At 43.9% G+C, this 57,671-nt stretch carries 53 protein-coding genes, 1 tRNA gene and 1 pseudogene (1 of these 55 running past the window's edge); 31 read left to right on the top strand and 24 right to left on the bottom strand.

The annotated features are described in order from the left end of the window. The first annotated feature begins 195 nt into the window (after window positions 1-195). Window positions 196-1,371, top strand: coding sequence for a beta-galactosidase (locus ACOV1R_RS10035; protein ID WP_089197999.1), 1,176 nt, complete (start codon window positions 196-198; stop codon window positions 1,369-1,371). Window positions 1,372-1,651: 280 nt separating this feature from the next. Here ACOV1R_RS10035 and brnQ read toward each other — a convergent pair whose 3' ends face one another. Continuing rightward, window positions 1,652-3,043, bottom strand: a complete 1,392-nt coding sequence (gene brnQ, locus ACOV1R_RS10040) for a branched-chain amino acid transport system II carrier protein (RefSeq protein ID WP_128484951.1) — start codon at window positions 3,041-3,043, stop codon at window positions 1,652-1,654. A 495-nt stretch (window positions 3,044-3,538) separates the two neighbouring features. Between brnQ and ACOV1R_RS10045 the strand changes: the two genes are divergently transcribed. Continuing rightward, the gene (locus ACOV1R_RS10045; RefSeq protein WP_021356975.1) at window positions 3,539-5,275 is read left to right on the top strand and encodes an ABC1 kinase family protein; all 1,737 of its coding nucleotides are present in this window, start codon (window positions 3,539-3,541) and stop codon (window positions 5,273-5,275) included. Window positions 5,276-5,486: 211 nt separating this feature from the next. On the opposite strand, the gene ACOV1R_RS10050 is transcribed toward ACOV1R_RS10045, so the two are convergent. Next, entirely contained in the window at window positions 5,487-6,137 is a 651-nt protein-coding gene (locus ACOV1R_RS10050) for an MIP/aquaporin family protein (protein WP_003643044.1), read from the bottom strand. Window positions 6,138-6,522: 385 nt separating this feature from the next. Between ACOV1R_RS10050 and ACOV1R_RS10055 the strand changes: the two genes are divergently transcribed. Genes ACOV1R_RS10055 through ACOV1R_RS10065 form a run of 3 tightly spaced genes read left to right on the top strand, consistent with a single transcriptional unit; the run spans window position 6,523 to window position 9,372 of the window. After that, window positions 6,523-7,716 carry an ATP-binding protein gene (locus ACOV1R_RS10055; RefSeq protein WP_015379524.1) on the top strand — a complete coding sequence of 398 codons (1,194 nt, stop codon included), beginning with the start codon at window positions 6,523-6,525 and terminating at the stop codon, window positions 7,714-7,716. Window positions 7,717-7,733: 17 nt separating this feature from the next. Next, a complete protein-coding gene (locus tag ACOV1R_RS10060; RefSeq protein ID WP_217203322.1) occupies window positions 7,734-9,071 on the top strand; it encodes a VWA-like domain-containing protein in 1,338 nt (445 codons plus the stop codon). Between the two features lies 1 nt (window position 9,072). Continuing rightward, entirely contained in the window at window positions 9,073-9,372 is a 300-nt protein-coding gene (locus ACOV1R_RS10065; protein ID WP_003643553.1) for a hypothetical protein, read from the top strand. Window positions 9,373-9,499: 127 nt separating this feature from the next. Here the strand turns inward: ACOV1R_RS10065 and ACOV1R_RS10070 are convergent, their stop codons facing one another. Then, a complete protein-coding gene (locus ACOV1R_RS10070; RefSeq protein WP_003645625.1) occupies window positions 9,500-10,087 on the bottom strand; it encodes a TetR/AcrR family transcriptional regulator in 588 nt (195 codons plus the stop codon). A gap of 661 nt (window positions 10,088-10,748) precedes the next feature. Here ACOV1R_RS10070 and ACOV1R_RS10075 point away from each other — a divergent pair. From ACOV1R_RS10075 to ACOV1R_RS10100, 6 genes are all read left to right on the top strand, one after another. Further along, entirely contained in the window at window positions 10,749-11,027 is a 279-nt protein-coding gene (locus ACOV1R_RS10075) for a hypothetical protein (protein WP_003643038.1), read from the top strand. Beyond that, entirely contained in the window at window positions 11,024-11,596 is a 573-nt protein-coding gene (locus ACOV1R_RS10080; protein WP_003643037.1) for a WxL domain-containing protein, read from the top strand. Before ACOV1R_RS10075 ends, ACOV1R_RS10080 begins: the two co-directional genes overlap by 4 nt. A 37-nt stretch (window positions 11,597-11,633) precedes the next feature. After that, window positions 11,634-12,326, top strand: coding sequence for a WxL domain-containing protein (locus ACOV1R_RS10085; RefSeq protein ID WP_128484952.1), 693 nt, complete (start codon window positions 11,634-11,636; stop codon window positions 12,324-12,326). Between the two features lie 97 nt (window positions 12,327-12,423). Beyond that, window positions 12,424-13,437 carry a DUF916 and DUF3324 domain-containing protein gene (locus ACOV1R_RS10090; RefSeq protein ID WP_003643035.1) on the top strand — a complete coding sequence of 338 codons (1,014 nt, stop codon included), beginning with the start codon at window positions 12,424-12,426 and terminating at the stop codon, window positions 13,435-13,437. Window positions 13,438-13,458: 21 nt separating this feature from the next. Further along, window positions 13,459-15,609, top strand: a complete 2,151-nt coding sequence (locus ACOV1R_RS10095) for a lectin-like domain-containing protein (RefSeq protein ID WP_016511612.1) — start codon at window positions 13,459-13,461, stop codon at window positions 15,607-15,609. A gap of 317 nt (window positions 15,610-15,926) precedes the next feature. Next, window positions 15,927-17,279 (top strand): FAD-dependent oxidoreductase, encoded by a 1,353-nt coding sequence (locus ACOV1R_RS10100; RefSeq protein ID WP_003643033.1) that lies wholly within the window; start codon window positions 15,927-15,929, stop codon window positions 17,277-17,279. 58 nt (window positions 17,280-17,337) lie between these two features. On the opposite strand, the gene ACOV1R_RS10105 is transcribed toward ACOV1R_RS10100, so the two are convergent. The 3 genes from ACOV1R_RS10105 to ACOV1R_RS10115 form a co-directional block, all read right to left on the bottom strand. Continuing rightward, on the bottom strand, window positions 17,338-17,811 hold the full coding sequence (locus ACOV1R_RS10105; RefSeq protein WP_003643547.1) for a GNAT family N-acetyltransferase: 474 nt from the start codon (window positions 17,809-17,811) through the stop codon (window positions 17,338-17,340). A 1,262-nt stretch (window positions 17,812-19,073) separates the two neighbouring features. Next, entirely contained in the window at window positions 19,074-20,990 is a 1,917-nt protein-coding gene (locus ACOV1R_RS10110) for a M13 family metallopeptidase (protein ID WP_015379520.1), read from the bottom strand. Window positions 20,991-21,298: 308 nt separating this feature from the next. Beyond that, window positions 21,299-21,964, bottom strand: coding sequence for a Crp/Fnr family transcriptional regulator (locus ACOV1R_RS10115; protein WP_003643545.1), 666 nt, complete (start codon window positions 21,962-21,964; stop codon window positions 21,299-21,301). A 200-nt stretch (window positions 21,965-22,164) separates the two neighbouring features. Between ACOV1R_RS10115 and ACOV1R_RS10120 the strand changes: the two genes are divergently transcribed. From ACOV1R_RS10120 to ACOV1R_RS10130, 3 genes are all read left to right on the top strand, one after another. Then, window positions 22,165-22,386 carry a heavy-metal-associated domain-containing protein gene (locus ACOV1R_RS10120; protein ID WP_024272221.1) on the top strand — a complete coding sequence of 74 codons (222 nt, stop codon included), beginning with the start codon at window positions 22,165-22,167 and terminating at the stop codon, window positions 22,384-22,386. Between the two features lie 12 nt (window positions 22,387-22,398). Next, window positions 22,399-22,953, top strand: a complete 555-nt coding sequence (locus tag ACOV1R_RS10125) for a Dps family protein (RefSeq protein ID WP_021356971.1) — start codon at window positions 22,399-22,401, stop codon at window positions 22,951-22,953. Between the two features lie 127 nt (window positions 22,954-23,080). Next, a complete protein-coding gene (locus ACOV1R_RS10130) occupies window positions 23,081-23,284 on the top strand; it encodes a hypothetical protein (protein ID WP_003643025.1) in 204 nt (67 codons plus the stop codon). 99 nt (window positions 23,285-23,383) lie between these two features. Here ACOV1R_RS10130 and ACOV1R_RS10135 read toward each other — a convergent pair whose 3' ends face one another. Further along, on the bottom strand, window positions 23,384-23,653 hold the full coding sequence (locus ACOV1R_RS10135; protein WP_003643024.1) for a metal-sensitive transcriptional regulator: 270 nt from the start codon (window positions 23,651-23,653) through the stop codon (window positions 23,384-23,386). Window positions 23,654-23,676: 23 nt separating this feature from the next. Next, window positions 23,677-23,997, bottom strand: coding sequence for a thioredoxin family protein (locus tag ACOV1R_RS10140; RefSeq protein WP_015379518.1), 321 nt, complete (start codon window positions 23,995-23,997; stop codon window positions 23,677-23,679). Between the two features lie 384 nt (window positions 23,998-24,381). Between ACOV1R_RS10140 and ACOV1R_RS10145 the strand changes: the two genes are divergently transcribed. Next, window positions 24,382-25,134: an MIP/aquaporin family protein gene (locus tag ACOV1R_RS10145; protein WP_027822608.1), complete on the top strand. Its 753-nt coding sequence runs from the start codon at window positions 24,382-24,384 to the stop codon at window positions 25,132-25,134. Window positions 25,135-25,287: 153 nt separating this feature from the next. Here the strand turns inward: ACOV1R_RS10145 and ACOV1R_RS10150 are convergent, their stop codons facing one another. Continuing rightward, window positions 25,288-27,192, bottom strand: a complete 1,905-nt coding sequence (locus ACOV1R_RS10150; protein ID WP_003645579.1) for a heavy metal translocating P-type ATPase — start codon at window positions 27,190-27,192, stop codon at window positions 25,288-25,290. A gap of 949 nt (window positions 27,193-28,141) precedes the next feature. On the opposite strand from ACOV1R_RS10150, the gene ACOV1R_RS10155 reads away from it, so the two are divergent. Continuing rightward, window positions 28,142-29,113, top strand: a complete 972-nt coding sequence (locus ACOV1R_RS10155; RefSeq protein WP_015379515.1) for an SGNH/GDSL hydrolase family protein — start codon at window positions 28,142-28,144, stop codon at window positions 29,111-29,113. Between the two features lie 97 nt (window positions 29,114-29,210). Here ACOV1R_RS10155 and ACOV1R_RS10160 read toward each other — a convergent pair whose 3' ends face one another. The 4 genes and pseudogenes from ACOV1R_RS10160 to ACOV1R_RS10175 all read right to left on the bottom strand — a co-directional run bounded on the left by ACOV1R_RS10160 (window position 29,211) and on the right by ACOV1R_RS10175 (window position 32,755). After that, window positions 29,211-29,906 (bottom strand): YdcF family protein, encoded by a 696-nt coding sequence (locus ACOV1R_RS10160; RefSeq protein WP_015379514.1) that lies wholly within the window; start codon window positions 29,904-29,906, stop codon window positions 29,211-29,213. Beyond that, window positions 29,907-30,620: a demethylmenaquinone methyltransferase gene (locus tag ACOV1R_RS10165; protein ID WP_016511493.1), complete on the bottom strand. Its 714-nt coding sequence runs from the start codon at window positions 30,618-30,620 to the stop codon at window positions 29,907-29,909. It lies immediately after the preceding gene. A 267-nt stretch (window positions 30,621-30,887) separates the two neighbouring features. Then, window positions 30,888-31,779 (bottom strand): annotated as a pseudogene (locus ACOV1R_RS10170) (Dyp-type peroxidase). 397 nt (window positions 31,780-32,176) lie between these two features. Continuing rightward, window positions 32,177-32,755 carry a TetR/AcrR family transcriptional regulator gene (locus ACOV1R_RS10175; RefSeq protein ID WP_217203289.1) on the bottom strand — a complete coding sequence of 193 codons (579 nt, stop codon included), beginning with the start codon at window positions 32,753-32,755 and terminating at the stop codon, window positions 32,177-32,179. Window positions 32,756-32,874: 119 nt separating this feature from the next. On the opposite strand from ACOV1R_RS10175, the gene ACOV1R_RS10180 reads away from it, so the two are divergent. Next, window positions 32,875-33,087, top strand: a complete 213-nt coding sequence (locus ACOV1R_RS10180; RefSeq protein WP_003645526.1) for a hypothetical protein — start codon at window positions 32,875-32,877, stop codon at window positions 33,085-33,087. A 10-nt stretch (window positions 33,088-33,097) separates the two neighbouring features. Then, entirely contained in the window at window positions 33,098-33,448 is a 351-nt protein-coding gene (locus ACOV1R_RS10185) for a hypothetical protein (RefSeq protein ID WP_015379511.1), read from the top strand. Between the two features lie 203 nt (window positions 33,449-33,651). On the opposite strand, the gene ACOV1R_RS10190 is transcribed toward ACOV1R_RS10185, so the two are convergent. Both ACOV1R_RS10190 and ACOV1R_RS10195 read right to left on the bottom strand, forming a co-directional pair. After that, window positions 33,652-33,724 (bottom strand) — tRNA-Ala (locus tag ACOV1R_RS10190). Between the two features lie 54 nt (window positions 33,725-33,778). After that, window positions 33,779-34,150, bottom strand: coding sequence for a hypothetical protein (locus tag ACOV1R_RS10195; RefSeq protein WP_003645528.1), 372 nt, complete (start codon window positions 34,148-34,150; stop codon window positions 33,779-33,781). A 115-nt stretch (window positions 34,151-34,265) separates the two neighbouring features. Between ACOV1R_RS10195 and ACOV1R_RS10200 the strand changes: the two genes are divergently transcribed. After that, window positions 34,266-34,601 carry a hypothetical protein gene (locus tag ACOV1R_RS10200; protein WP_003645529.1) on the top strand — a complete coding sequence of 112 codons (336 nt, stop codon included), beginning with the start codon at window positions 34,266-34,268 and terminating at the stop codon, window positions 34,599-34,601. A 325-nt stretch (window positions 34,602-34,926) separates the two neighbouring features. Beyond that, window positions 34,927-35,982 carry a C40 family peptidase gene (locus ACOV1R_RS10205; protein ID WP_033617658.1) on the top strand — a complete coding sequence of 352 codons (1,056 nt, stop codon included), beginning with the start codon at window positions 34,927-34,929 and terminating at the stop codon, window positions 35,980-35,982. Window positions 35,983-36,113: 131 nt separating this feature from the next. Here the strand turns inward: ACOV1R_RS10205 and ACOV1R_RS10210 are convergent, their stop codons facing one another. The 3 genes from ACOV1R_RS10210 to ACOV1R_RS10220 all read right to left on the bottom strand — a co-directional run bounded on the left by ACOV1R_RS10210 (window position 36,114) and on the right by ACOV1R_RS10220 (window position 39,650). Beyond that, a complete protein-coding gene (locus tag ACOV1R_RS10210; protein ID WP_027822460.1) occupies window positions 36,114-37,517 on the bottom strand; it encodes a glutamate decarboxylase in 1,404 nt (467 codons plus the stop codon). A 172-nt stretch (window positions 37,518-37,689) separates the two neighbouring features. Further along, window positions 37,690-37,887, bottom strand: a complete 198-nt coding sequence (locus ACOV1R_RS10215; protein ID WP_003643006.1) for an LBP_cg2779 family protein — start codon at window positions 37,885-37,887, stop codon at window positions 37,690-37,692. Window positions 37,888-37,988: 101 nt separating this feature from the next. After that, entirely contained in the window at window positions 37,989-39,650 is a 1,662-nt protein-coding gene (locus ACOV1R_RS10220; protein WP_054519152.1) for a phosphoenolpyruvate carboxykinase (ATP), read from the bottom strand. A 337-nt stretch (window positions 39,651-39,987) separates the two neighbouring features. On the opposite strand from ACOV1R_RS10220, the gene ACOV1R_RS10225 reads away from it, so the two are divergent. Both ACOV1R_RS10225 and ACOV1R_RS10230 read left to right on the top strand, forming a co-directional pair. After that, on the top strand, window positions 39,988-40,626 hold the full coding sequence (locus ACOV1R_RS10225; RefSeq protein ID WP_003645533.1) for a TetR/AcrR family transcriptional regulator: 639 nt from the start codon (window positions 39,988-39,990) through the stop codon (window positions 40,624-40,626). A 160-nt stretch (window positions 40,627-40,786) separates the two neighbouring features. Continuing rightward, window positions 40,787-41,290 (top strand): MarR family winged helix-turn-helix transcriptional regulator, encoded by a 504-nt coding sequence (locus tag ACOV1R_RS10230; protein ID WP_003643528.1) that lies wholly within the window; start codon window positions 40,787-40,789, stop codon window positions 41,288-41,290. A 481-nt stretch (window positions 41,291-41,771) separates the two neighbouring features. Here the strand turns inward: ACOV1R_RS10230 and ACOV1R_RS10235 are convergent, their stop codons facing one another. Continuing rightward, the gene (locus ACOV1R_RS10235) at window positions 41,772-42,509 is read right to left on the bottom strand and encodes a helix-turn-helix transcriptional regulator (RefSeq protein WP_003643527.1); all 738 of its coding nucleotides are present in this window, start codon (window positions 42,507-42,509) and stop codon (window positions 41,772-41,774) included. A 287-nt stretch (window positions 42,510-42,796) separates the two neighbouring features. On the opposite strand from ACOV1R_RS10235, the gene ACOV1R_RS10240 reads away from it, so the two are divergent. From ACOV1R_RS10240 to ACOV1R_RS10250, 3 genes are all read left to right on the top strand, one after another. Then, the gene (locus tag ACOV1R_RS10240) at window positions 42,797-43,606 is read left to right on the top strand and encodes a WxL domain-containing protein (protein WP_003643001.1); all 810 of its coding nucleotides are present in this window, start codon (window positions 42,797-42,799) and stop codon (window positions 43,604-43,606) included. 61 nt (window positions 43,607-43,667) lie between these two features. Further along, window positions 43,668-44,702 carry a DUF916 and DUF3324 domain-containing protein gene (locus ACOV1R_RS10245; protein WP_015379506.1) on the top strand — a complete coding sequence of 345 codons (1,035 nt, stop codon included), beginning with the start codon at window positions 43,668-43,670 and terminating at the stop codon, window positions 44,700-44,702. Window positions 44,703-44,746: 44 nt separating this feature from the next. Further along, the gene (locus ACOV1R_RS10250; RefSeq protein ID WP_054519153.1) at window positions 44,747-48,154 is read left to right on the top strand and encodes a WxL domain-containing protein; all 3,408 of its coding nucleotides are present in this window, start codon (window positions 44,747-44,749) and stop codon (window positions 48,152-48,154) included. A 96-nt stretch (window positions 48,155-48,250) separates the two neighbouring features. Here the strand turns inward: ACOV1R_RS10250 and ACOV1R_RS10255 are convergent, their stop codons facing one another. Continuing rightward, entirely contained in the window at window positions 48,251-49,219 is a 969-nt protein-coding gene (locus tag ACOV1R_RS10255; RefSeq protein WP_015379504.1) for a DUF1002 domain-containing protein, read from the bottom strand. A 248-nt stretch (window positions 49,220-49,467) separates the two neighbouring features. On the opposite strand from ACOV1R_RS10255, the gene ACOV1R_RS10260 reads away from it, so the two are divergent. The 4 genes from ACOV1R_RS10260 (at window position 49,468) to ACOV1R_RS10275 (ending at window position 51,890) form a co-directional block, all read left to right on the top strand. Further along, the gene (locus ACOV1R_RS10260) at window positions 49,468-49,791 is read left to right on the top strand and encodes a membrane protein (protein ID WP_003642997.1); all 324 of its coding nucleotides are present in this window, start codon (window positions 49,468-49,470) and stop codon (window positions 49,789-49,791) included. Window positions 49,792-49,822: 31 nt separating this feature from the next. After that, on the top strand, window positions 49,823-50,395 hold the full coding sequence (locus ACOV1R_RS10265; protein ID WP_003642996.1) for a TetR/AcrR family transcriptional regulator: 573 nt from the start codon (window positions 49,823-49,825) through the stop codon (window positions 50,393-50,395). A gap of 1 nt (window position 50,396) precedes the next feature. Further along, a complete protein-coding gene (locus tag ACOV1R_RS10270) occupies window positions 50,397-50,915 on the top strand; it encodes an O-acetyl-ADP-ribose deacetylase (RefSeq protein WP_003645538.1) in 519 nt (172 codons plus the stop codon). Window positions 50,916-51,062: 147 nt separating this feature from the next. Then, complete coding sequence (locus ACOV1R_RS10275; protein WP_003645539.1) at window positions 51,063-51,890, top strand: undecaprenyl-diphosphate phosphatase; 828 nt, start codon at window positions 51,063-51,065, stop codon at window positions 51,888-51,890. A gap of 181 nt (window positions 51,891-52,071) precedes the next feature. Here the strand turns inward: ACOV1R_RS10275 and ACOV1R_RS10280 are convergent, their stop codons facing one another. The 3 genes from ACOV1R_RS10280 to ACOV1R_RS10290 all read right to left on the bottom strand — a co-directional run bounded on the left by ACOV1R_RS10280 (window position 52,072) and on the right by ACOV1R_RS10290 (window position 54,083). After that, on the bottom strand, window positions 52,072-52,413 hold the full coding sequence (locus ACOV1R_RS10280) for a YxeA family protein (protein ID WP_015641068.1): 342 nt from the start codon (window positions 52,411-52,413) through the stop codon (window positions 52,072-52,074). 443 nt (window positions 52,414-52,856) lie between these two features. Beyond that, window positions 52,857-53,318, bottom strand: coding sequence for a threonine/serine exporter family protein (locus tag ACOV1R_RS10285; protein WP_003645541.1), 462 nt, complete (start codon window positions 53,316-53,318; stop codon window positions 52,857-52,859). Window positions 53,319-53,330: 12 nt separating this feature from the next. Then, complete coding sequence (locus ACOV1R_RS10290) at window positions 53,331-54,083, bottom strand: threonine/serine exporter family protein (protein ID WP_003643522.1); 753 nt, start codon at window positions 54,081-54,083, stop codon at window positions 53,331-53,333. Window positions 54,084-54,223: 140 nt separating this feature from the next. Between ACOV1R_RS10290 and ACOV1R_RS10295 the strand changes: the two genes are divergently transcribed. Together ACOV1R_RS10295 and ACOV1R_RS10300 are read left to right on the top strand one after the other, a co-directional pair. Continuing rightward, the gene (locus tag ACOV1R_RS10295) at window positions 54,224-55,084 is read left to right on the top strand and encodes an aldo/keto reductase (protein ID WP_054519154.1); all 861 of its coding nucleotides are present in this window, start codon (window positions 54,224-54,226) and stop codon (window positions 55,082-55,084) included. A 375-nt stretch (window positions 55,085-55,459) separates the two neighbouring features. After that, window positions 55,460-56,278 (top strand): AEC family transporter, encoded by an 819-nt coding sequence (locus ACOV1R_RS10300; RefSeq protein ID WP_323303613.1) that lies wholly within the window; start codon window positions 55,460-55,462, stop codon window positions 56,276-56,278. Between the two features lie 201 nt (window positions 56,279-56,479). Here ACOV1R_RS10300 and ACOV1R_RS10305 read toward each other — a convergent pair whose 3' ends face one another. Beyond that, window positions 56,480-57,671: the 3' portion of a bifunctional metallophosphatase/5'-nucleotidase gene (locus ACOV1R_RS10305; protein ID WP_217203291.1), read on the bottom strand. 359 nt of this gene lie beyond the right edge of the window; 1,192 of the gene's 1,551 nt are visible here — the last part of the coding sequence; its start codon lies beyond the right edge, outside the window; its stop codon occupies window positions 56,480-56,482.

Below are 57,671 nucleotides of genomic sequence, written 5' to 3' on the forward strand. Positions count from 1 at the left end.
GTCTCTGAAGCGGATCCACCGAGGGTTCAAAGGACTCCAGGACACCTTGGAAGCATCATTTATTTAAGTTAGATACATATTATATATACGAAGGCATTTCATTTACACAAGATTCTTGACGCTACCATATTATATGTACGAAAGCATTTCATTTACACAAGATTATTGACGCTACCAATTACTGCGGAAACTGCCATGAAAACCGCGTATGTTCATGATCAGTTTTGGTCTTTAAAACAACAACCATTTTTGGTCATGGAGTCAACACCAAGCTGTGTTAACTGGGGACAGTATAATAAAGCCAAGCAACCTGGCATGCATCGGCTGAGTTCATTTCAACAGATTGCGCATGGCTCAGATAGTACGTTATACTTCCAGATTAGACAGGCACAAGGTAATTCAGAAAAGTATCATGGTGCCGTAATTGGACATGATGATAGCTCAGATAGCCGCGTTTTTAAAGACGTGCAACAATATGGACAAGATTTGGAAAAAATTGTAGAAGTTAAAGGGGCTATTAAGCGTGTAAGAGTTGCTATCCTCTTTGACTGGGATAGCAACTGGGCCCTGAACCGTGGTGGCGGCTTTGGTCGGCCAACTAGATTGGGAATACAAGTACTTCAAAAACATTATGCAAATTTTTGGCACAAAGATATTGAGTGTAATGTTATAACGAGTGATATGGACTTTTCTCAATATGATTTGTTAATTGCACCGATGCTTTATTTAATACGACAAGATACGATGAAAAAATTGCAAAAATTTGTTCAAAGTGGTGGCACATTGGTATCTAGCTATTTTTCAGGTATGGTTGATAGCAATGATCGTGTGAATTTAGATGGCTGGCCTAAACCGCTACAGGATATTTTTGGAATTGAGCCAAAAGAATTGGATACTTTATTACCAGGCGAGCACTACCATGTTAGTTTTAATCAAAAAGAGTATGAAACTACCGATTATGATCAAATAATGAAAGTTAAAAACGCATCAGTGCTGGGATACTACACAGACAACTTCTATGTTGGAACACCAGCAATTACACGGCATCAGTATGGTAAAGGAACGGCCTATTATATTGGTGCACGCTTGTCTGCGGAATTCATTGAAGACTTTTATGATGACATTATTCAAAGCCTTAATTTAGATAATAGTTTTGTCGAATTGAGCAATCCGGTAGTATCAGTTCAAACTCGTTATAATGAGGATTATGCCTATCACTTTGTTATGAATTTTTCTGAACAAGTACAAATGGTTAATTTTCGACGTCCATCCTTTGATCTGCTTACACAGCGAGAAGTTACGAAATCAGTGCAAATTGATAAGTATGGGGTCATGATTCTGAAGGAAAGACAGAACAATACGTTGCACTAGATGAATATCTTGGTGAACTGATTTAGAGTTTTGGAAAGATGTTCATGATTAGGGGTTAAGAGAATCCAAATTAAACATGACTACTAGATATAGCGTGTAAAGTCACTAAGACTGTTGAATAATTCATTTTACTTTCGTTACTAGAGACTCTAAATTAATCATGGCAGCATAATCAACAATGACTTATAAGGATTGGTTGTGATCAAATAAGCACTGCTCACAAAATAGTGGGCAGTGCTTATTTGGCATTCATTAAATTGTTTAACAAGTACGGTACGGGTTAGCGTTTCATCGGTACTTCCATGCCAGTGCTGGTCTTTGCCCGCTGTAACAACAAGTAGTGGGCCGTGCCAAAGACGGCACCAACTAGCGCAGGGACTAACCAATCCATTCCGCTGCTGGCAAGTGGTAAGAAGCTTTGGACATGCGCCATTGCTTGGCCGAAAGTACTTTGGCTAACAACGGCGGGGAAAGCGGCAACCATATCAAAGACGGCGGGGACGACGGTGAAGACGACGACCCAAACATAGACGACACTTGACTTGTGGAAGAGTGGCGAAAGGATCGATAAGAAGATTAGTGCCATGGCTAACGGGTAAAGGAACATCAGGATGGGGGTGGACCAGGCAATGATCTGATTTAATCCCACATTAGCAGTTAAAAATGAGGCGAGGCACGTGATTCTTAACCAGGCTTTGTAACTCAAGAAACCGAAGTGCTTATGGAAGTCCTGAGCGAAGGCGGCGACGAGCCCGATAGCGGTGGTCAAACAAGTGGTAATGATCAACACGGCTAAAATGGCTTGTCCGACATTACCCATGTAGTGGTTAACGATTTGGTCAAAGGCGACCCCGCCGTTATCGGATAATTTGAATTGACCTAACGATTGCGCGCCTAACAAGATTAAGAGCACGTAAATCAAGCCTTCAAAGGCCATTGAGAAGAAGCCAGCTCGGGCGGTCACCCACGCGGCTTTGTTCGGGTCGGTTTGGCCCATGAAATTAACGGCAGTGACGATAGTGACACCTAACGCCAACCCAGCTAAGGCGTCCATCGTGTTGTAGCCTTGCAAGAAACCATTGGTAAAGCCTGCGGTCTGATAGGCAGCAGTTGTACTGGTGCTACCGGCATGAGCTAGCGGACTGCTGAAAGCTACGGCGAAGATGGCGACTAATAATAGCAAAAATAATGGATTTAATAATTTGCCGACCCGAGCCATAATTTTGCTCTGTTCAACGGACAAGTAGTAGGCGAGTCCGAAAAATGCGGCGGAAAACAGCAGTAATGCGAGTGATTGATACTTTGCTGGGAAAAACGGTGCCAGACCAACGGTGAATGATACGGTGGCCGTCCGTGGTGTTCCAAAGAAGGGGCCAATTGTAAAGTGTATGAGAACCATGAAGACAACGGCAAAGGTTGCGCCTAGTGGTTTACCAATGTCATAAACGCCCTTAGATTTAGTGACACAGACGGCTAAAACCGATAGTAAGGGCAATAAAACCGCCGTGATGAGAAAGCCGGCCGCAGCAATCCCCCAGTGACCGCCCGCTAGCTGACCCAAGTGAAGTGGAAAAATGAGGTTGCCAGCCCCGAAGAATAAGGCGAAAATCATTGAACTTAAGGTGACGTAATCACGTTTGGTTAAGTTTCGCTTTTGAACTCGATTTAACATATCAACAGCACTCCCTTATTTGATTGAGACAATAATCATTAAATAAAAGTTGCGATTAACCAAAAAACGTCCTGATATCTGAGTTAGACTCAGAAACCAGGACGTTTGAACACGTGTTACCACCTTAGCTTTGTGACTGCCTTACGACGAATCACCTTAAAAAGTACGGCAAGTGGCCGGCCACTTGCGATACTTCGGCTCAATAATGGGAGCAACCAACAGCAACTAACATCAAGCTCGTCACTGCCACTCAGAACTGATTTTCAACGATCTGGTCATGATGTCATTGCACCAAACTGACACTCTCTAGGCATTTCCAGAAGGTTTACTTTGTTCATCGGCGTGTTTGTTAATCGATTTTTAATGTGGTTCTAATTTACAACCGCGATTAGTATTTGTCAATCTTTTTTCAAAAAAAGTTAGTTAGCTAGTGCGGATTCTTAAATAAAGATGGATAATAGCTGTAATAAGGAAATTTGTGAGGAGGGTCCGCTGATGACCAACAACAATGAGGAAAAGCCCCAATGGCAAGTGAATCAGAACCGCCATACCCGTTTTCGGACGATTGTCAGTGTCTTGCGGCGCTATAACGTTTTGAGCAACCTTGCACGTCAGAAAAATCCTGATCAAGTGCGCGCGGCGTTTGAAGAACTTGGACCGACGTTTATTAAAATTGGCCAGATTCTTTCTTCACGTACAGATATCGTTAAGCCAGAATTTGCTAACGAATTCAAAAAATTGCAAAATAATGTCCGGGCCGATGATTTTAGTGTGGTCAAGCAAACGATCGAGCAGCAGACAGGGAAGCCAATCAATGAAATGTTTGCCCAGTTTGACGAGCGACCGTTTGCATCAGCATCAATGGGCCAGACGCACCATGCGACACTGCTCAATGGGCAGAAGGTCGTGGTGAAGGTGCAGCATCCGGGTATTGACGCCGAGGTGGCCCTAGATATTTCGTTATTTGAGCGGGCGTTACCCCTATTGCGATATATTCCGGAGTCTTCAGTTGTTGATTTGCGCGAAATGGTTGGTGAAATCAAACGGTCACTATTCAATGAATTGGATACCAGTATTGAGGTAAAAAATGGATTACGGTTTTACCGATTGAATAATGCGGACGATATTATTCGGGTACCCCGGGTTTATGCGAAGTATAGTACGCAAAAAGTGCTTGTTAACCAGTATATGCCGGGAACGACGATTCAGCATTTTATGGCGCAAATGCTTGCGGCCGATGAAGACGGAAATCACCAGTATGATGACGAACGCCGCTATTTGGCCCATGTCTTGGTGCAAAATTTCTTGAAGCAGGTTTTTGAAGATGGCTTTTTTCACGCTGATCCTCATCCAGGGAATATCTTATTGCGGGAATTGCAACCAGATGATATTGGGTATCACGATACGGTTCCCAAGCATGGCGGGAAAATTGGCAAACGGCAGTTACCACCATACCGGTTAGTTTATCTGGATTTTGGCATGATGGGTGAGATCAGTCCAGCTTTGATGGCAGGAATTGCTAATGTTGTCGTGGCAGTGACAACCGAAGATACCCATCAAGTCGGCAAAGCAATCTTAGCGATTTCAAACCGAACTGGCGTGGTTGATGAAGAAGCGTTCTTTAGTGAGTTAGCACCATTTTTAAGTCAGTATTATAATTCGGGACTGGGCGACATTGATTTTCAAGGCTTGTTGTTTGAAATGGTCAAGGTTTGTCGCAGTAATAATATTCAAATGAATCCAGCGGTTACCATGTTAGGTAAGGCGTTTGGAACGATCGAAGGTATTGTGGAGACGCTCGACCCAACCTTATCAATGATGGACGTGGCGCGGCCGTTTGCGCGCAAGTACATCCGCGAGAATTTTAATTGGCGCAATGAACTGGAAGATGGCATGTTGGCTAGCCTTCAAAGCCTGCGTGATGCCCCGAAGATTCCGTCACGCTTATTATCAGCTCTAGATACGTTTGATAATGGTCAGACGCGGGTCAACTTGGTCTTTGCACACCGCAAGATGTTTATTGATCGGATTGATTCGATGGTCAATAAGATTGTACTGTCCGTTATTCTGGCAGCGCTGATTGTTGGATCATCACTACTAGTTCAAAGCCATCCTGATAATAGTTGGATTACAAACATTGGTATTTTTGGCTATGTTTCAGCAGTTGTCGTCATTATTGGCCTATTGATTGGAACGCTCCATTCCTGGTACACGCATTGGCGACGCAAGTAAAACTTGGCGTAGGGTTAGGCTATAGGGCCATGCGTCATGAGAAGTTGGCAACGTAGATTCGTCTAATTGAGACTGCCTAAAATATAAGCATACGAAAAACAGCGGTACCGTGATGATTCCAAGCCATAAAATCATCACGGTACCGCTGTTTTATTAATCATGTTTCAGTATCAAATTGATCGTGGTTAATGGTACGACTGTCAATTGCTAACTAGTCTTCTGATCCCATAACCCGAGCACAGAATGCGGCCAAGATGGCGCCGACTTCTGGTGCTAAGATGTAGACCCATAGATGTGATAAGGCGCTACCACCAGCAAAAATAGCGGGGCCGATTGAACGGGCAGGGTTCAAAGAACCGCCCGTTAAGTTGAGAGCGACAATAATCAAGAATGCTAAGGTCACCCCAATGGTCAAACCAGCAAAGTCTGCGTTACCATGGTCATTACTAGTAACGTTCAGAATAACCATTAAGAATAAGAATGTGACTAGTGCTTCTACAAAGAAGGCCATACCACTGCCGATTTTTGGAAAATCGGTTTGACCAAGCGATGTTGCGGATAAGCCTAATGCACTGACAAACGACTTAACTGCTGCGGAAGCAACGATGGCCCCAATGATTTGGGCGATGATATAGCCAATGGCATCGGCGGCATCGATTCGACGGTTGATTAACATCGCAGTCGTAACGGCGGGGTTAAAGTGACCACCAGAAATACCACCAAAGGCATAGGCCGAAACGGTAATCGCTAACCCGAAGGCTAACCCAATAGCGAGGACGTCACCCTTAGCAATCACAACGGTTGCAGTCCCTAAGAAAACTAACATAAATGTGCCGAGAAATTCGGCGAGATACTTGCGCATAGTTGCACACTCCCTTTTTGAATAATTGCTAACTTAACCTATTTTACAATACCTGCTCGTGAAAACGACGGAATTTGTTTGATTTGTGAATATTTCTGATAAGATTTTTATAATTATATTAATTGATAAGATACTGGTAAAACGTTGGTATAAAAACGTTTTATGGCAGTTGTGGATTGTTAAAACTATAATAAATAAAAATTTTATTTTTGCATAGTCACTATTGATAGTAGTCAGTATGATTGGTGTGTGATCTAACGTGACTGTGAACGCTAATTGTCGATAATGGTGGCTTCTGTTTTATAATGGTTAGGACAAGTAAGCTGATGTTTTTGAAAACGAATTAAATTTGTTTCACGTGGAACAGTAAAGGAAGGTTTAATTAATGGCGTTATCATATCAAGCTCTATTAACAGCAGTTCCGGTCGTTTTAAAAGCGGGGAACGTACCGAACATTGTCGGTGAAGCCGGGATTGGAAAGTCGGCCTTGGTAGCCGAGGTTGCTAAGCGGATGGGGGCGCAATTATACACGACCGTTGTGAGCCTGTCCGAAAAGGGGGATTTAGCGATCCCAGTCCCACCACTAACGAGCGACTCATTTATTCAAACGAAGCGCTATGGCCAGTTGGCTGACGTGCAATTCGGCTATGCACACACGTTGATTGAAATTATTCAGTATGCTGAGCAGCATCCTCAGCAGCCAATTCTGTGGTTTTTAGACGAATTTAATCGTGGGACGCAGGCTGTTCAAAGTGAATTGATGAATCTGGTCTTGCAGCGGACGATTAACACATTGAAATTGCCAGAACAGGTGCAATTGATCATTGCTGAAAATCCAGATGCTAGTATGACTGGATTCGAAAGTAGTACGTATGGCGTTACTGCCGGCGATGCGGCCATCAAAGATCGTACCGTGCGTCTAGTTATGCGAGCAGATGCGGCAGACTGGCTTGCTTGGGCCAAACAAGTGGATGAGCACATGAACCGACCAAACATTCATCCACTCGTCCAGCAGTTTATTAGTGAAGATGTAACGCGGCTTAATCAGGCTGATGTCCAGGCTGATTTAACAGCGACGCCACGTGCGTGGGCGCGTGTTTCGGCTAATTTATATGAGATTGAAAAACTTCCTGTGCATCAACAAACGGCTGTGGCACTGGATATCTTTCAAGGAGATGTGGGTACTGAGCTAGGGCTTGTATTCGAGCAATTCTTGGAACAACAAGCCATTCATCTGACACCAGCGATGATTTATGACAGTCAACCAGTGGGGGCCGTGGTGCCGGCACCGATTCTTAAGCAGTTTACGGCGATGAATGAAATTCAAAAGCGAACGGTTTTGGCAAGCTGTTTGGCTCTAACAACCACGTATCCGTTGACGGACGATCAGCACGCTGGTCGGTTCATGCAACTCCTACAAACACTCAGTCAAGATGGTCAGTTTGCATTGGTTCAACAAATCGGCCATGAACGCGACTTATTAAAGCAATTATATACAGCAAATGTTGCCAAGCAAAGTCCGTATGTGACCGCTTTGTATCAGTATTTACAACAGGTCGCCAGTTGGTCAAATCAGTAAGAAAGCAGTGAGTCATCATGATTAACAATGCCAATAAGTACACACGTTGGCAACAAGCGATGTTAGTGACGCCAACAGCAGACACGATCCAGGCAGGTGCGATCATGATTGATCGGGCCATTATTGAGTTACTAGCCACCGATCAATTTTATGGCGAGTTGCTGACCCGACTTCCCAGACAGTTAAATACGACGTTAACGACGCCGTTTATCTTAGCTTGGCAGAATAATCAGTTGGTCTTACAATATGCGCCAACAGTAATTGCTCGAGCTTTTTCACAGTTTTCTTACTTACAAGCGGGGTTAAAACACGTGGCACTACACATTGTCTGGCAACACCCCGTTCGGTATCGTGATCAGGTCAAGCAGCAACCGGAGTTAGTGACGTTGGCGACCGACCTGGCCGTTAACCAATATGTCGACGGTCTGCCTAAAGATGCGGTCAGTTTAACGACTGTCCAGCCGTTAGTCGATGCCCAGCTACCGCGACGAGCAGATTCTGGCTGTTATTTGAAATTATTACAGCAGCAGTCGCGGTCGCAACTTCAGCCGAATGGCGCGCCCACCGCCACTTCGCGAAATAAGGACCAGCGGCAGCCAGCAAAAGGGTCTGGCGACCAAAAGTCGCAACAGTTGATCGATGATCCAAGTGGCTGGTCAGCCTCTGAACAGTTAACGAATCCCAATTTGGCAACTGCCCGTTTAAAACAGTTGGCGAAAGATGCTTGGCAGCAAACAAATGAAGCTGGCCGAGGGTTAGTGGCCGGCAATGTTCGAGCTCAGCTCACTGTAATGACGCAGCCGGCCCAGCTTGATTGGCGACAATTACTAGTTCGGGGCCTGGGTCAGATTCCGAGCGGTACTAAGGCCTCGCACGCGCGCTTTAATCGACGGCAACCCGCGCGGATGGAAATACCCGGTCAAATTGGCGATACGCGCTTGGACTTGCAAGTTTATGTTGATAATTCAGGTTCTATCAGTGATCTGATGCTGCAACGATTACTGGCACAGGTGGCTACTTTAACCCGATTATTTGCAGCAACCATCACCGTTAAGCCGTTTGATGCAATCGTACAGCCTGGTCAAACGTATCAGGTGAGTTTGCCACAGCAGATTCGCTTTACGCGCCGTGGCGGTGGTGGAACCGTTTATCAAAGTATTTTTGATGATTTACTAACACATCATAAGACGAATGCGACGACCTTGGCGCTGATCTTAACGGATGGCCGTGGTGAACGGCACGTCGAGTCACACCGTTTTACAAATGTGATTTGGTTGTTAGCGCGGGCTGAAGATCGATTGTCGATTGAGCCAGCAATCGGTCATGTAGTTAATTTGAACTTGGAGGATGAATAATATGGGGACACCACTTAATCCAGATGATATGCAATCCTTGTTGACCCATGACCGTCGTTATCAGCGGGCCAGTGCCATCTTAACGGATCAGTGGCAACGAATCATAGCCGATGAAGATTTGGCTTACCGACAACAGATTACGATTGACGATTTACAGTTTGCTAAGGCGTTGCTAGCTAGTGAGACGCTGACAAGTCAATTTGAATTTGACCATTACGCGGGTGTGCAACGGTTGCGACAACATTATGGTAGTCAATTGACGAGCTCAGCACAGCACTGGTTAGTGCAAAAATATTTATAAGTCAATCGCTAGTTATGACCCAAAAGTATGACTGTGACTTATATATAGATGAAAAAATAAAGCAAGCTTTTCCCAAAATGTTCGGGAGAAGCTTGCTTATTTTATGCGCTGATTAACTGCTTTAGGTTCAACGACGTGCTAGAAAAGCCATCCAGGCTTGTTGCTGCGCTTGAATATCTGGCTGACTGCCTTGACGGAGTCGCGTTTGAAGGCCAATGCGGGCTTCTAGCAGTGCCTGAGCTAATGTCATACTGGACTGATTATTGATAATTTGCTCGTTAGCTTGACCTTTGAGGATGACCGCAGCCATGAGGGTCAGGTAGTCGTCATAAAACCAGCTGACGGCTTGCTGAACATCAGTATCAGTAGTACCAAATTCAGCGACGGCGTTAGCCATTAGGTCACCGGCTGTTTGTTCGGATGTCGTTAAATCGTGGCTAAAGAGCATACTCAGGATAGCTAAGGGGGCGGCACCATCCTGCTCTAAGCGTTGCATTGCTTGGGTACAACGCATTAAAGTTTGTTGGTGATAGCGCTGGAGTGCACGCAGGTAAAGTGTGTGCTTGTCCCCGATAGCGTTATATAAACTTTGCTTCTTGACGCCACTAGTTATTACGATTTCGTCCATGGAAGTATGATAATAGCCTTGCTGCCAAAATAAGTGCATGATTTTTTCGATAACTTGATCGTCTTGAAATGTCTTTTTAGCGGGCATGATTCGAACCGCCTTTCTGGTTAAAAATAAGTGTTTTAAGTATACCACAGCACACTTCATTGTTTGGTAAATGAATATTAACGTTTGAAATTATTTGATTAGGGGGCTTTTACTGTTTTTAAAGCCGATTTTAATTAGTTGATTGTGTTGCACTTTAAAATTGATAAAAGATTTCCACATTAAATCGATTACATAATTTTATAAATTGAAGATAATTTATGTAATAGCTTGCTGTTACAACGATATTCTAAATATATATAGGATTTCAATATTTATAATTATCAAAATTTTTAACTTATGTGTGGCCTCATCAAAGTCTAACGATAATATAATGTTGACGGTTTGTTTAGTTGAACACGCCAACTAGTTGGACCTAATCGGATAAATGAAAGCAGTAGGAAAGCTTGCCGTTAAACTGATTACAGTAGTTTATATTAAAATATTTGTAATCACTATAATATTAAAAATGGCTCAGAAGTCCGTTAAAATAGGAATTTTAATCAATAGTTAAGGGGTGTCATCAATTGACAGCGATTCCAAAACCATGATATATTTTCGTTGCTGATAGGGTTACTCACAACGATTCACTATTGGTACTAAGCGTTAATAATGATACTAAGCTTAAGTCAATATCTGGAAAGGATGTGGTCATATTAATTGGATGGGCAGCTTTCAAGACTTAGGTATTAGTCAGCTAGTCAAGTTACCACTAGTAGCTGATACGCAATCAGGCACTTACCACTTAACGATCACTTCTAATTCAGGTGGCAATGCGGCGGCCGATAAAATTGCGAGCCCGCTACAAGGTGTATTACCGCAAATGAATGGGACCCAGCAATGGATTCTGTTCGGTATCGGCGTATGTGGACTTAGTTTATTAATATTATTAATTCTAATCTGGTGGCGCAACCGTCAAACAATAAAGGAGCAACCAAAATGAAAAAATATCTCGGAACTCTCGTTGCAGGCATGACACTAATGGCAGGATTACCACTTGTTGGCCAAGCTGCAGATACGGAGACAACGACCAAAGCTGAAGTTGAATTAATCCAGGATGACACTAATAAAGATATTACCTTGGATCAAGCACCTGGTGTTAGCTTTGGGACCGAAAAAATCACTAATGACAGTAAAACCTATGATGCTAAGAACGTTACTGGCGACTTGAAAGTGACCAACCCTGGGAATACGGACGGATGGTTAGTACAAGTTAAAGGTTCGAAGTTCATGAATGCAGATGATACTCGTGAATTACGGGGCGCCGCGTTAACTTTTGCACAAGTTAATGCAACTGCGGATGATGCTAATAACATCTCTAAAGCAAAAGCTTATAAAGTGGATATCACTGACCAAAATCAAATTATCATGGACGCAGAAGCTAATGAAGGGATCGGTAAGTTTACGAGTAAGTATGCAACCAATGAAGTTAGCCTGTTGATCCCTGCTGGTAACGCGGCTGGCGCTTACACTTCAACCTTGACATGGACATTAGGTAACGCCCCTAGCTAACCAGTTAATGCGCCAGAGGAGAACTGAGGTGTGACCGATGAAAAAGGGATTGTTGGTAACAGGTCGGTTATTAATGACTGTGATAGGTTGTCTCATCATTAGTAACTGGGGCTGGTTTATCGCAACGCAAGCTGCAACGACACAGTCACAGGTGCAGGTAGAAATGACCCCCTCGGATGATGACAATGCAGTTTCTCCGGTCGACCCTGATGATCTCAGTAAACCATACCCGGGTGACCCGGTCGATGAAGACAATGTCGCTGGTACGGGCTCACGGGGAAAGTTAACCATTGATTTCGTCAGTAATTTGAAATTCAATGCAATTACGACCGCGGGTGGGCCGTTTAAGACGACTGCCAAGAATGAGCGGGCGATGATTCAAATAACTGATCGCCGCGCCACGGCTGCTGGATGGACGTTACAGGTCACGCCAAGCGGGTTGCAAAGTGGTCAGCAGACCTTAACGACGTCTTTAAAATTAGGCGCAGTCCAATTACGGCCCGGTGCTGGCAATGTTAGTACTGCACCTAACGTTGTTAATACTGGTGAATTAGTTGCTGGTTTAGCGAATAATGTCGTGATTGCCCCGCCTAATACTGGTCTAGGTACTTGGCTGGTCGTTCTGAATCGCGGGCAGGTACCCACGGAACTTGAAGTCCATGATCGCCAATTGCGTGCTGGCGACTACACGGGTACGCTGGCTTGGTCATTAACGAACGCACCTAGTTAATTAAATGGTTTGATGTGAAGCTGCTACTTGTAAAGAATGGCAGCTTCAATCATACATAGCTCGTCACTTACCGTTGAATAAAGGAAGGGTAAAGCCTATGAAAAAAATATTTTGGCAGTTAATTGCCGTTGTGAGCATCGTTATGGCAGGTTTGACAATGACTGCTAGAGCGGATGACCTCAATTACACGGTCCAGGCTGATTTGCCTGATAACCAAATTAATCAAAAAGTGTCCTATTTTGACTTGAAGGTCACACCAGGGCAAACGCAAAATCTCACTTTAACCATTAAAAATAGTGATAGTAAAGAACATCGATACACGGTATCACCTAATCTGGCGGTTACAAATAATAACGGTATCATCGATTACAGCCAAGCAAAGGCTAAGGCCGATGACTCCTTGAAGTTTAACATCAAGACAGCACTTTCAAAGTCACAGGTCGTGACCGTTCCCGCTAAGTCAAGCAAAAAAGTCACTATTAAATTGACGGTACCCGAGAAAAAGTTTGCGGGCGTGGCGCTGGGTGGAATCAATATCATCCAGGAACTCAGTACCAAGGCGAAACAATCTAGTAGTGGCATGGCCATCAATAATCAATATGCGTACGTGATTGGCTTGCAGTTACGTGAATCTGATCCAAGCGGAATCAAACCTGTGATGAAGTTGCACGCAGTAAAAGCCAAGCAACGTAACTATCGTAATTACGTTACGGCTAATCTGCAAAACAACCAGCCCGTTATTATGCATGGCTTAAAGATCAAAAGCTACGTGACTAAAGCTGGTTCGTCTAAAAAATTATTGACGACGACTAAGGAAAACATGTCAATGGCGCCGAATAGTAATTTTGACTTTGCAGTTGGTGACGGGACGCAACAATTGAAGGCGGGCAAGTACACTTTACATTTAACGGCAACGGCTGATAAGGGTAAGTGGCAATTTACAAAGAACTTTACCATTACTGATAAAGAAGCTCAGACTTTAAATGATACAGCTGTTACAGAAAAACAATCGAACTATTTCTGGTGGTTTGTTGCGTTGGGCGCACTGATTGTTGTCCTATTAGGCGCAATTATCTGGCTACTATTGAAAAACCGCCGTCGTCAGGACTAACTAGCGAGAGGAGTTTTCAACATGTGGAAGGGACCGAAACAAATACTAGTTGCATTAACTGCATTAATGGGATTATGGGCCGGGACCGCCCAAATTCAGGCTGCTGACGAAGCGACGTTGGCAACGGCACCGTCTGGCCTGAATCAGTTGGATAAACTCTTTACGCTACCAGCGGCATTCAGTAGTGGCATTAGTAATAGTGCGAATATTGGGAATGTGACCAATGCAAGCTCGCCAAATACGCAGGCCGTTCAGGTTATTAACGGCAAGAAGCAAGTGGGTGGCTTTTGGTCGAACGACGCCAATCGCCTAGATTTAAATAAAGATGCTACGTTTAAAATGTGGGTGTATTTGGGAACATCCACGAGTACTAGTAAGGCCGGCGATGGGATGGCTTTTGTCTTACAAAATGATCCAAATGGTACTGCCGCATCCGCACAAGTCAGTTCGTCCAGCATTATTGGTGAGACACTCGGTGTTTGGGGTGTTGATACGGATAATAAATTGAAGGACGGCGAAGAATTTGCGAAAACGGCCATCCAAAATAGTTGGGCCTTAGAGTTTGATACCTATACCAATACTTCAACTAGCTATAGTAATGCTGGTAATGGTGATTCGTTTGATGATGGTATTAAGAAACAACACATTGCGACCGGGTATCCTGGGCTGGCTAGTCAGTATGAAAATCAGTCTGTCAGGAGTTTAGACGTTACCGGGATAATTTGGTCAACCCGGTACTACTTTACGCAAAAACATACCAACCTAGTGACGAATATGTCATTAGGAGATAGCAAGTGGCACCACCTGGTGATGGACTGGCATGCGGCGACTAAAACGATGACGTACACTTATAATGACATCAATCCAGATGGGTCGGCGACGGGTAGCGGCTTTACTCAGAGTGAAGTGTTAGATACTAGCCAATTCAACAGTAGTGATGGCCTGGTTCGCTGGGGATTCATGGGGGCGACTGGTAGTAATTCTGGTAATAACATGGTCGTGATTGAAAGCGCGCCGAATTTAGTTGACGTACAGGCGGCGGTTAAGGTTACGGATAAGACCAAGAATCGTGAAATCAAGACAGGCGGCCAGCTCAAAGCTCAGCATAAAGTTCAGTACGACTATCAATTGACTTACCAAGGTGGTCAAATTGACTGGGATAACATTACGGCTGAACTCAATCTACCACAGCATATTACGTTTGACAGTGCCAAGGTAACGTATGCGGATGGTAGTGAGCAGACTTTGACGGCGCCAACGAGTAGTGATACTAAAGTTGACTATACTCTAGATAAAGCAGTATCGGCTAGTCAACCGACCGCGACGATCACGCTCAATGGGACGGCCGAGAATGTCGTTGTCAATGAACAGACAACTGCAACGACGGCGACATTTAAAAATAAGGTGTTTGAAACAACGACGGAAGCACCGGATTATATGATTACAGTCGATCAGCCGCTATACCTTAAAATTCGTAATAGTCCGTATACTGTCGCCAATGGGGAAGACGTGATCATCAGAGGGATTGTTGCAGCCGAGGATTCGGAACAATTAACTAACGGTCAAGTGACACTACACCCAACGCTTAATGGCAAGGAAATGCCAACGGTTCAAATGTCGGATGATGACGAACAAGGTTACTTCTACTACAAGGTCAAAGCAGAGGATTTACACGTCGGTGATGACAATGAGATTGAACTATGGGCATCTGACCGTTACGAGAACGTCTCACCAGTTGATAAAGCGCAGATTATTGTTACTGCAGGTGAACTTGGTTTTAAGACGGTTGCCAAAAGCAGCACGTTTAAAACCATTACTTTAGATGGTTCGGCTCAAACGACAGACCGGGAAGACGATTGGCAACTAGTTGTACGGGATAGTCGTGGTAAGGGCTCTAGTTGGCAACTACAAGCTAGTGCGACTAATTTTAAAACAACCGGTGGTCAGAATTTGGCGGGCGACGTGATTTTCCGCGACGGCGAGCAGACGACCACGCTGAATTCTGCGGGTACGGTGATTGACAGTCACACGGCTACTAGTGATAACGATGATTATGATGTCTTGGCAGACTGGACGAATAAGTCAGGCATTTTATATCAAAGCAATGCGGGAGCTACTCCGGGTTCTTACACGGGGGATATTACGTGGACGTTAACAGATGCACCTAAGTAATGATCGGGTTGGTATAAGAGAATCAAAAGCACTCACACGCAAGATTGTGAGTGCTTTTGCTTTCTAGTTATTAGCCATAATGGTTAAAGATAATAATAATTTTAATTACCACAGTTAAGTGAATGAATAATCAGCCTGAATGACTGAGAACGTTGTAATCAAGGCATTTTTTTATCGTGTGATTAGTGAAGTATTTACACTTTTTTACGTGTTTTTGGTTGCGTTTTCTTTTTACTTTAGTACAATGTAATTGTTACCAAATACATGTTGCACAAGCATGATTGTGAATATAAACACATTTAAGGAGCGATTTAAAAATGAAAGTTATTGTAATTGGTTGTACCCATGCCGGCACTGCTGCCGTTAATCAGATTTTAGCATCAAATCCAGATACTGAAGTGACGATTTATGAAAGAAATGACAATGTCTCGTTCCTATCCTGTGGGATCGCACTTTACCTTGGCGGCCAAGTTGCTGATCCTCAAGGCCTATTTTATTCCAGTCCTGAACAGTTAGCTAAGTTAGGCGCAACTGTTCATATGCAACATGATGTGACGGATGTGAATACTGACAAACATGAAATTACGGTTACTGACTTAAAGACTGGTGAATCTAAGACTGATCACTATGACAAGTTAGTTGTCACTACTGGTTCATGGCCTGTTATTCCACCAATTGACGGCATCGATAGTCCCAATGTCTACTTATGCAAGAACTGGACGCACGCTCAGAATTTATGGGAAGCAGCCAAACCAGCTAAGCGGGTCATTGTGATCGGTGGCGGTTATATCGGTACTGAATTAGTTGAAGCTTACCAGAAGCAAGGTAAGGAAGTCACACTAATTGATGGTTTACCACGGATTTTAAATAAATACTTAGACAAAGAATTCACTGACCGGGTTGAACAAGACTTTGTTGATCACGGTATCAAGATGGCTTTGAATCAAATGGTGCAAGGCTTCAGTGATGATGGTAAAGAAGTTACGGTCAAGACTGACAAGGGCAGCTACACAGCCGACATGGCGATTCTTTGTGTTGGCTTCCGGCCAAATACCGGCTTACTCAAGGGTAAGGTCGATATGAACGCTAATGGCTCGATCAAGACCAATGACTACATGCAAACTTCTGATCCAGACATTTACGGTGCTGGTGACTCGGTTGCTGTTCACTATAATCCAACTAAGAAAGATGCTTATATCCCATTAGCAACGAATGCGGTTCGCCAAGGAACCTTAGTTGGTTTGAACATCTTCAAGCCAACGCGGAAGTACATGGGGACACAATCAACTTCTGGGTTAATGTTGTTCGGCCAAACCATCGTTTCATCTGGGATGACCCTAGAACATGCACAGGCCGAAAATGTTCCGGCAGCCGCTGTCACTTTTGAAGACAACTACCGGCCAGAATTTATGCCAACCACTAAGCCTGTTTTAATGCAATTGGTTTACAATCCTGAAACTCGCGAAATCCTAGGTGCACAATTCATGAGTGAACATGATGTTTCACAATCAGCCAATGTGATTTCAGTGATGATTCAAAATCACAATACCATTGACGACTTAGGGTTCGTAGATATGTTCTTCCAACCAATTTACGACCGGCCATTTAACTATTTGAACTTACTTGGTCAAGCAGCGATTGCCCATGCGGCCGAAGCTGTCACTGAATAATAAGTTAAAATAACGCGATGCTTACCTTGCTTCATGAAGGTAGCATCGCGTTATTTGTTTATTGGTGATAATTGAATGTTAAGTGGTCGGTGGTACTAAAGTTAAGGCCAGCCAGTATTTGTGCCATTAGGTCATCGTGCTTTGGTAAAATCAATGTGAGTCGGTTCAACTTTAACTCAACGGTACCAAATGCCACCAACCGTTCTAAGATTTCCCTGAGCGTAGTTACTTGCTGATAAGTAGCAGTCAGGTCAACACTGAGAGTTGCTTCATGCTTAGCCGTATCGATTGGGGCAAAGCCGACCTGACCGACGAACGCGTTCGTGTCTCGATCCGTTACGCCCCAAACAAGCTGGTGGTCATGAAAAATCTCGCGCATGGTGTGGTTAATTTGTGCAGCGGTTGTTTCCATAGTGGCTGTCGCATTGCTGGTCTGATATAAGTTGAAAACGTCGATAACGCGCACCTTTGTTAACCAATCGAACGTATAGTGTGGCGTTAGAATGGGATGATACTTTTCAAATTGTGACATAGTGCCTCCTTTAAAATGCGTCATGAATATTTAGTAATTCCTATTGTACTAGTTAAACTGTTATGAATCATGATTAAAACGTGCCATTTTTTGAGTTCAAAATCAGCCAGTTTAGGTTCGCTGGAAACAGTTCGAGTTAGCGTAAACTTGCTTAGTTAGTTCGTCCTACGCCGACTTCCAGGCATTTCTGCCAATTGCTGGAACGCAGTGGACACAGATTTAAGCCGAAGACCACGTCTTAAATACTGGTCTTCCACTAACCAAGCCAAGGACGCTTGCTAAGTGGAATTTCACCGCTGAGCATTGGCCGAAACGCCTTCCAGTCGGGACAGTATTCGAATGGCGGACATGTGCGTACTCAGTTTTTGATGGCTTTGTCGTTGTTTCTTATAAACAGTAATTTTGTCAATCAACTGTTAGGCTAAAAATGATATTGTGATAGCTCGTTATTCTGAATCGCCGTAGTAACAACTGAACGTTTTGGCAAAGTGAAGAAGGCACTCTGATATTTCACCTAAAGTTCCAATATCAAAATAGCCAACGACAAATTGTACCAAGTTAAGTGGCTGTTCATCTGCCATTCGAGCGGCTTACCGACCGGAGGGGTTGGGTGACAATGCTCAGTAGCCAAATTATTCTTAGTCGGAAGTGGGTTGCTTCCGGCTTAGAATAAGACTCGTATTTGAGATGACGCGGGCTGGGCGTTAGCTCAAATCGACGTCGGCTTACGTTCCAGCAATTGTCACCCAGCCCCGGAGGTCGGAATAGGACACTCACCGGCTGACGAACAGTAAGCCAACTAAATNCTGGGCGTTAGCTCAAATCGACGTCGGCTTACGTTCCAGCAATTGTCACCCAGCCCCGGAGGTCGGAATAGGACACTCACCGGCTGACGAACAGTAAGCCAACTAAATGGCACGTTTTAATCATAGTTAATGCTAGTTGTTTTCGATGGTTACCAGTGTCCAAATATGCTGATTTAAGCGTCAAGTGGACTGGGATTGCCTTGTTGATGACCCTCGCTGAAAATGGCGTTAGGTCGACTAATAACGCGTCTGCTGGTGTGATTTGCGGTGCAGTCGTGATTGAGACTGGGTCACAGTCCAATAACGATGTAACGGCATCAGACGACAGTTCTATTGTAATATACTAACGCGTAATTTGAATGAATAAGACCCATAATGATGGAACAGATAAAAGACCGACTAACAAGCAATCGCACCGCTTGTTAGTCGGTCTTAGTGTTCATTGATTAAAGCTTTTTACCAGATTTTGACCCGCTTATCTGGTGCCAAATACATGGCATCGTCGGGTTGAATGTCGAAGGTTGTGTAGAAATCATCTAAGTTCTTAGGTTGTACGTTTGCTCGGAGCTTAGCTGGAGCGTGGACGTCGATTGAAAGTAAGAGTTGCATGTATTCAGTCGTGGCCTTCATACGCCAAACCATGGCCCAGTTAGTGAAGAACGCACTCAAATCAACGTCATCTTCGCCCTTAGCAGCTTCTTCCGCGCAACTTAAGCCTCCCGCATCGGCGATGTTTTCGGATACGGTCAACGTCCCGTTAACTTTCGCACCAGCAAAGTCTAAGCCATCGAATTCACTGATCATGGACTTGGCAAGTTCCTTGAAGTGGGCAGAATCTTCCTCGGTCCACCAATTATGCAAGTTACCGAATTCATCAAATAGGGCACCATTGTTGTCAAAAGCGTGCGAGATTTCATGAGCAATAACTGCACCAATACCACCATAGTTAGCGCTAGAAGATTGTTCTAAGCTGTAGAAAGGTGCTTGTAGGATAGCAGCTGGAAAGACAATAATGTTCATAAATGGGTGGTAGTAAGCATTGACGGTGTCCGCACTCATTTCCCAACGGGTCCGATCAGTGGCTTCGCCCCACTTTGAGAACATGTCTTGGCGTGCCAAACGGTTAAAGTGGAGGACATTGCTCAATACGTTGCCACCTTGTTCGGGCGTGTGCGTCTTGAATTTCGTGTAAATCGTTTCTAGTTTATCAGGGTAACCGACTTGAATGCCGAGTTTATCAAGCTTGGTCACGGCTTTAGCACGCGTATCTGCGCTGAGCCAAGTGTTCGCTTGCAACCGGCGTTTGTAGACGGCAATCATCTTTTCGACCATCTGATGAACGTCCGCTTTGGCCGCTTCACCAAAATACTTGTGGCCGTAATAGAGTCCAACGACTTGATCAAAAGTTCCGGTAGCTAGATAGTAGGCACTCTTAGCTTGGTTCCGCGGTTCTTTTTGACCAGACAATGCCCGTGAATAAGTCGTGGCTAATACCCGCATTTCATCACTGAGGTAACCACTGTACCGTTGAACGAGTTTAGCTTTCATCCAGTTCTTCATCAGACCGAAGTTATCAGGATTGACTACTTCGTTAAAGTGATCGAAGAAGGCGGGTTCTGGCAAGATGACGAGGTCGGGATTACCATCGATGACGGAGTAGGTGATGGCGGCTAAGTCTAAATAACGACTAGTGTTAACAAAATCGTTGAATTTGCGAGGATTATACATCTTACTGTAATCAGCCGACTCTTCAGCGGATTTGATCCACGGAACGATCAAACGATCGAATTGCAGCGTGTCATCAACGATTTTTTGTGCTTCGTCCTTTTCGTAACCAGTTTTTTGCAACAGTTCGGTCATCATTTTAGCGTAAATTGCTAGTAACTTAGGGCCGGCCTGGTTGCCTTCGTCGTAGTATGTCTTGTCGGGCAAGATAGTCCCAGGTGCTTGGGCAAATAAGGCGTTGACCTTGGTATTTTTCATATCAGCGTCGACATCCAAGCTGAATGGTAATGGGAGGCCGTCGTAGATCCAATCGGGCATCCGTTGTTGTAAGTCAGCAAAGTCGCTTAAACTATCAATTTGCTTGAGACACGGCAGAATTGGTTCCGCACCATTGGCATTGCGTTGGTCGAAATCTTTAGCTAAGCGGTAAAACTTAATGAATTCGGTTAGCTGAGGATCGTCGGGGGTAACTGTTCCCGCCGCCATTGCATCAAAGTCATGCATTAACGTTTTTTCAATGGCATCAACTAAGTCCATAAAGCCCCCGGTTGAAGAATGGTCATCCGGAATGACGGCGGTTTTGAGCCACTCGCCGTTGACGGCATCGTAGAGATCTTGTTTTACTGCTGCTTGATTAATGGTTGCCATTAAATCCACTCCCTAATAAATTTTCTAATACTAAGTTAATTATACCTTAGATTATTCTCAGTGGTATCATCTGGTACCGACTCAGTAAAAAATGATACTAATCATCTTAATAGTCCTGAATCAGTAGCTGATGGGTTGTGAATGTTAATGTAAAGGTCAAGATTACTTCTGAATTATCGGCATGCAGGAGCTGTTAGTGCCTGTAAATCACCTTATGAGGCAGCGTGATGGTTGACGTAAAAGCCCCCGGATGACTAACAGTGATTTCGCTAGTCATCCGGGGGAAGGGATAATTTAATTAGTAGTCATTATTCAGTTAATAATAGCTGGTCGGCATCGTTAATTTCGATGACCTTGCCAGGCTTTTGCGTAATTAGGCCTTGACGCTCGAATAAGGCGAGCTTACGGCTAATGCTTTCAGGGGTGGTGCCGAGGAACGTCGCCAGGTCCTTTTTCTTTAATGGTAGTTTAAACGTGTCGGTTTTGAGCGCTGCCGCTGTTTCAGTGATATAGTTCGCTAAACGGGCTTCGACGGATTCAGTGGCCGTGCTGGTTGTTTGACGCTCCAGTTGACTGAGACGTTTGCCAAAGACGTTTAAGACGTTGATGCTGATACTGGGATATTTTTGCATCAAGTCTTGAAAGTCTGAACGGCGAATACTGCAAACATCCGTCGGTACTAAGGCTTCACCGAATGAGGTTCGCCGTTGATTTTCAAATAAGGCAGCTTCGCCATCGATATCACCAGTTTGTAATAGATATAGTAACTGCTCGCGACCATTGGCAGCTAGCTGATAGACTTTAACCTGCCCATTGGCAACAATCATCAGTGAATCCAGTGGATCGTCAGCACCAAATAAAGTGCTGCCGGCTGGATAGTGGTGGTGACGAACGATCGATTCGATAGTGTCTAATTGTTCACTACCGAGTTCGCTAAAAATTGGGACTAACTGCACACATTCATGTTCTGCCATAAGGCCCACCTCCTGAATAAATTCACCCTAACTATAACAGATTTTGCTTGGTAGATAGGGTTTGACGTTTTAAATTTCCTACTGTTTTAATAACTATATTGTAGCGTAAAACTTTTTTGAATTTCTTGACGGCCGTCAAGTTCTGGTCAATCAAATCCGGTTATGATAGAACCATCAAATGAACGACATGGAGGTAATTGATTATGAAAATTATTATGCAATTAGGAACGTTGACTTGCCCATCATGCATGACCAAGATCGAAAAGGCCGTTGCTAACCATGACGGCGTTGAGAATGTTAAGGTGCTATTCAATGCCAGCAAGGTCAAGGCTAACTTTGATCCTGAAGTGACGAATGCCGATGATTTGGCACAAGTTGTTACCGGACTTGGTTACGAAGTTGAAAACGTCAAGGTTAAGTAGGAGGAATAAACGATGAGTGAACTAACGATCGACGAACAATACGCAGCGGAATTAAAACAGAGTGACATTGATCACCATGTCCCAACAGCGGGCGCAATGACGAATCACATTTTATCTAACTTAATGGTTGCTTACGTTAAGTTGACCCAAGTGAAGTGGTACGTTAAAGGACCACAATCATTGGCATTGCGGACAGCATATCAACGTTTGTTAGATCAGAATGTCCGTCAGTTTGCTGAATTAGGCGAATTACTCCTAGATGAAAACCAGAAGCCATCTTCCACAACGGCTGAATTAACCAAGTATTCCATGTTGGAAGAAAATGGGGCTTTCAAGTATCAATCTGTTGATGAACTCGTGGCCGCAACAATCAAGGATTTTGATACGGAAAACCTATTCGTTGACCGGGCTATCAAGCTTGCTGAAAAAGAAAACCGGCCGGCACTGGCAGCTTGGTTAGTTGCTTATCGTGGCAGTAACAATCGCAATATTCGGGAATTACAAGCTTATCTTGGTAACGATGCTCGAACTGGTTTGGATGAAGAAGATGAGGATGACAACGATTAGGTCGTTGTCGCTGAAGAATTAAACGCTCTGGATAGCGATTGTGTGGGCAAACTATCCAGGGCGTTTTTGCTATTACAACGGGCCTGCGCTATACTAACGACAATTAAATTATATGGGAGGGCCCGAGATGGCGATTAGCGATATTGTGATGTGGACATTTGTCTTTATTATTGCGACTGGGTTCGTAACGGTGGTTTCAACGGCGGTACTGTTGAAGCGAGCAAAACGAGCGCCCAAGGATGCCGAGCAGTCCCACAGTGATGACGACGATGACTGGAAAAAAGATGATTGGAACCATGATGACTGGAAAAAGGGCGATTGGAAAGATTGACTCGATAAGTTGCCTGACAGATACGGTGCTTAACTGAGTCAACTGGCACTAAAAAGACGGTATAACCAACTGAGATTGGCGACACCGTCTTTTTTGGCGTTATTTGGTTTTTAGCAGTAGATCCAAGGAGTGTTCAAGATTCTGAACATCAGCCGTGGTCATCGCATCTACACAATTATTAATATTACGGGCGATGACGAGTTTCATGGCCTTGTCGATACTTGATTTCACTGCTGAAAGTTGAACTAAGACATCTTCGCAAGGACGATTTTCGTCCATCATACGTAAAACGCCGTCCAGTTGACCAGCCGAGCGTTTCAGCCGGGTCTTGATCTGCTTGCTAGTGACATATTCTTCAGTAGTTGCCATGATTCATGATGCCCCCTTCGTAATTAGGCAAGTACTTTTTTGAGTTCGGCTTCAAAATCAGGCTTAGGACGTGCTCCGACCATGTGACTGACGACTTGGCCATCTTTCTTAATCAGGAAGGTTGGAATTCCTTGAACTTGGAATTGACTGGCCGTAGCTTGGTCATGGTCAATGTTCAATGAAACGAAGTTGACCTGGTCCTTGTAAGCGGGGTCTTCAGAAAGGGACTTAAGAATTGGGTCCATCATGCGACATGGTGGGCACCAGTCCGCGCGAAAATCAATAACGGCGATACCAGTATCTGTTTCTTTGGCAAAATCTTGATCATGTATTTCTTTAATCATTTTAGTTGACTCCTTTAGTAAGTATTTGTCACTAAACAATATACCCCCATAGGTATACACGAGCAAGTATTCTGCTTCTGGCCGTGGAGGGATTTAAAAAGGACTGATGTATTGGGTAATTAGATAATAACGATTTGTTGTGGAAGCTAGCGTCACCTGAGAATCTTCTAGTTGTGATCGCGAGCATTAACGTTGAAGATCTCATGTTGACGCGAGCGTGTTATACTAGCGCTTCATAATTATACAACCCAGGGTATCTGGTAGAATTATGTTGAATTATTATAAACCGCTTATTTAAGCAAAATAAAGCGTTTACATAAACGGTTTTATCTGGTATCTTCAAATTATCATAGATGCTCGGTACCTTACGAGGAGGATTTACAGATGACAGGTTCATGGGAAGCACGCTACGCCGCTGAATTTTTTGGCGCGCTGATCCTAGTACTACTAGGTAATGGTGCTGTCGCTAACGCATTCCTGAAGAACACGACTGGTAACGATGATCCAGGACTCGCCAATGGAGGATGGCTCCTGGTTGCATCGGGATATGGACTGGGGGTCATGCTCCCAGCCATGATGTTTGGCTCGATTTCTGGTAACCATTTAAACCCCGCGATTACGATTGGGCAAGCCGTGATTGGAATCTTTCCCTGGGCGCACGTTGCGCCTTACTTAATCTGGCAATTTCTAGGAGCAATTGCAGGCCAATGCTTGATTTTGGCACTGTACTGGCCCCATTATCGGCAAACGACTGATAATGAGGCAGTCTTAGGGACGTTTGCAACTAGTGATCATGCGAACAGTCAGTTAAACGGTTTTGTTACGGAAATGGTAGGAACCGCAGTCCTGATTTTTGGTGCCATGGGATTATATCGCGGGATGTTTTTTCATCAAAATATCGATATCGCCAATATTGGCGTTGGACTTTTGATTGCTGCCATGGTTATTTCGTTAGGCGGTCCAACCGGTCCGACCCTAAATCCGGCCCGTGACTTGGGACCACGGCTAGTACACGCGTTATTCCCAGTACCGAACAAGGGTAGTTCTCACTGGGAATATAGTTGGGTTCCCGTGGTTGCCCCAATTGTTGGTGCCGTTATTGGAATTTGGATTTATAAGATCTTTTTTGGTTTATAATCGCAATTAATTAACCGAGCGTATTTATGAAATTATTATTGGTCTATCATTTTTGATTGCAATATGATAAAACGGTCCGCCGACTAGCTGGGGAAGACTAGTCGGCGGACCGTTATTGGTTGCTAGGCCTGTAACCAAGTTGGGGAGACTTGATTAAGCTGTGGCTGCTTGAATGGTTTTAGTTGGTTGGTGTTTGTCGAACTTGGTTTGGAAATTGATTAACCGCATAGCGTTGAAGATAACGACTAAGATACTAGCTTCATGGACAAACATCCCACTGGCCATGTAGATATAACCGAAGATTAGCCCAATCAGTAGGAAGGCCACGGTGGCAATGGCGATGAAGATGTTTTCACGAGTGTTCAAGACAGTCTTCTTGGCGAGACCGTGGGCGTGTACTAATGCGGGGAAGCTTGATTGCATCAAGACGACATCGGATGTGTCGATGGCAACGTCAGTCCCACTACCCATTGCGATTCCGATATCGGCGTTAGCGATTGAAGGACTGTCGTTGATGCCATCTCCAATAAAGGCGACCGTGTTACCGGCTGCTTTTAGTTTCTTAACGTATTCGACTTTTTCTTCTGGTAAGAGGTTGGCGTGAACTTCATCTAGGTTCAATTCGTTGGCAACGGCTTGAGCGGTGAGTTCATTGTCCCCAGTTAACATAACGAGTTTCTTGATTCCTTGGGCTTTTAATGCGGCGAGGGAATCCTTCACGCCTGGACGAATCGTATCGGCAATCCCGAAGATGAGTTGAACTTGTCCGTCGACTGCCATGATAACGGTTGATTGACCACCAGCTTGTAAACCATTGAGATCTTTGAGTTGGGTAGGATTTAGTTTGATATTATGAGCCGTCAACATTTTTTGATTACCAATGACAACTTCTTGTTGACCGACTTGTGCACAGATTCCTTGACCCTTAACGGTTTCAGTGTCATCTAGGACGGGAGAGACCCCCGCTGACTGCTGGTCGGCATAACTGACGATTGCTTGGCCTAACGGATGGTCGGAAACGCCCTCAATAGCGGCAGCGAGAGCTAGTTGATTATCCGCGTTGTTTGTGTAAGTGTGCATGGTTGTAACGGCAGTGTTACCTTCCGTTAAAGTACCGGTCTTATCGAAGACCAGGGTATCGACTTTGGCAAAAGTATCGACGACTTCACCACCCTTGATCAGGATGCCGCGCTTGGCACCATTCCCGATTCCGGCAACGTTTGACACTGGGGCGCCGATAACTAAGGCACCTGGGCAACCGAGAACCAGTACCGTGATTGCTAAGCGGAAGTCACGGGAGAAGGCGAAGACTAAGACTGCTAAAACGAGGACGGCAGGCGTATAATATTGAGCAAAGCGGTCGATGAACTTTTCAGCTTTGGACTTGGTATCTTGAGCTTCTTCAACCAATTCAATAATTTTGGCAAAAGTCGTGTCGTCGCCAACCTGAGTCGCTTTGATCTTCAGATAGCCATTTTCAACCATTGTTCCTGAATAAACCGAATCATCGAGTTGCTTGTTGATTTGGCGTGCTTCACCCGTAATTGAGGCTTCGTTAAGGTAACCGTTACCTTCAACGACGATCCCGTCAACGGGAACCTGGCTCCCGGTTTTAACTAGGACAACGTCACCTTCGTCCACATCATCAACGTCGACTTCTTCGGTGCCATCATCAGTAACTAAAGTTGCGGTAGTTGGTGACATGTCAGTCAAGCCTTTGATTGCGGTCCGCGTCTTCTGCAAGGTCTTGCTTTCGAGATAGGAGCCAAACAAGAAGAGGAAAGTAACGATTGCGGATTCGTTGAATTCACCAATAATGAATGCCCCAATCACTGCGATACTAACTAACAGTTCAATACTGAAAACTTTGTTCCGAAGTGCGCTCCAAGCACGAACCGCAATCGGAATGACGGCAATAATTGAAGCAACTGCTAAAATGACTTGGTAACCGAGCGTAAATTGTAAGAGATATTTACTGAGCATCCCAAGGACAATCAGAATCCCCGTAACTAATGTAATTTGATTCGTATGTTTAGTGAGAAATAATTGGAATTTCATAATTTGCAACTCCTTATTTGATTTGATGACCCTAGTATAGTGAGTTCAGCTTGATGGCAACTTGATAGGCGTCAAGTTTTGCAAAATAACAGTATTAATTCTGGATTGCTGGCAGTGATTATGATTAAAACATGCCATTTTTTAAATTCAAAAGCAGCCAGCTTAGACCCACTGGAAACAGTTCGGGTTAGCGTAAACCTGCTTAGTTCGTTCGTCCTACGCCGACCTCCAGGCATTTCTGCCAATTGCCGGAACGTGGTGGGCACAGATTCGAGCCGAAAAAACACGTCTTAAATACTGGCCTTTCACTAACCAAGCAAAGGACGCTTGCTAAGTGAAATTTCACCACTGGGCATTGTCAGAAACGCCTTCCAGTCGGGACAGTATTCGAATGGCAGACGGAGATGTACCCAACTTTTATTGGACTCATCATTTTTCTTTATAAACAGTAATTTTGTCGAGCAACTGTCAGGTAGAAGGTAACATTTTGATAGCTCACTATTTCGAAATCACTATAGTAATAATCGAACGTCTCGACAAAGTGGTTAATGTAACCTTAAAGTCTCGTTTAAAATTCCATTATCAAAATAGTCAACGACCAATTGTACCAAGTTAAGTGGCCGTTCATCTGCCATTCGAGCGGCTTCCCGACTGGAGGGGCTGGATGACAATGCTCAGTAGCCAAATTATTCTTAGTCGGAAGTGCCTTTCTTCCGGCTTAGAATAAGACTCGTATTTGAGATGACGCGGTTTGTGCGTTAACTCAAATCGACGTCGGCTGCGTTCCAGCAATTGTCATCCAGCCCCGGAGGTCGGAATAGAACGCTCACCGGCTGACGAACAGTAAGCCAACTAAATGGCATGTTTTAATCATGTTTCATGACAAGTTAACGGAAGAATAGGTAGGATGATCAAGTTTGAGTAAACAAGAGGTATAGGAGGGAAAAACGTGGATTATCAAATAACGCAGGCAAATCAGCCCTTGATGCCGGCATACTTTCAGGGGCGTTGGGCGGTCAAGCAAATTGCGGATCGAGACGTGATGTATAGCACTAATTTGGGTGCTGAAATCGATTTTCAAGTCACTGATGCTAGTTTTGTGCGGTTGACATTCTTGCCGTTGGCGTATGAGCTACCGAGTTGGGTGGCGATTCAGATTGATGGCTTGCCTTTTCAACGGCAGGCGGTGACGAATGACCCCCTATGGTTGACACTGGATGGTCGGCCCCACGTGGTACGGGTAGTTTTGAGTGGTAATACTGATGAGGACCGTGTGTGGGATGGCAATCAAGGTTTTGCAGTGAAAGCCCTGACGACAGATGGTGAGTTACAGCCAGTTCAGTTAGGCCGACACAGCGTGACGTGGATTGGGGATTCACTGACGGCCGGCTGCTGGGTCATGGGTAAGCAACCTGCCGAAGATTATCGCGCGGAAGCTAACTATGCGGCGGTTGCGAGTGACTTGTTGAATGCACGGAATGTCCGCATTGCTTATAGTGCCGTTGGTCTCAGTAAACCAGGAACTGGTGGCGTACCGGTACTGCCGGAGGTTTTAACAGCCGTGGATAGTAAAACGACGTGGCAACCAGTACCCACGGATTTAGTTGTGATTAATGTCGGTACTAATGATCGGCATACGGATGATACGACGTTCACGGTAGTTTTGCGCCGCTTCCTTAATCAGGTGCAGGCGCTTTACCCGAATAGCCGGCTTGCTGTAATGATCCCGTTTAATCAGAATTTTGCAGCGATTATTCGTGCGGTCGTGGCCGAATTTATGCAATTGCAACTCATTGAAACGGCTACTTGGCAACTCAGTACCACGGACGGGGTGCATTTAGATTTAGCTGGCTCCCGGATGGCGGGCGAATTAACAGCACAAGCGTTGCGGACACAGTATCCAGATGTTTTTAAATCGTGATCAACCCATCTTATAAAAATCCCGTTTTACTGTAGCAATGTTCTGCTGCAGTGAAACGGGATTTTTTGGTGGCACTACTAGATTTTAAAAATAAACGTTAACGCTGGCGGTGTAGTGATTGCGACTGTAAATACCGGGCCGCAGCGAGCACTTCTTCGGGAATATCCACATGGGCGATGAAGCCCTGACCACGGGGACCATAACCGGTGGGGGTATCCACTAGGCGTTGAAATTCACCGAGTAAGAGTTCAGTAAAATAAGCGGGTTGCCAGCCAGCTACTATTGTGTTTGGCGTAAAGTGCATTGGTTGTAGCCGGTTTAATTGCAAGGTCGCCGGCGCATAGCGAATAAAGTTGGCATTGGGCCAATTGGCTGAGAACGTTAGGGTAGTCCGCCGCGCGAGTAACGGGTCTTGTACGAGTAGAACGTGGCGCCAATCGGTGGGGGCTAACGCGCGGGCATGCGTGGCATTGCTACCGGTATTGGTAGAAGTCTTGTCGAGGCGGATACTACCTTGATAGCCAGTCTTTCGAACAAGCGTCGCCATCAACTCAGCCTCACTAACTTGAGATTTTGGCAGGTTTAAGTTTTGCCGCAAATACTTAGTGGCGTGGCCGATACCGCCCGCAATAATGAGTAGTGGTAATTGATAGTCTTGGGCTAACTGGCCCGCTGCAGTGGCTGTTGCTGGGAGGCTGTTGCCACAAAGGACCAGGCCATCGAGGTGCTCAGGCAAGGCGGTGGTGTGTGTCAACCAAGCCAGACATTGATTGAAAGCGGTCAGTTCGTCCAATTACTTGGCCTCCTTAGTCCCAAAGTGAGCCGCTGCGGCCCCAAAGTTGAACCGTTGGAAGTGAACATTTTGAAAGCCTGCTTGCTGAAACATCGTTGCTAATTGTTGATAGCTTGCAAAGTGACGAGTGGTTTCCTGTAAATAAGAATATTCCTGATATTGATGGGCGAATAAGCGCCCGAATAGTGGGACTACTTTTGTGAAATACCACTGCCAGACTGGTTTAATCAATGGTTGATCGGGTTGAGACGTCTCTAAGCAGACCAAGCGAGCCCCCGGTTTTAGTACGCGATAAATTTCAGTTAAAGCTTGGGCTTTATCAGGCAAGTTGCGGAGTCCGAAGCCAATCGTGACGAGGTCAAAGGTGTTGTCCTTAAACGGAAGATGCATCGCATTGCCGCGGCGCAACCAGACCCGATCGGCAACCGGTTGCTGGGTCACTTTTTGTTGTGCCAGTTTTAACATTGGGGCTGAAAAGTCTAATCCGATGACTTCACCGGGTGCCTGTAATTCTTTAGCCAGCGCGATCGTCCAATCACCCGTACCACAACAGAGGTCGAGAACATGGGCGTTAGGCGCTAAATGGATTTGGGCCATCGTTTGCTTGCGCCAATGACGATGCGTTCCGAGACTGATGATGTTATTCATCCGATCATAGTTCGGCGCGATGGTGTCGAACAAACCTTGGACATTATGTAAATAGCGATTTGCCATAAATGATACCTCCTGATAGTTGCTTTACTTACTACTATAGCAGATGTTAGTTGCCAGTTACCGTGAAAAGGAATGATAATCAATATAAAGCTACGATATTGATTTCGTTGCTGTTAATATTGTTCGTGAATAAACCGTTAAACTAAAGTTAAAATAACATAAAGGCAGTCTCGATTGGTATTTATTAAGTACCAAGCAAGACTGCCTTTTTTGACAGCGCGTTCCTAATCGAAGCCTTAACGTCAAAACGAGTACGCTAGTAATAGCTTAAAAATCATCATCTGCAATTTGAGCTAACAGGTCACGTGATGGAATGAAGAACGCTTGTCCGGATAGTAAGGTGGAGAAAGTTAGTAAAAAGTCACTTTGGTCGACCATGTTTTGCAGCATGCCTTTGGTAACCGTCCAGTGACGGGCATAACCAATGAAGTACGTCCCTGTGTTACCAGCTGCTGGATTGGAGTACGGGACATTCATCCGAACGATTTTTTGTTCGACACCATCAATTTCCAATTTTGAAGCAACGTTGTGAGCATTCTTAAACTTGTCTGCGTCTTCTAACTCGAAGTCGCTGAATTTTTCACGGCCCACGGCTTTTTCCTGATCCTCGGTGTGCATATGTTCCCACACGGGCATATCATGTTGCCATTTCTGTGCAAAGGCGTAAGAACCGTTGATGAATTGGGGATCTTCGTCACCAACTAAGGCATAATCAGCGGCATCTTCTACGGCCGGCGCTTCCGTACCGTCGATAAAGCCAATGATGGCCCGGCCCTCGAAGTAACGAAAGCCCTTCGTCTCATCGAGGACGGTCGTGATTGGCGCTAAAACCCGCTGGAACTGCGTTTGGCATTCGTAGACGACCGCTTCGTTGCTTGCGCGAATGTGGAAGAAGAGGTCGCCGGGTGTTGCTGGCATAGTGTATTTGGGTCCACTTAAGGTGGTGTAAGTTTCTAATTCTTTAGGTTTGGGTGCCAGTTTCAGGTTTGGCGTCTCGGATGCGTAACGAGCGAATGATGGCTTGTGACCGATCTGCAAATTCTTGAAAGACTTCACGGTCGTGTTGCTGATCCTGACGATTTAATTGAAGAACGGTAAATTGAACGTGTTCACCGACATCTTTCCAGACATCTTGGGCGCGATTTGGATTGATTTGCATGGTATATTTCCTCCATAAATTGTTTGATATTGTTAGCGTACATGGTGGTACGGTTAGCGTCAAATAAAGGCAAACGGTGGGTGTGGATAATGACGACATTCGCCAGCATCAGGGGTAGGCGGCCAAACTAACGTGGTATTAAAACATGAGTAATAATGATTATCAAATAAGCGCAAAGCTAGTTTCAAATTTGAAACTGTATTAGTGGGTCCTGTGAGCTATAGCTCACAGGACCCACTAATAATTTAACAAAAATGAAACTTTATCTGTCCTAATTGCGGATAATTGTAATTAAATATCTGTGTAATTACTAAGTAACTTGTAATTCATCGTTTTTAGTAAGGGATAGTTTGAGACATTTAGACGGCTATTACAAGTATATTAATAACTAAACGGATTAGTCAGTTGGAATTGTTGGTGCTTGTAAGACATTAGGAATTAATTGAATAAATAGCCGGTAAGTCTCAATTCTGCTGAGTGTTGGCTGCGTGGTCGCAAGTTGCCAAGCTAACTGGTGAAGACAGTTGCCAAGATAGGTTGCCATAAAATGCCGTTGCTTAGGATGGATGGCTAAGCTAGTTAGCAGCTGTTGGGCAAAACCAACTTCTAATGGGATGACCCGATCGCGACACTGTGCCCATGACACGAGTAAGGGGAGATCCAGATGTGCGCGAAGCGTCGTGACGATTACACTAGCAATGGTTGCGTAAGATGTGGTCGTTAAGTCATTTAACGCTTGTCCTAACTGTTGTAAGGCAATTAAGTATTCAATCACGATGATATCTTCAATATCCTGGTGATGACGATAAAAAGTGGCACGTCCAACGTGGGCATCCAGACAAAGTTGTTTGACAGTCAACTCGTTGAAGGTCTTTTGAGCCTTGAAATTCGCTTGCAGGGCAGTAATCAATTTACGATGAGTTTGATGAGTTCGCTGATCAATATGCAATTGATTGTTCATAATTAATTTTGTCATATGTCAATGATACACCAACTTGTGATATGTCTCAAAACGTCCCTTTTTTAGCATGTGAAAGCGTCTATAATAGCTGTCACAGTTAGATATAGCTGACCAATTAAGGAGATTGTCGACTAATGAAATTAATTACCGTTGAAGAGCATTTTGAATCGGCAGCTGTGACTGCCGCAATGCGTCAAGCTGTTGGTAACGCTGCGTTACCAACAGTTAGTCCAGCGCTACGCCAGTACATGCGTGACAATTTACCGAGTCCTGCAATTATGCAAGACACCCAGCATGAACGACTGGCATTTATGGCTCAGTACGCCTGTCGTTCATCTGAATGGTAATAAGGCATACGTGGAACTACCAACTACGACGCATATGCGCATGATGGTCAATGGTACTTTAGCGGAATTAGAATCATATCGGCGACTGATTTACCGTGTCGAACGCCGTGATACTAAGTGGAAGATTAGTCGATTGACCTCAATTAACGAAAGTGATAATTTACGACCAGTCATTGCGGGACAGAATTTACACGTGATACCTCAAGATTTTAACGGTTTACGGCCCTCGTATCAATTCCTGGCCTATGTCCGACAAGCTGCCGGTGGTCAAATTAGTCAGGACTTATTAGGGACGGATCGACCAGAAGAAGTTGAGCGATTGTACAAGGAAACGAGTGCGTGGTTGCGAGCTGGAGTATAGTTGAAGGTAAAATAAAAAAAGCGATATCATGTAAAATCAAATACTTTTAGCACCTTGTAACCAGCAATAAAAATAATTTAGTACATTCGTTAAAACAACAGACCGTTACTTTGATAAACACAAGTAAATGATGGTCCAAAAAATAAGGTGTGTTGTAATCAATTTCGATTGCAACACACCTTAATTTTCGACGTCTATTAATATGGACCCTACCGGATTTGAACCGACGACCTCCTGCATGCGAAGCAGGCGCTCTCCCAACTGAGCTAAGGGCCCAATACAACTTTTAGTATACCGCAAAATGCTAGTCGTGCAAGTCTAGTTTCGTTATCAATGGCGGCTAGCACGATGATTTTGATTACCACGAATTTTATGCACTCGTCGTTTGTACTGTGCTTTTTGGTTGCTGACAAACTTGAAGTGTTGCATTTTGCCGCCGAAAACTTGCCCATTCAGCCTTAATTTTAGCCAATCTTGCATGACGGCCATCATTGAATTAATTTGGGTGATACGTAATTTGTCGTGTTGTTGTTGTGCTAGTGGTAATAAATTAGTAGCTAACTGGTTAACTAATTTCTGATGGTAGGCCATTAATTCGGGTGTTAATGGGGCATCAGTATAAGTATTAAATAATTTTTGAATTGTTTGAAGCGCATCTTTGATGTCGGTTGGTTGATAATAACGATCGTCTGTATTCGTCAAGTTAATTTCCCCTTTGTCATTTTAGTATAGCAAATTTTATTTAAAAAGCATGGTTTAGCGTGGTCAAAGTCAGCGATGGCGGTTACAATAGGGATAAATTTAGGAGGTGCGCATCATGACCACAGTAACCGCATTGGAAACTCAAGCAGGCCAAGTCTTGGATCAGTCCTACGCCCAGTTTAAACAAGCCCAGTTGGCGCTGGGCAAAGAGCAGATATTTGCTAACGCTGCTCAGATTTTTACTGTTGGTGAAATTGCTGCTGCGACACGGCAATATTTATTTGACGAAGAGATCGCACAGCAAGTGATCAAGTTGCAAGACCAGGTATTACCGACCATGTATCAACAGGGACAAAGTGGCGAATTCTTGAAGTTGAACTTTACGGGTAATGATATTCGATGGCTATTAGGATTACCGCGAACGCATCATCGCCAACGAATATCTAAATAGTCCAAATTAACCGAACGTTTGGTCGTAATTAAATTGAAATTTAACCGAATTTCCAGGAATTGTCACTGGAAATTCGGCTTTTTAAAATAAAAATAACTTTTTTTCGTCAAAGTTGCTAAATGGTCTCAAATTTTAGTAATAAAACGATGCCGATATGATAGGGTTTCAGCGCGGAAATGTTACGATGGCTAATTATTGTTACGGTTTTGTAACTTTCGTAACATATTGTTATTTTGCTGGTATTGGTATGTAACACAAATTGAGTAGTATAGACGTTGGCTTGAAGTACATACGTGACATTCTTTTTGGAGTGATCATTATTAAAGTGAAAGTAAATATTAAACAAGTGATGTTAGGAACTGCTGCTTTAGCTGGTATGTTAGTTACTAGTCAAGCAGTTGCCAATGCCGATTCAATGACAATCAAAGCAGGGGACACTGTTTGGGCATACGCACAAAAGTACAATGTTTCTGTTGACAAGATTGCTGAAGCTAATGGTTTAAGCAATCCTAATATGATTATTGCTGGTAAGACCATCAATATTCCTGGTGTTAAGACCGGTGAAAAGGTTACGGCTAAGAAGACCGCTGCTAGTGCAAGCAGTGCCAAGTCGACTAGTGCTGCAACTTCAACGAGTTCACAAGCTGCTAGTTCAACTACTAGTGCTGCTGCAACCAGCTCATCAACTACTAGTGCAAGTAGTACGAGCCAAGCAGTATCAAGTAGCTCAGTAGCTGCGCAATCGAGTAGTACTTCAACTGCTAGTGCAAGCAGTGTAACTTCAAGTGCTTCAACGAGTTCAGTAGTTTCACAAGCTAGTTCAAGTGCTGTAACTAGTTCAGCAACTTCACAAAGCTCTGCTAGCCAAAGTTCAGCTTCACAAGCATCACAAAGCTCAACTTCAGTAGCATCGTCTACTAGCACGCAATCAGCTGCTACTTCAACGAGTTCACAAGCTAGCTCAACTGCAAGTAACACAACAACGAACAGTTCATCAACAACGACTGCTGCTGCAACAGCCTACCGTGCTTCAGCAACAACTAGTTCAACTGCATCATACAGTTCAGTAATTGCTGCTGGCAAGACTTTCATTGGCACACCTTACGAACAAATGGATTGCTCTGCATTCACGCAAGCTGCCTTTGCTAAGGTTGGTCGTTCAATTGGTCGGACTACTTATGCCCAAGCAACGATTGGTACTCACGTATCATTCAGCCAAGCACAAGCTGGCGACTTGGTCTTCTGGGGTTCTGATTCAGCACCTTACCACGTTGGGATTTACTTAGGCGGTGGCCAATACATCGCATCACCAACTTACCGCGAATCTGTTTCAATTAAGAGCACTGCTTACTATACACCAAGCTTTGCTATCCACATGTAATTAACGTTCCTTAAATGGACAAATAGCATCATCTTAGTTCGTCAGAATTAGGATGATGCTATTTTTGTATGCGTGAGCGATATTAATTGTTTTCTGGAGTTTGGCTACTTTATTCAAAATAACGTGATGATTTAGTGTGTGAATCCGTATTTCTTAGGTGCCGCGTCATGATGATAGACAATGTGGGCTTGGTTTAAGTCATGGACAGCCTTGGTCAGGTCATCCATGAAATCGTGGGCCATATTCATGCCAAAGTCAGCCCGAACGACGATTCGTTGGATGACTTGTTGTTCCAGGTTAGCAGGTAAAGGATACGTTGGTACTTGCCAACCGTTCATTAATAGGCGATCCGATAAATCATAAAGGGTCCATTCGCGATCTTCGCGCGGGGCTAGTTGGTAACAAATCAGAGGGAGTTGGTGTCCGTTATTGATCATCTTAAACTCACCAACTTTATCCAGAGCGGCTGCCAGGTAGCGGGCAACATCGTGAGTCTTTGTTTGAATCTCGCGGTAACCGTCCATACCGAAGCGAATGAAATTATAGTATTGTCCAATGAGCTGGGCTGCGCTATGTGAGAAGTTGATCGCCATTGTCGGCAACTCCCCACCTAAATAACTAACTTTGAAGACTAATTCTGGCGGTAAAAACTGACGATCACGCCAAACGACCCAGCCGACCCCGGGATAAACTAAACCGTACTTGTGCCCGGAGGCGTTGATCGAAACGACGTTAGCCAACCGGAAGTCCCAGATGAGTTGCGGCTCAATAAATGGGGTATAGAAGCCACCTGACGCTGCGTCAACGTGAATGTAGACTGGTAATTTGGGATGCTGATGATTGTAGTGAGTAACGACCTTATCGAGTGCGGCTAGGTCGTCATATTGACCGGTATAAGTGATGCCCATGATACCGACGATACCAATTGTGTATTCGTCCACGTAGTCTAAGACGTGGTTAACGTCAAGGGCCATGTGTTGCTCATCCATTGGGACCACGTGTATGTCAACGTCCCAGTAGACACAAAACTTTTCCCAGCAAACTTGATAGCCAGCCGAAATAACGAGGTTAGGTCGATGGGCATTCAGATCTAAACCTGCCGCTTGAGCGCGTTTACGCCAGGCGAATTTCATTGCTAAACCGCCTAACATACAAGCTTCAGAGGAGCCAATCGTAGAGGTACCCGTAAAGTGTTCGTCATCAGGTGCGTGCCACAGATTGGCAATAATGTTCACACACCGATTTTCAATCTCGGCCGTGCGGGGGTACTCAGATTTGTCGATGGCATTCTTAGCCAGCGTATCCTTCATCAATTCAACGGCTTCGGGTTCCATATAGGTCTGACAAAAAGTTGCCAGGTTCAGTCGTGAATTGCCTTCATCTAATAATTCATCACGAACTAAGCGATCGGCTTCTCGAGGGGATAATGAATGCTTTGGTAACCGATACTTAGGAAGATCATGTTGTTCAGAAGGCGCACCAAAGACTGGTTCCAAGTATTCTTCAGCTTCATGATTGTGTTTACCGTATAACATTGCCATGTTGGTCACCCTTATCTTTATAAGTTGTGCCGAGTATAGCACGAGGTGATAACAGGGTAAATTAAAATGCAATCTGGATGGTAGGTAACAAAAAAACTGGTCGAATGGACGACCAGTTTTTAGTGAGGATCTTTGCCCCAATTAGGCTTTATCGCTGAACTAGCAGTTAAGCTTTGGCTTTGCTATTCATGAATTTCTTCAACAGTTGCAATTCTTCCTGAGTTGGCGTTGCTTCACCAGATTTAATGTTGTGAATCCGTTCAACTGATAATTGACTGCCAAACGCAAGGTCGTTATCTGTAAGATGGTGCTCGCGTTCAAAACTGATGAGCTTTTCTGATAATTGACTTAATGGTAGTTCCATGCTCCTCACCCCGATTTTTAGAATTCGTAAAAGTTCAGTGCCATATACCTGCTACTTTTATTATAACCTTAATTGGTCTGAAGCGGGGAACGAATACCATCCTATTTTGTAATTGGTTGTTTTAATTGATCTTGTAGGTGGACTAGAATATCAGTAATCTCATGGGGAAGCTGGTCATGATTGTTGTGTTGATATTGATCAATGAAGTTAGCCCGAATTCCTAAACGAGTGGCGACCAAGTTACGGTAGTCTGCATTGGCATAATCAACTGGGAAATCAGCTAACTTTAGGTTTTGCATGTGCTCCAAGCCTGCGAATGACTCCCACTTGGTCGTATCATTGACAATGGCTTCCAGCGCACCCAAGGTAATTTCCTTAGGAATCTTCTTATCGCCAAAGAAGCCAGTATTCAATAGGTAACAATCTAAATGGCGTTCTTCGAAGAGTGCCTTGAAATCATGGTAATCTTCTGATAGTGGATAGACCCTAAATGGGTTTGCAAATGGTTCGATCACTAGGGCGTTACGGTCGACATTACCAATAATATTTTCGGCCGAGCTCCGTTTGGTCGCTAAAGTGGCGCCGAATGTCGCTGCTAATACGGGATCATCTACTTTAATCACGGGTGGTAAGCTATCATCTTTCATAATCCAGAAGATTGCATTGATGGGAGCGGCTTCCTTATCAACCCGGTTAGTCGAAGCGTACCGTGACTTGATCGTCCGGCCGTTACCGTTGCGTAGGTCTTCAGTGACAAGGACCTTGCGACCCTGATCGTCTAAGGTGACGCCGACGTTTTGGATCGTCATAAAATACTTGGTCTCCTCGGACGTCATCGGATAGTCATTGGTTTTGTCAAAGTAAGAAGGCTCGAGGGCCACGGAACTACCATCCTTGCGATTGATGACAAAGGCGTCGTCGTGGAGAACGGTGATATCGTATTTATAGCCGTGTTTAGCGTGGGTTAGTGTTGACTTACCGGAACCTGATAACCCGAACATGGCGAAGACTTGGTCTTGCTTGTTCTTGAAGTGGAAGGCCTTCAAGCCACCGTGACAAGCAACGAAGCCGTGACGATGGGCGATCGACCAAGCTAAGGTCAAAGTCGATTTCTTCAACTCACCAAAGTATGGCATTCCTAGAATGGCAGCCGTATTATGTTGCGGATCAAAAATAGCCAGGCCGTCTGGATAATCTGGATCATGGTAAGTAGGGTCAGCGTAAATGTAAATATCGCCTTCTGGATAGGCAACGGACCGATCGAACATTTCTTGATAAGCAGTGGTGATGGGCTGGAAGTTAAGCATGTAAGAAAGTAGATTATTGGCAAAGCCGTCCGGAATCGCGAGGTGGGCCCGCACGATGAAATCTTCGTCTAAACCGACTAGAACGTCCGTCGTGATGAAGTCCTTGTGAGCACTAGCAAATAGTGCTTGGCGTAGGCGTCCGGCCATATCGGCTTCACTAACGCCCGGGTTGCCTAGAATCCGGCGCGCTTGTGCGGTTCGGCCAACAACCTTACCTGTATTGGCAATTAACATTTTTGCATCAGCTGGTAAGCCTAAATCCGTTGCGCGATAGATTGGGAGGTCCGTAATAACGGTTCCGGGGTCCTTGGTGGCGCGGTGGTAGGCGGCGGCGACATCATCAACGTGGTGCATATTGTTACCGTAAAAGGCCGTTTCAACGGTAGAACGGATCTGTGAAAAGATCGGATTATGACGACCGATATCGGCTAATTGATAAGAATTTTTAGTGCTCATATTGTAGCCTCCCTGCAAGTTGATAAGTTAATTTTAGCACAAACTTTCACATAAGAAAGCGTTTTCTTTTTTGGCTGATGAATAGCTGCTAGTGCGTTTAGACGATTAAGACGTTAAGCCGCAGTGGTTGTTAACTAACTTGTAGTTGGAAGTACTCGCGGATTTTATTGATAAGTAATGATCATTTTGATAGTTGAGGCTGTTATTAATTAACTTTCCAATTAAATTATCACTTGCGTTCAAAGCTATATTAGTATAGTTTATTAAAAGAGAATGATTGAAAATCAGTGATAGGGAGGCACCTTTCTTGCCACGAAGAAGGAACACGCAACGGCGAATGGAGATTGTTAATACAGCGTTTCGCTTGTTTGCCGAGCAGGGGTATGCGAACGTTCAGATGAAGGACATTGCCATTGCCTGTGATATCAGTAAGTCGTTGCTACAACACTATTTCCCGAAGAAAATCGTTTTATTAAGTACGATGTTAAATGAGTTGACGCTTAGTGCTTTTATCTATAGTAATGAACAGCTGACCATGCTGTCTTCGTATCAGCGAACAATGATTCAAATGAGCTTTGTTTTGCGGATGTTAGATGAAAATCCGACCATGGAACACTTTATTCAGGACATCTTCGAGAGTCCGGAACTGACGACTGAGATGGTGCTAGTGACACTAGACTGGCTAGAAGCTATCGGCGTAGAAGGTGAAGCTGCTATGATTAGATACGCGTTGAACTTCGCGTTATCTGGTGGTATGGCTGTTTTTTTCAAGCGTAAAATTCTAAGAGCTAGTGTTGGCATGATTGCAGAAAATATCGACCAAGCGTTTTACTTGTTATTAGGTGAGAATACTGAGAAAATTGATCAAATTTATTTGAGCACAGCCAAGTATAATACTGACTATTATTATCAGCAATTCATCACGTATCTGCATAAACACGCGACCCTTGACTTGAGTACTGAAATAAAAATTTAATATTAAAGTAATCTAAATTACTTGTATTTCGTAAAATATACTAGTACACTTTAAAGCGGGGAAATGATAAACGACGCTTACTAATTTATGAAAAAAGTATGGGGCGAATTATGATTGGGAATTTAATGATAATTCGACTAGTGAAAGGGAGACTTGAATAATGAATGAAGATATGGAATTTTTTAATCGCTTTAGCCATATGTATTTACATGGCTTTAAAAACTTATCAGATATGTTTGCTGAACCTGCAACGGAACATGGGATTACTTTGGATGAATTTTACATTTTATATGATATTGCTGAAGCAAAAGGTAAGATCCGTCTGATGGATATTGCCGAAAGTCACGGTGTGACGCGTTCAGCAATCTCACGCTTAATTGGTCGCTTATTACGGAAAGATTACTTATATCAAGAAGCTGAAGACCATGACCGTCGTAACAAAGTTTTAAAGTTAACACCAGAAGGCGCTCGAATTGAACATGAAGTCTTTACTGAATTGATTCAACGCAACCGGGAATGGCGTCAAAGCTTCAGTTTAGCTAAACAATATCAGACTTTGAACTTGGTTGAAGAGTTTATGGACAAGTTTGTTAATGAAGATGCTAGCAAGCAAACTAAAAAGACAACGTATGCTGATACTGATTTGAAGCGGGCTGAAGCTTAATTGGGTGTCAGTTACAATTAAAGATAATTACAAAAACAACCCTGTTGGCGTCTTTTGGTGCTAACAGGGTTGTTTTTATAATCATTAATGACCACTGATCGTGATTCGGAAATGATCAAGACGATAGGTGCTATGAAGTCTCGATGGTAATAGGTGTCAAGCTGGTTGTTTGCGCTATCAGATATAATCCGTGCTTGTACTTAAAATAAGACTTATTAGTAATTATTTTTGGAAAAAGTGAGCGCTTACTGTTTGTATAGTAGTCACATTGATTGGGTGATTTGTATAAATAAGACGAGCGGACAAATACTCGTCTTACTCATATGAACTTTGGTTGCCTTTTAACCTAATAGCGCGTTCAAGGTTTGGTTAGGAGCTTGCTTGATATTGCAGAATTAATATCAAGTTTAAGAGTGATTAAACTTATATGCGAATTTTAAAACACAAAAAAATATTTTATTGTACAAAGTAAATATCCTATTTATTCTTCTTTATAAAAAATTTGATTCAACTCGCGATATTTACTCGGAGTAATATCGAATTCTTTTTGAAACTGGCGTGCAAATTCGGCGCTATTGTAGAAGTTGATTCTTTCTGCAATTTCACCTATAGGAAGATGGGTATTAATTAATAATTGCTTTGCTCGCTGTAATTTAGCGTGGCGAATGTAGAAGTTGATGGTAAACCCTAGTTCTTTACGAAATTTACGCTTAGTGTATTCAGGATCTAACGTCAGTTCTTCTAAGATGGTATTTGCTCTTAATGGCTCATCACAATGATTATCAATATAATAGACAACTAGCGCGACTTGCTTAGAGAGGCGGGTACCATCAATTGGAATATCAAGTGTATCAAGATTGCTAAAATAATTGTTGACGATTGACTCTAAAAGTGGCATAAAATCATCATTCGTTAGTGTTGTTGTTGTGAGGTAATGCAAAATGTCCTTTCTTAAGTTAACGAATGTGATCATGTTCAAATAATGATAAAAGCTGACACTTGCTAGATCACAGGTTAGTGAAATTAAGGCTTCTTTTAGAATGAGTGGGCGGACGTTGTATAAGTTATCCTTGATTTTGTGATTAAATCTATTGATATGTTCCAAGGCGTAGTCAAGACAACGCTTTTCGAAAAAATAACTTAAATCATGTTCCAATATAGCAAAATCAAAATTGAAATCGCGTTCTGTTTGAGAAAGTTTGAGCTCTGGAAAATTCAATGGACAGTTCCTCCCCCATAAGTTACAAAAATAGTGAATTTTATACAAATAGTAAACGTACATAATAGTGTACTTGATTAACTTTAATTGGTTCAAGGATAATGACTGATTTAAGTTATCCAGTATAGACATATAAATATTCTCCGTCAATTAGTTTGCTAAAAGTTTATTAATAAAGGTGAATTTATAATATTGATTTAAATATTAATATGTTTGTACAAAAAGGTATTACGCGCTATTGATGAAGAAGATTAATATGCTAATTAAATTTTAGGGGGAATTGACTTATGACAAAGTCACGTACGCTCAAAGCAGCTATGCTGGTTTCAGTAGCCAGTATTGCTTGTTTATCATTCAATAATTTAGGAGCTTCCGCGGACACCTTGCCTTCAACTGGAAAGTCTCAAGCAGATGTTTCGTTTACGTCTAACGGTGGTTCGACTAATCCTGTTGATCCAGACAATCCGGATAATCCTGGCGGCGGTGGTACTGGGAACAACGGGCCACTTTCGTTAGATGCGGTACCAACGTATCTTAATTTTGGGACGCATACGCAACCTAATGTTGATACGGCCTACACTTTACTTTCAAAAGATGCTAGTCAGGAGAGCCTTGCGACAGCTAATGATGATAAGACCCAAAATGTGACGACTAGTGGTAAGAAAAATGGTAATGATATCATTTACACGCAAGTTTCTGACTCACGGGGGACTGGTGCTGGCTGGCAATTAAAGGCACAGCTTTCTGATATTACGGCTTCTGACGGCCAAGTGTTAACGAACGCGTCAGTTGTTTTAAGTGGTGGGACACCACAATATCTGACAGGGGAAGCTAATCAACAATCTTGGGTCACTGCGGCGGATGCGAACCAGGCAACCGTTGCAACACCAATTGTGCTCAATGCCGGCGCTTCATCGACAACCGATGTTGCAACAGCCACGGCAGGGTCTAAAGTTGGTGACGGTCAAGGTATGGGGGTCAACCAACAATACTGGAATATTAATAATGTGCAATTACATGTTAAAGGTGGTCACGCAGCCGCTAAGAATTATTCAGGGAATATTGTTTGGACATTGAACTCGACACCAACGGCTTAATGAACGAAAACGAGTGGCTATGTTGAATAGTTAACTCGTTTTTTTGAAGGGAGGCCCTTTTATGAACGGCTGGAATAAGAAGCTATTATTAGGGATGTTAACCCTAATAATGACTTTGTTGGCTGGTATGACTGTGATTGGCCATGCTGCTGACACGGCCAATAATGCGGTAACTTTTGATGTTCAGCCAATGCTTAATGAAAAGCAACAATTATCAAAGGACGCTTATTATTGGGATTTTAAAATTCAACCGAAGAGAACATATTCGTTAGCGATGCGTGTTAATAATCGCTCAAATCATGAAATTAAAGTCAAAAATCAATTCCTACAATCGTATACTAATGCGAAAGGTGTTATTGATTATGGTGCTGCTAATCTGAATGATGATACTAGTTTAAAAGTAAAACTAGCTGATATTATTACCGTACCGGATGAGGAAACGACGATCCCAGCTAATAAATCACGGATCGTGCGGGCACAGTTAAAAACGCCAACGAAATTGAACAAAGGGATTATTTTAGGAAGTTGGCAAGTTAAAATTGCAGATCAACATCTTAAAACCAAGGGGGCGACGTTAACTAGCGAATATGCCTACAATGTGGGGATCAAACTAACGTCAAATCGTGATCCATTGCCAAAATTACGCTTGGCTGATGTTCAATTAAAAAAGCGGAGTGGCATCAAGACAGTTATCGGTAATATTCAAAATTACTACGCTTCAATTCTAGGCAAAGGGACTGTCACTGCCTACGTTAGCAAAGCTGGGCAGACCAAAAAGCTCGCGGTGGCTGATCTAAAAAGTAGTTCGATGGCTCCTAATTCTAACTTTGACTTACCGTTAAAGTGGCGTACTAATCGGGGGATCATTTTACCTGGGACTTACACTCTATACGTCAAGTATCGAACTACGGATGAAAAGTTCGCTAAGCCGCATGTCTGGTCGCTAAAGCAAGATTTTGTAGTTGGCGCTACGGATGCTGTTAACGTCACGTCTCCAACTACTTGGGGTTGGTTGATTGGTATCGTGTTGTTAGTATTATTGCTCATTGCTTTAATCATATTCTGGGTAATTAAACGGCGTCAAAATAAGCGCTAAGGGGTGATACTATCAAAAAGCTAAGAGCAATTGTTGTCATATTGATGGTATTGTTACAAGTCATAGCCGCTGGTGCAACGGTAAGCTTAGGCGCCGATATGACCGCTCAAGCAGCTACGTTACCACAGTTAACTTTTGCAAAATCAACGGCTAGCGATAATATTTTAACGAATCAACATTTTGATGTTGAACTACAGGTTGGTGATACGGCCTCTAAAATAAATACGATTGATTTACCGAACGAGGTTAATTTAGATGGGCCAGAGGAGTTTAAGCAAATAAAACGGGTTTTCGATGATAGTCAGTACACAACGGGGGATAATGGTGCCTTTACAATTACGGCTAAGCATCTGACAGTTGCGTACAATCCTGATAAGCGCAGGATAACGGTTCAGTGGTCAGATGAATATCCGCAAACGAAGGTACCAATTAGATTAACAGCTGTTAAAGCAGAAAAACTGGCGTTAGTTGCTGTAGCCGATGATCAAAAAGGGCCGGCGTTGAATGTCGAGATTAAGCAACCACAAACGCAGGCTGATCAGGCCAGTACGAGTTCAGCTAGTTCTTCAGCGGCAACCGATACAAATAGTTCGACGGCATCGTCAAGTCGACAAGCGACATCATCAGCAGCAAGTTTGGACAGTTCACGTTCAGCTGCAACGACGCTTTCAAGTCAGGCGGTAAACCAAACGAGTGCTAGCAGTAGCGAGCCTTCACAAGAAACTGCTGCTAATCAATCGTCAGCGGTCACGGAATCTGCGGGTGAGACAACTGATAGTTCGGCCAGCATCTCGTCGTCATCCACTGCTAGTCAAGTGTTCTCATCAGCACCAACTAAGCAAGCAACGGCGAGTGCCAAATCTAGTCCATTAATACCAGTCACTCGGTTAGCTCAGCTGAGTTCGAATGTGGTTGATGTTAGTACATGGTCTCAATTAGTCGATGCTTGGAAGAATGTGAGTGTTGATGAAATTAATATTACGGCTGATATTAGTAATCCGACTGCCGCTGCAGGGTCTTTGGACTCACGACTATCCGGTAATATTATTGTGAATGGGAATGGACATAGCGTTAATACTGGATCTGCTGGGTTTCACACTAGGTACAACGGTGCTACCAGTAGTACGAAATATACAGCGACCTTTATGAATTTTGCATCATTAATCGGATCTTTTGGAAATGATGCGGGGTTGATTGGCTCATCCACCGGTGGCGATGGTGCCGGAGGGGCTTTGAATTGGACATTTAATGTTAGTAATATTACGGTCCCAAGTGGGACTAGTTATACCAATACAAGTCGGCGATTTGTTAGTGCGCAAGGGAACCAAGTCAATATTACCGGCAATTGCCGAGTAACAACGGTTCGAGAAAACATCTTATGTGGTGGCTTTGATGTAGCTGCTGGACAGACATTCACTGGATCGAAAATAGCCAATGGTGATGATAATTCATTTATCTGGTTTGTTTATGACTATCAAGGAACTGGTAATCGGCAAGTTAATGTTGAAGAAGGCGCGACGCTAAATTGTATTCGACGACCTGCTAGTTCTACGTCAACCGCCTATACTACCTATCCGGTTATTTTTGATGCGTATGAAAGTATTAATGTGGGTAAAAATGCCACGTTTAATGCTAGCGTGCCAGGAAATGCATACTCTAACAAGTACTTTTATGGGTCACAATATCATCGTAATTTTTACGCGGATACTGGTAGCACCGTTAATCTAACGTCACTAGCTAGAAGTCAATCGCCAATCTCTTTTTCTGATAATGCAACTTCGACGATTCAAAGTAGTAGTGGTGCCAATATTTATGTAATTGCTGCTACGGGAGCACCGCTTATTTCGGGAAATTACGCGCGTTTGGCTACTGTTCGATTTATTAATCCGAACAACTTGGATTTACGTAATAGCTCAACTGGAACGACTGCAGCGGCTAGTTCGATTAACCAAGATAATGTGGGCACTTTTGAAATCCAAGATAGTAATATTAGCTTGTGGAAATTAGCATCATCGGTTACGGGCGGTGCGGATTATTCGTATAGTAACGTATCTCAGTTATTACAACAGGGTTCAGCAGTGACGGCCACGGATAGTAATTTGCAAAGTAATTATTTATCTTCTAAAATGCGTCGGATTAGTGCCACTAACCAGAAGCCACAATTAGCATTTAATAATCCGTATGATGGGACAACCAAGCTAACAGATGCGGATCAGAAGCTGCAGACGCGAGTCATTGTGGCGATGGTTCCTGATACTAATGGTGTTCAAGATGACGGAACGGTTAATTATATTCCACAGTATGCTAGTGCAGGGCAATTAACCGTGAGTTATAGCGTTAATGGTAAGACAATCACTGCCCAAACTGATAGTAATGGCTACGCAACAGCTAATGTCGGGACCTTTTTAAAAGCTGGAACGACGGTCACAGCATCGACTAGCAATACCAGTGGAACGACGGTCACGGCTACCGGGACGGTGGTTGATGTGACGCCGCCTAATCCGGCCACAATGGTATCACCGGACCCCATTAGAGTTTCAACAGGAACGGTGAGTGGTCAAAATGGAGAACCAGGTGCGCAGGTCACATTAGCATTGAATGGGCAGATTCAAACTAATGTCAAAACGGTTGTCAATGCCAATGGGACTTGGTCACTGAACTTAACCGGATTATCGTTAAAAATTGGTGACAAGATTATTATTTATATGGCTGATAGTCTAGGAAATCGTAATCCTGATCCTAATAGTTATCCAAATGGGCAGCAGTATCATGATGCGACTTTCCAACCAGCACCGATATTTACAGTAGCTAAGGATTTAATCGTCAATCCAATTGATCCTGATGATCCTAGCAAGCCTGGGACTGGCGGGACGAACAATTTAGGCCCATTATCGTTGGACGCTGTACCTACACATTTGAACTTTGGACAGCACAGCATTCCAACAATGGATACAGCGTACCCATTGTTGTCACCATCAGCCGCTGAAGACCAATTGGCTACTGCTACTGATGGACAGAAGTATGCAACAGTTGGTGGTCAGAAAAATGGGCAGGATAGTGTGTATACACAAGTGACTGATACACGGGACACCCCAAGTGGTTGGCAATTGACGGCCCAATTATCAGCGTTGACAGCTACTGATGGGACGACCATGACGGGTAGTTACGTGACGTTAACATCAGGAACGGCGCAATATTTGAATGCTAGTACTAGTAAATGGGTTACGGCAACTGACCAAAATCAGGCAACTTTACCAGCCGTGATTAAGTTAACCCCAGGTGCTACCCAACAAACGTCAATAGCTGGGACGACTAGTCAACAAGGCGTCGGGACTAATCAACAAATTTGGAATGTTAATAACGTTGCGTTGCACGTCAAGGGTGGTCGTGTGATGGCTAAAAATTATTCTGGAACTATCACTTGGCAATTGAATAGTTTGCCAAGCCAGTGATCGTTATTTAATGGTATGCTTCAAGGCTTAAAAAGAATCGGACGACAAAACTGATTGCAGTTTTGTCGTCCGATTTTGAGTATCCGAGATTAATAATTAGCCAAAGATTGATTTGAAAATAGAGCTGAAGAAGTTAACAATCGCGCTCCACATTTTTTGGAGCAAGTTTTGATTTTCTTTAGTATTGAGTTTGCTGAAGACACCCTTGGCATTTGATTGAATGTTCTTCATCAACGAGTTGGCTTGAGTCTTAAAGCTTGAAGAATCTAATGCACCTGAATCACGGATCTTGACTAACAAATTAATAATTTCAGTCTTTTGATTATTAGTAATGACATTTGTTAAATTGTTATTGGTAATTTGTTGATTGACAATGGTCGTGATTTCGTTTTTAGTGATGTTACTTCCTTTTTGGGCCATTTCCTTTTTGGCACCAGCCACAGCGTTGTTCAACTGGGAATCAGTATAACCATCCTTGCTCTTATTTGCTTGAGTGATGCCACTGAGAGTACTTAACTCATCTTGGGCGGCGGTTACTTGCTTCGTGTTTAAGCTGTTACCAGATTTTGCGTACGCCGCGTAAACACCGGCTAGTGCGCCCGAACCGTCGATTGGAGTAGCTGATGTGACGTAAATATTAGCATCGGTAATCCCAGCCGTTAGGGCGGCGTTTTTATACTGGTTAGCCGTAATAGTGGTGATGTTATTACTACCATTATAATTTAAAATTTTGACATTAATTCCAGAACCAGAACTTGTTTTTTGAATCATCGCACTGGACCACACACCTGAGCTACTTGTGAAACTTTCACCGGCTGGGTTGAGGTATTTAACTAGAGTATCGCCGTTAACAGTTAGCGTCTGATAATCGGCACCGTTCAAGCTAGCCGTTAACGTGTTGATCGTCCCAGTCTTTTGACTGCTAGTCAGGCTACTGCCTAATGTGACAATTGGTTCATCGCTGCTACTGTCAGCGTGCGCAAGGACTTGCCAGCTGCCAAGCCCAACGATCAGGGTGGCAACGAGGGCAACCCATTTAAATTTGAAACTCATTCGTTTCGTCATTTTCTTTTCCTCCGCATCTTAACTAATGCACCTAAATCCTAACATGAACCGTTCGCTCCCGGGTTGTACAGTGGCAACTAGCGATTGCAAGGTTAGGTTATGTCATTATTATAGCAGACCGTGGTCGTAAGTTAACATTCGGCGCGTAACCTTGGGAGAGTCCTAAGTATTTTAACAATTTGTTTATTATTTGCCGAAGTACCAGACTTTCGCTATACTCGAAATAAATATCGGGGGAGGTTATAACAATGACACAAAATCGGGTGATTAACGCGTTGAGCTATTTAAGCATTTTATTCTTACCAGTTTTATTTCCATTAATTGTTTGGTTGCTGACGAGTACTAATCCAGAAGCACATCGGGTTGCAGGACGGGCTTTTTGGTTACATTTGTTGCCGACAATTTTAGGAATTACACTGCTCGTTATTTTAGGCGTTAGCGGTATTTATATGGACAGTATCGTTAATAGTGGCTGGTTGGCCGTGGTTCTTTTAGCGGTATTTGGATTAGTCGCAGTGGCTAGCTACTTATGGTCGATTATTCGCGGAATTCAGTATTTAATTGCTGATTAATGTAGTAGCGTTAGGTTCAGGAGGGTTTAGCATGGTTGTTAAGGACGCATCAGTGGTTGAAACAGCAATGATGATTCAATTTTGGCAGCGTGGTTATTATCAAACGACAGTTGACGACTTGCTCACCGTTAGCCAGTTGTCACGAACGCAGTTTTATCGCCAGTATCACAGTAAGCGGGTTGCGTTACGCCGTTCACTTGAACGCTATCAAATAACGTTAGATGAACAACTTGATCAATTGATTCAACGTGAGCGGGCGCGGCAAACACCATTGCCCGCTTTAATTGCGGCTTGTTTGCGACTGCCGTTTCAGAGTGAACGGTGGCCAGCAGGATGTTTGATGGTGAACCTGATGGCCGAAATTGGGTCGCAGGATGCGTCCTTGATGGCCCAACTGCAAACGATCTATGCTGATTTACAGACCCGACTCGTCGGTTTACTTTCACCTCAGGCTAAAACCTTACCGACCACGGTCGCTGAGGCTGCAGCAAGTTTAATGCAGGTTCGCAGCGGCATTCAGTTATTGGCAAAACAGGATCCTAGTGGGGCACAGCTAAAACAACAGGCCCAAACGAGTGTTAATCTGATTATGGGGGCAGTTTAAGATGGTTGAGATTAAAGTCATTCACGGTGATATTACCAAAATGACCGTTGATGCAATTGTTAATGCGGCCAATACGAGTTTGCTTGGTGGTGGCGGCGTCGATGGTGCCATTCATCGGGCAGCTGGGCCAGCATTGCTGGCTGCCTGTCGCCCATTACACGGTTGTGCAACTGGTGAAGCCAAAATTACGCCGGGCTTTCGACTACCGGCGAAGTATGTGATTCACACGCCGGGTCCCGTTTGGCAAGGTGGCCAGCATAATGAATTACAATTGTTAGCGAACAGTTATCGCAACAGTCTGAATTTGGCCGCTGAGAATCATTGTCAAACGGTTGCTTTTCCGTCTATCAGTACCGGCGTCTATCACTTTCCGCTATCAATTGCGGCACCGTTAGCGTTAAAAACGTTACAAGCAACCGCGCAGACAACGGCCCACACGGTTCAGACAATCACGATTGTTTGTTTTGATGACCAAACGCAAAATGTATTTAGTACGGCGTTGGCAGCGCTGACAAATTAATCTTTACCAAAAAAATACACATGGACGCTACTATCTTGAGTAGCTGCTTGCTATAATGTTGATATACCGGCCATCGGGGATGGTCGTAAATCTTTATGTATTGGGATTATCAAGCGATAATCATTGCCAACAAGAAAGGAATCCATTGTGTTAGATATTTTTAAAGCGGTAATCTTGGGGATTGTTGAAGGGATTACTGAATTCTTACCAATTAGTTCAACAGGGCATTTAGTCCTAGTTGACGAATTTATCAAGATGCAACAGTCCACGCAGTTTACGGATATGTTCAACGTTGTGATTCAATTAGGGGCGATCATGGCGGTCGTTGTCCTGTATTTCCATAAACTAAATCCGTTGTCACCACGCAAGGATACCACGGAAAAGCGAAATACTTGGGTTCTCTGGAGTAAGGTGTTATTAGCGGTCATTCCATCAGTGATCGTGGGGTTACCGTTAAATGATTGGATGGACGAACATTTAATGAATTGGGCGGTCGTTTCTGCCACGTTGATTATTTATGGGGTCCTATTCATTGTGATTGAAAATCATAATAAGCGCTTAACACCCCGCTTCGCTAATCTACAAACGTTACCTTATACGACGGCATTGTTCATTGGGTGCTTCCAGTTGCTCTCGTTGATTCCAGGGACTTCACGTTCCGGTGCAACCATTTTAGGGGCTATCTTGATTGGAACTTCACGCTACGTCGCAACTGAGTTTTCATTCTTCATGGCAATTCCAACAATGTTTGGGGCGTCATTATTGAAGCTTGTGAAATTCTTTGCTCACGGTGGTTCTTTAGCTGGTTTGCAAGGAGCAGTCTTAGCCGTTGGGGTGATCGTGTCCTTCGTAGTCGCTTACTTGTCGATTCGTTTCTTGTTGGATTACATCAAGAAAAACGACTTCAAGGCGTTCGGTTGGTACCGAATTGTCCTGGGGGTACTTGTGATTGGCTACTTTACGTTGATTCATTAAATACTAGAAGCGTAACTTTTGGCTAAGCTTGTTGCCGCAAATATCATGAATAAATAAAGTCAGCGACTATAAATTAGTTGCTGACTTTTTAGATTATATCATTCTAGTAATGGATGGACCGTCATAACGATTGGATAAGTGATAAACCAATCGTTATGACGGCTTTTTTGAAGTAATCGTGTTACCGATGAACTAATTTATAGTTGGTTACGCCGTACCTTTGATTGAATGTGATTCTGACAATTTGTCCGCGTTTGAATGGGGCTGGATCAGCAGCAACTGTATTAAAATGAAGATACTTTTTTTCGCCCTTAGAATTAGTTGCTAGTCCTTGGTATTGATACCCAGTAGCTGGGATATTGACCGGTAGTGTAATGGGGGAAGTTCCGGTACTACTCGATATTTTCATGTAGTAGTAATGACCGCCATATCGAAAAATAAACCAACCAACATTTATCAGAATTGAGATTATTAATAATAAGGTGAGCAGCCATTCGATGAGATGATTAGACTTAGTATTCATTGTAATATTCTCCTCGTATACTACTTTTTAAGGCTTCGCAATCACATTGAAATTGCAGCTGTAGAATCGTAATTAGGCAGTATTTTAATTGAATTTACAGTTTTGAAAAATATTAATGAAGGTCATAATTTTATGCCAATCTTACCAAGGGTATTTTTCTTTTTCTCTAAGCTTATTTTGTCAGTATCTAAATAATAAATTGAGCTTTTCTCCCTCCAAGTTAGAAAATCTCGGGTTAAATACAATTATTATTGTAAATGTTGCAGGCTTATAAGCCCACAATTTGAACTATATTAGACCTATTAACTTACTTTTATTGTAAGTACTTAGTAAAAGGCGTTATCTATTTTTTGCTAATCATTTAAGAAGTCTAACAGCTGAAAATCAAGATAACGTGGTGTCATTTTGCTAACCGACAAAGATGCACTAGCTGATTTTTCTGATTAAACAAAGTGTAAAGTAATGTGATTGATAAATTCAGCGACGAGAAAGCCAATTGCAATCACGCCAGCAATAATGACAACTTGTACAAAGTACTGGTAGGCCAAGTCTGGTTGACCAGTGACCAAGTTACGAACGACTCGATAAGACTGGCCACCAGGAACCAGTGGGACCAGACTAGGGATATTAAAGATGATCATCGGCATTCGTTTGTAGCGTGCGGCCATACCGCTAGCGACGCCAATCACGATAGCTGCGACGAGATTACCAATCGCAAGTTTGGCGTCGATTCCTAATGGCAGGATGTGATAGAGGACCTCATACGTAAACCAGCCAGCAGCACCGACCCAACCACTGAGGTTAACGGCGCGACGCGGAATATTGAGAAGTACCCCAAAACCAGCCGTAGCTAAGTAAGCTAAGATAATTTGAAATAAACCGGTTGTTAAGAGCCAATGTAGCATGTCACGCCTCCTTTAGTAGAAAAATGAAGTCAGTGCGATACCAACACCAATCGCACACGCGGATAAAACGGCCTCTACAGCGCGGGCAGGACCACTCAGCAAGTTACCCGTCATTGTGTCACGGACGGCATTAGTAATGGCGACACCCGGCACTAATGGCATTACAGCGCCAATAATGATGGCGTCGGGATGATAATGACCGTTAGTGAGATAAAAGCCGAGTAGGGTAATTAGACCAATAATAAAAGCGCCCATAAATTCGCTGAGAAACCGAATTGACCCCAGCCGATTGATCCAATAAAAGGCAGCAAAACCAGCCAACCCGGCTAGCCCACAAGTGATCAAGTCGGCAGGAGTTGTCCGCCCAGTAAAGGCGACCATCAACGGCACACTAACGACAACGGCCGCTAGACATAACCAGCTGAATGGGAAGGTCGGTACGGCTTGATTGACCCGTTCGAGGGCTGCGGCAAATTCAGTTAAATCAATATCGTGATTAGCAAACTGCCGTGACAGGCTGTTGACCTGATCCACTTTTTCGAGGTCCATACCCCGATTATGGATTGCTCGCACTTCGCTAGTGGCATTTTCCGGCAAGGAGACGGTAATCCCTGTTAACAGTACGAAGACCTGCGCGTCAGGGTAGCCCGCGTTGGTTGCAATTCGTTGCATCGTGTCTTCAACTCGTTTGATTTCAGCCCCATTTTCTAGCAAAATGGCGCCGGCCAATAACGTGGTTTTTAACATAACTGCCGTATCGCTCATCAAAACCCCTCCCACATCAGAATGTTTATATTTTCTCACGAATTTTGCGTATCGTCATTAGTTTGGAACAGAATGTTTGCCGGAAGTGGTCGGTTATGGGTAGAATTATCTTAACAAATAAATTCTTGGAGGCATTTTTGATGACTGCATTGACTAAACTCACCGATACGTACACGTTAAATAACGGCACTAAGATTCCGATTGTTGGTTTTGGAACGTGGCAAACACCTGATGGTCAGGTTGCTTACAATTCCGTATTAGCCGCATTAAAGGCGGGTTACCGGCACATTGACACGGCGGCGGCCTATGGTAACGAGGAAAGTGTCGGTAAAGCTATTGCCGATAGTGGTGTGGCACGTGAAGACCTATTCGTCACGACCAAATTATGGAATGCCGACCATGGCTATGACGCTGCCAAGAAGGCGCTGGATACCTCGTTGGCTAAGTTAGGTTTGGACTATGTTGACCTCTACTTGATCCACTGGCCAAACCCAGCCGCAATGCGCGACAATTGGGAACAATTGAACGCCGATACTTGGCGGGCAATGGAAGAAGCTTACACGGCACGTAAAGCACGGGCTATCGGGGTTTCTAACTTCCGGCCTAAGCATTTAGACGCGCTGCTTAAGACAGCCAAGGTTGTGCCAGCCGTTAACCAAATCTTCCTCAATCCTAGTGATATGGAAGATGAAGTTGTGGCCTACAACCGCAAACATGACATTTTATCAGAAGCTTATAGTCCATTAGGTACTGGTAAGATCTTCAGTATCCCAGAATTAAAGACGTTGGCTGATAAGTATGATAAGAGCGTTGCCCAAGTTGTGCTACGTTGGTCATTACAACACGGTTTCTTACCATTACCAAAATCAGTTCATGCGGATCGGATTAAACAAAATACGGAATTATTTGATTTCGAACTCAGCGATGATGATATGAAGGTCATTGATGGTTTCCACGGTGTTGCCGGGTTAGCTAATGATCCTGATCAAGTTAATTTCTAAGTTTCATCGTTATTAAGGATGCAGCCACTGGCAGCATCCTTTTTATTTGGCTAATCACCTAATTGTCGGAGTCAGCTAGTTAAATTAGAAAATTCGTTGTTATCGTAAAAAGTGTGGCGCGGCCGCTTAATAATATGAGGTAGGCCCCTAATTAGACTAATGAAACGTCATAAGATGTCCGATTGTTGACTAGCAACCTGACTATCACAGCGATTGGACTATGGTACACTCAGTTTTAATTATTAAGTCTGGGGGCCTGTGAATGTTACTGATATTAGCAATTTTACCAATTGTTGTGACGGTGGGATTAGGCGTGTTTGCGGGCTACGGCACCAATTTGCGCCAACGACCAGTGATATTTTGATTCAGTTGGTCATGCATTACGCCTTGCCGTTAAGTCTTTTCGGAGGAATATTGTCATTAAAGCGCGCTACCATTATTCAAAACTCCTCGGTCGCGCTGTGGTTGGCGCTAGGCATGCTAGGTGGCATGGTCATCGTCATTGTGAGCCAATGCTGTTTCCATCAGCAACTAGAAACGGGGACGTTACGAGCGCTAGTGATCGCCAGTCCTTCAATTCCATTCATGGGTGTTTCCGTCTTACTGGTGGTTTTTGGTAAAATCAGTGTTTTATTGGTCGCGTTAGGCGGCCTGTACATGAATTTGGTACAAGTGCCAGTGAGCGTGTTGCTGTTAACGCTAGCGGGCGGTTCGACACCTGAGCAACGTTGGCGAGCCGGTTGGCAGAAACTGTGTCGTGCGAGTCGGCAACCAGTCGTGTGGGCGCCAATCAGTGCTTTTCTCTTGAATTTGGCCGGATTGCGGTTGCCCAGTGCTTGGCTAACGAATTTTACGGAGTTGGGACAAGCAGCTGGGGGCGTGGCGTTATTTGCGCTGGGGCTTCTGTTAACGACCAGACCGTGGCGACTGACGCGCATGGTTGTCTTAAACGTGCTACTGAAAAATTTAGGCTTACCGGTGCTCATTTGGGGGATTATGGCTAGTCTAGGTGTGTCATTAGGTAACCAACAATTAGTTGTCTTGACACTCGCAATCCCCACTGCAACCATCGCGACCATGTTGGCCGTCCAAAACCACTTGGCACCAGATGAGTATGTGGCGACGCAAATGTTAAGTACGGTCATTGCGCCGCTGACCATGGGATTCTTAATGTGGGGATTGCAGCTCGTATGACGGGCACCTTTTGATTACCATGCTGGGTTTGTGAGGTGCTCACAAAGGAGGGCACGACTTGCGGTCAGTGCTGTTATGATTCCCGATTGACAAAGGTTAATTGGCACGGTTTAACGACGATGCTAAACCAAACGTTGTGAACGTCAGTATAGACAAACCCGCTCAAATAGGGCATATTTGAGCGGGTTTGTCGCGTTAGTCTTAATAGTGAACTTGAAAATTAGTCGGTTGCGTTGCGTTGACGACGGGATGTTGCGCAAAGTAGTCGGCAATTAATACGGTCATATCAGTAGGTAAGCGCCGGATAATCTTAGCCGTTTGATACATTGGGTAATTCCCACCGCCACCAGCGCGGTAATGATTCAGAGTGACCGTTAATTTTTGGTCAGCGGTGACTGGGGCCCCATGATAATCGAGTTGGACGACACGTTGACCAAAGGGTTTGGTAAGGTCGAAAGTATAGGCGATGCCACTGTAAATATCATAGACATAGTGGCGCAACTTAGGGTGCATGAACTCGGGATTGACCCGAACGTGTCCGTCTTGGAGGAAAAAGTAACTCGCACAACGTTCAAGAGCGGCGCGTAAATCAGCACCAGTAATGGCTTCAACGGCAAGTTTGTTTGGGTAGACGTAACTGTTCATGACTTCCCGCATCGTCACGTGTTGTTTGAGGCCTGGTACGTCGTCATTAAATAATGCTGTTGCGGCAATATCGGTACCGGTTGCGGCCATTTCAACGCGATTAATAAAATCGATGTAAGGATGATTATGCAGCCGTGCTTGAAGATGATCGTGTACGAGCATATTGCCGTTAATTTGGCCAAGTGGTGTGTCTAACCAGTCTTCCATCTGGTCATTGATTGGTCCAACTAGTTGCATTACCTGGGTATTGGGGGTGGCATCTGCGACCGGATAGATTTCCGGATGACTGGTCGTCACTTGATGATTGCGGTCGAGCTCAAGGGTAATCATAGCAACATTAGTACCTTTCATACCAGGTTGTGTCACGGGAACACCGTGAACCGTAACGGCTAATTGTCGATGCTGGTGGCCAGTAATCATGGCATCAATGCCGGGTACTTCAGCTAATAGTGCGGATCCTCGGTTTTCACCATTCATGCGTTCGGTTGGACGATCAGTTTGGGGATCGCGTTCAAGACCACCGTGGTAGGCGATGACAACGACGTCAGCCAGTTGGCGCAATTTGGGCACCCAATGTTTAGCAGTTGCAACCACCTCCTCAAAGTGCAGGCCGGCAATGTGATGTGGTTGTTCCCAGTGGGCAACGAATTGTGTCGTTAGTCCCAAAATTGCCACTTTAACTCCGGCGCGTTCCAGAATTGTGTATGGTTTGGAGAATAAGGTGCGGTGCAGGTCATCATGAATATTG

The sequence above is a fragment of the Lactiplantibacillus sp. YT640 genome, from assembly GCF_049745435.1.
Taxonomy (GTDB): Bacteria; Bacillota; Bacilli; order Lactobacillales; family Lactobacillaceae; genus Lactiplantibacillus; species Lactiplantibacillus plantarum.

What these genes read in the sequence shown, in the direction of transcription:
- ACOV1R_RS10125 (WP_021356971.1), top strand. Translation starts at nt 22,399, where the DNA reads ATGAGTGAACTAACGATCGACGAACAATACGCAGCGGAATTAAAACAG.
- ACOV1R_RS10285 (WP_003645541.1), bottom strand. Translation starts at nt 53,318, where the DNA reads ATGCTACATTGGCTCTTAACAACCGGTTTATTTCAAATTATCTTAGCT.
- ACOV1R_RS10115 (WP_003643545.1), bottom strand. Translation starts at nt 21,964, where the DNA reads ATGGCAGAACATGAATGTGTGCAGTTAGTCCCAATTTTTAGCGAACTC.
- ACOV1R_RS10245 (WP_015379506.1), top strand. Translation starts at nt 43,668, where the DNA reads ATGAACGGCTGGAATAAGAAGCTATTATTAGGGATGTTAACCCTAATA.
- ACOV1R_RS10105 (WP_003643547.1), bottom strand. Translation starts at nt 17,811, where the DNA reads ATGTCACAATTTGAAAAGTATCATCCCATTCTAACGCCACACTATACG.
- ACOV1R_RS10045 (WP_021356975.1), top strand. Translation starts at nt 3,539, where the DNA reads ATGACCAACAACAATGAGGAAAAGCCCCAATGGCAAGTGAATCAGAAC.
- ACOV1R_RS10215 (WP_003643006.1), bottom strand. Translation starts at nt 37,887, where the DNA reads ATGGAACTACCATTAAGTCAATTATCAGAAAAGCTCATCAGTTTTGAA.
- ACOV1R_RS10300 (WP_323303613.1), top strand. Translation starts at nt 55,460, where the DNA reads ATGCATTACGCCTTGCCGTTAAGTCTTTTCGGAGGAATATTGTCATTA.
- ACOV1R_RS10060 (WP_217203322.1), top strand. Translation starts at nt 7,734, where the DNA reads ATGATTAACAATGCCAATAAGTACACACGTTGGCAACAAGCGATGTTA.
- ACOV1R_RS10135 (WP_003643024.1), bottom strand. Translation starts at nt 23,653, where the DNA reads ATGGCAACTACTGAAGAATATGTCACTAGCAAGCAGATCAAGACCCGG.
- ACOV1R_RS10140 (WP_015379518.1), bottom strand. Translation starts at nt 23,997, where the DNA reads ATGATTAAAGAAATACATGATCAAGATTTTGCCAAAGAAACAGATACT.
- ACOV1R_RS10145 (WP_027822608.1), top strand. Translation starts at nt 24,382, where the DNA reads ATGACAGGTTCATGGGAAGCACGCTACGCCGCTGAATTTTTTGGCGCG.
- ACOV1R_RS10095 (WP_016511612.1), top strand. Translation starts at nt 13,459, where the DNA reads ATGTGGAAGGGACCGAAACAAATACTAGTTGCATTAACTGCATTAATG.
- ACOV1R_RS10050 (WP_003643044.1), bottom strand. Translation starts at nt 6,137, where the DNA reads ATGCGCAAGTATCTCGCCGAATTTCTCGGCACATTTATGTTAGTTTTC.
- ACOV1R_RS10290 (WP_003643522.1), bottom strand. Translation starts at nt 54,083, where the DNA reads ATGAGCGATACGGCAGTTATGTTAAAAACCACGTTATTGGCCGGCGCC.
- ACOV1R_RS10080 (WP_003643037.1), top strand. Translation starts at nt 11,024, where the DNA reads ATGAAAAAATATCTCGGAACTCTCGTTGCAGGCATGACACTAATGGCA.
- ACOV1R_RS10035 (WP_089197999.1), top strand. Translation starts at nt 196, where the DNA reads ATGAAAACCGCGTATGTTCATGATCAGTTTTGGTCTTTAAAACAACAA.
- ACOV1R_RS10280 (WP_015641068.1), bottom strand. Translation starts at nt 52,413, where the DNA reads ATGAATACTAAGTCTAATCATCTCATCGAATGGCTGCTCACCTTATTA.
- ACOV1R_RS10130 (WP_003643025.1), top strand. Translation starts at nt 23,081, where the DNA reads ATGGCGATTAGCGATATTGTGATGTGGACATTTGTCTTTATTATTGCG.
- ACOV1R_RS10255 (WP_015379504.1), bottom strand. Translation starts at nt 49,219, where the DNA reads ATGACGAAACGAATGAGTTTCAAATTTAAATGGGTTGCCCTCGTTGCC.
- ACOV1R_RS10240 (WP_003643001.1), top strand. Translation starts at nt 42,797, where the DNA reads ATGACAAAGTCACGTACGCTCAAAGCAGCTATGCTGGTTTCAGTAGCC.
- ACOV1R_RS10065 (WP_003643553.1), top strand. Translation starts at nt 9,073, where the DNA reads ATGGGGACACCACTTAATCCAGATGATATGCAATCCTTGTTGACCCAT.
- ACOV1R_RS10085 (WP_128484952.1), top strand. Translation starts at nt 11,634, where the DNA reads ATGAAAAAGGGATTGTTGGTAACAGGTCGGTTATTAATGACTGTGATA.
- ACOV1R_RS10175 (WP_217203289.1), bottom strand. Translation starts at nt 32,755, where the DNA reads ATGACAAAATTAATTATGAACAATCAATTGCATATTGATCAGCGAACT.
- ACOV1R_RS10200 (WP_003645529.1), top strand. Translation starts at nt 34,266, where the DNA reads ATGACCACAGTAACCGCATTGGAAACTCAAGCAGGCCAAGTCTTGGAT.
- ACOV1R_RS10210 (WP_027822460.1), bottom strand. Translation starts at nt 37,517, where the DNA reads ATGTTATACGGTAAACACAATCATGAAGCTGAAGAATACTTGGAACCA.
- ACOV1R_RS10150 (WP_003645579.1), bottom strand. Translation starts at nt 27,192, where the DNA reads ATGAAATTCCAATTATTTCTCACTAAACATACGAATCAAATTACATTA.
- ACOV1R_RS10110 (WP_015379520.1), bottom strand. Translation starts at nt 20,990, where the DNA reads ATGGCAACCATTAATCAAGCAGCAGTAAAACAAGATCTCTACGATGCC.
- ACOV1R_RS10070 (WP_003645625.1), bottom strand. Translation starts at nt 10,087, where the DNA reads ATGCCCGCTAAAAAGACATTTCAAGACGATCAAGTTATCGAAAAAATC.
- ACOV1R_RS10270 (WP_003645538.1), top strand. Translation starts at nt 50,397, where the DNA reads ATGGTTGAGATTAAAGTCATTCACGGTGATATTACCAAAATGACCGTT.
- ACOV1R_RS10220 (WP_054519152.1), bottom strand. Translation starts at nt 39,650, where the DNA reads ATGAGCACTAAAAATTCTTATCAATTAGCCGATATCGGTCGTCATAAT.
- ACOV1R_RS10225 (WP_003645533.1), top strand. Translation starts at nt 39,988, where the DNA reads ATGGAGATTGTTAATACAGCGTTTCGCTTGTTTGCCGAGCAGGGGTAT.
- ACOV1R_RS10230 (WP_003643528.1), top strand. Translation starts at nt 40,787, where the DNA reads ATGAATGAAGATATGGAATTTTTTAATCGCTTTAGCCATATGTATTTA.
- ACOV1R_RS10075 (WP_003643038.1), top strand. Translation starts at nt 10,749, where the DNA reads ATGGGCAGCTTTCAAGACTTAGGTATTAGTCAGCTAGTCAAGTTACCA.
- ACOV1R_RS10055 (WP_015379524.1), top strand. Translation starts at nt 6,523, where the DNA reads ATGGCGTTATCATATCAAGCTCTATTAACAGCAGTTCCGGTCGTTTTA.
- ACOV1R_RS10180 (WP_003645526.1), top strand. Translation starts at nt 32,875, where the DNA reads ATGAAATTAATTACCGTTGAAGAGCATTTTGAATCGGCAGCTGTGACT.
- ACOV1R_RS10265 (WP_003642996.1), top strand. Translation starts at nt 49,823, where the DNA reads ATGGTTGTTAAGGACGCATCAGTGGTTGAAACAGCAATGATGATTCAA.
- ACOV1R_RS10295 (WP_054519154.1), top strand. Translation starts at nt 54,224, where the DNA reads ATGACTGCATTGACTAAACTCACCGATACGTACACGTTAAATAACGGC.
- ACOV1R_RS10165 (WP_016511493.1), bottom strand. Translation starts at nt 30,620, where the DNA reads ATGGCAAATCGCTATTTACATAATGTCCAAGGTTTGTTCGACACCATC.
- ACOV1R_RS10090 (WP_003643035.1), top strand. Translation starts at nt 12,424, where the DNA reads ATGAAAAAAATATTTTGGCAGTTAATTGCCGTTGTGAGCATCGTTATG.
- brnQ (WP_128484951.1), bottom strand. Translation starts at nt 3,043, where the DNA reads ATGTTAAATCGAGTTCAAAAGCGAAACTTAACCAAACGTGATTACGTC.
- ACOV1R_RS10100 (WP_003643033.1), top strand. Translation starts at nt 15,927, where the DNA reads ATGAAAGTTATTGTAATTGGTTGTACCCATGCCGGCACTGCTGCCGTT.
- ACOV1R_RS10260 (WP_003642997.1), top strand. Translation starts at nt 49,468, where the DNA reads ATGACACAAAATCGGGTGATTAACGCGTTGAGCTATTTAAGCATTTTA.
- ACOV1R_RS10250 (WP_054519153.1), top strand. Translation starts at nt 44,747, where the DNA reads ATGGTATTGTTACAAGTCATAGCCGCTGGTGCAACGGTAAGCTTAGGC.